This window comes from Salinibacterium sp. AL4.1 (assembly GCF_059767305.1).
In genome coordinates this window covers 1,591,852-1,649,368 of record NZ_JBSOQK010000001.1, presented here as the reverse complement: position 1 = coordinate 1,649,368, position 57,517 = coordinate 1,591,852, and the positions used below count along the sequence as shown (strand labels likewise).

52 protein-coding genes (2 of these 52 running past the window's edge) are annotated in these 57,517 nt (G+C 62.6%); 32 read left to right on the top strand and 20 right to left on the bottom strand.

The annotated features are described in order from the left end of the window. Nucleotides 1–99 carry the 5' end (the start) of a GntR family transcriptional regulator gene (locus tag ACWTV3_RS07970; RefSeq protein ID WP_339618595.1) on the bottom strand. Its footprint begins 642 nt before the window's first position, so 99 of the gene's 741 nt are visible here — the first part of the coding sequence; it begins with the start codon at nt 97–99; its stop codon lies beyond the left edge, outside the window. A 210-nt stretch (nt 100–309) separates the two neighbouring features. Between ACWTV3_RS07970 and ACWTV3_RS07965 the strand changes: the two genes are divergently transcribed. The 3 genes from ACWTV3_RS07965 to ACWTV3_RS07955 are packed head-to-tail and all read left to right on the top strand — an operon-like array spanning nt 310 to nt 2,879. Beyond that, nucleotides 310–903, top strand: coding sequence for a GNAT family N-acetyltransferase (locus ACWTV3_RS07965; protein ID WP_498477652.1), 594 nt, complete (start codon nt 310–312; stop codon nt 901–903). Next, nucleotides 900–1,916, top strand: coding sequence for a Gfo/Idh/MocA family protein (locus ACWTV3_RS07960; RefSeq protein WP_498477651.1), 1,017 nt, complete (start codon nt 900–902; stop codon nt 1,914–1,916). The genes ACWTV3_RS07965 and ACWTV3_RS07960 overlap by 4 nt, the downstream gene beginning before the upstream one ends. A 51-nt stretch (nt 1,917–1,967) precedes the next feature. Further along, complete coding sequence (locus tag ACWTV3_RS07955; RefSeq protein WP_498477650.1) at nt 1,968–2,879, top strand: TerC family protein; 912 nt, start codon at nt 1,968–1,970, stop codon at nt 2,877–2,879. Between the two features lie 51 nt (nt 2,880–2,930). Here ACWTV3_RS07955 and ACWTV3_RS07950 read toward each other — a convergent pair whose 3' ends face one another. Beyond that, on the bottom strand, nt 2,931–3,578 hold the full coding sequence (locus tag ACWTV3_RS07950; protein WP_498477649.1) for a biliverdin-producing heme oxygenase: 648 nt from the start codon (nt 3,576–3,578) through the stop codon (nt 2,931–2,933). A 108-nt stretch (nt 3,579–3,686) separates the two neighbouring features. Here ACWTV3_RS07950 and ACWTV3_RS07945 point away from each other — a divergent pair, with 108 nt between their 5' ends. Continuing rightward, the gene (locus ACWTV3_RS07945) at nt 3,687–5,201 is read left to right on the top strand and encodes an MFS transporter (RefSeq protein WP_498477648.1); all 1,515 of its coding nucleotides are present in this window, start codon (nt 3,687–3,689) and stop codon (nt 5,199–5,201) included. A gap of 24 nt (nt 5,202–5,225) precedes the next feature. On the opposite strand, the gene ACWTV3_RS07940 is transcribed toward ACWTV3_RS07945, so the two are convergent. After that, entirely contained in the window at nt 5,226–5,633 is a 408-nt protein-coding gene (locus ACWTV3_RS07940) for a DUF4383 domain-containing protein (protein WP_498477647.1), read from the bottom strand. A 184-nt stretch (nt 5,634–5,817) separates the two neighbouring features. Here ACWTV3_RS07940 and ACWTV3_RS07935 point away from each other — a divergent pair, with 184 nt between their 5' ends. Both ACWTV3_RS07935 and ACWTV3_RS07930 read left to right on the top strand, forming a co-directional pair. Further along, a complete protein-coding gene (locus tag ACWTV3_RS07935; RefSeq protein ID WP_498477646.1) occupies nt 5,818–6,960 on the top strand; it encodes a mandelate racemase/muconate lactonizing enzyme family protein in 1,143 nt (380 codons plus the stop codon). A 65-nt stretch (nt 6,961–7,025) separates the two neighbouring features. After that, nucleotides 7,026–7,787, top strand: coding sequence for a FadR/GntR family transcriptional regulator (locus tag ACWTV3_RS07930; protein ID WP_498477644.1), 762 nt, complete (start codon nt 7,026–7,028; stop codon nt 7,785–7,787). A 47-nt stretch (nt 7,788–7,834) separates the two neighbouring features. Here ACWTV3_RS07930 and ACWTV3_RS07925 read toward each other — a convergent pair whose 3' ends face one another. The 6 genes from ACWTV3_RS07925 to ACWTV3_RS07900 all read right to left on the bottom strand — a co-directional run bounded on the left by ACWTV3_RS07925 (nt 7,835) and on the right by ACWTV3_RS07900 (nt 14,390). Continuing rightward, nucleotides 7,835–8,746, bottom strand: a complete 912-nt coding sequence (locus ACWTV3_RS07925) for a carbohydrate ABC transporter permease (RefSeq protein ID WP_498477643.1) — start codon at nt 8,744–8,746, stop codon at nt 7,835–7,837. Further along, the gene (locus tag ACWTV3_RS07920) at nt 8,733–9,674 is read right to left on the bottom strand and encodes a carbohydrate ABC transporter permease (protein ID WP_498477642.1); all 942 of its coding nucleotides are present in this window, start codon (nt 9,672–9,674) and stop codon (nt 8,733–8,735) included. Before ACWTV3_RS07920 ends, ACWTV3_RS07925 begins: the two co-directional genes overlap by 14 nt. 26 nt (nt 9,675–9,700) lie before the next feature. After that, nucleotides 9,701–11,083, bottom strand: a complete 1,383-nt coding sequence (locus tag ACWTV3_RS07915) for an ABC transporter substrate-binding protein (protein ID WP_498477641.1) — start codon at nt 11,081–11,083, stop codon at nt 9,701–9,703. Between the two features lie 82 nt (nt 11,084–11,165). Continuing rightward, nucleotides 11,166–12,074 (bottom strand): amidohydrolase family protein, encoded by a 909-nt coding sequence (locus ACWTV3_RS07910; RefSeq protein WP_498477640.1) that lies wholly within the window; start codon nt 12,072–12,074, stop codon nt 11,166–11,168. 41 nt (nt 12,075–12,115) lie between these two features. Continuing rightward, the gene (locus ACWTV3_RS07905; protein ID WP_498477639.1) at nt 12,116–12,418 is read right to left on the bottom strand and encodes a DUF2470 domain-containing protein; all 303 of its coding nucleotides are present in this window, start codon (nt 12,416–12,418) and stop codon (nt 12,116–12,118) included. Between the two features lie 1,009 nt (nt 12,419–13,427). Further along, a complete protein-coding gene (locus ACWTV3_RS07900; protein WP_498477638.1) occupies nt 13,428–14,390 on the bottom strand; it encodes a DUF2971 domain-containing protein in 963 nt (320 codons plus the stop codon). A gap of 292 nt (nt 14,391–14,682) precedes the next feature. Between ACWTV3_RS07900 and ACWTV3_RS07895 the strand changes: the two genes are divergently transcribed. Beyond that, complete coding sequence (locus ACWTV3_RS07895; protein WP_498477637.1) at nt 14,683–15,033, top strand: hypothetical protein; 351 nt, start codon at nt 14,683–14,685, stop codon at nt 15,031–15,033. Nucleotides 15,034–15,054: 21 nt separating this feature from the next. Beyond that, nucleotides 15,055–15,210: a hypothetical protein gene (locus tag ACWTV3_RS07890; protein ID WP_498477636.1), complete on the top strand. Its 156-nt coding sequence runs from the start codon at nt 15,055–15,057 to the stop codon at nt 15,208–15,210. Between the two features lie 340 nt (nt 15,211–15,550). Here the strand turns inward: ACWTV3_RS07890 and ACWTV3_RS07885 are convergent, their stop codons facing one another. Continuing rightward, on the bottom strand, nt 15,551–16,228 hold the full coding sequence (locus ACWTV3_RS07885) for a hypothetical protein (protein WP_498477635.1): 678 nt from the start codon (nt 16,226–16,228) through the stop codon (nt 15,551–15,553). A gap of 962 nt (nt 16,229–17,190) precedes the next feature. Between ACWTV3_RS07885 and ACWTV3_RS07880 the strand changes: the two genes are divergently transcribed. Then, a complete protein-coding gene (locus ACWTV3_RS07880; RefSeq protein ID WP_498477634.1) occupies nt 17,191–17,364 on the top strand; it encodes a hypothetical protein in 174 nt (57 codons plus the stop codon). 407 nt (nt 17,365–17,771) lie between these two features. Here ACWTV3_RS07880 and ACWTV3_RS07875 read toward each other — a convergent pair whose 3' ends face one another. From ACWTV3_RS07875 to ACWTV3_RS07865, 3 genes are all read right to left on the bottom strand, one after another. Next, complete coding sequence (locus tag ACWTV3_RS07875) at nt 17,772–18,878, bottom strand: DUF8611 domain-containing protein (protein WP_498477633.1); 1,107 nt, start codon at nt 18,876–18,878, stop codon at nt 17,772–17,774. A gap of 403 nt (nt 18,879–19,281) precedes the next feature. Beyond that, nucleotides 19,282–20,031 (bottom strand): SDR family oxidoreductase, encoded by a 750-nt coding sequence (locus ACWTV3_RS07870; protein WP_498477954.1) that lies wholly within the window; start codon nt 20,029–20,031, stop codon nt 19,282–19,284. Nucleotides 20,032–20,063: 32 nt separating this feature from the next. After that, entirely contained in the window at nt 20,064–21,086 is a 1,023-nt protein-coding gene (locus tag ACWTV3_RS07865; RefSeq protein ID WP_498477632.1) for a zinc-dependent alcohol dehydrogenase, read from the bottom strand. 159 nt (nt 21,087–21,245) lie between these two features. Here ACWTV3_RS07865 and ACWTV3_RS07860 point away from each other — a divergent pair, with 159 nt between their 5' ends. The 14 genes from ACWTV3_RS07860 (at nt 21,246) to ACWTV3_RS07795 (ending at nt 36,292) form a co-directional block, all read left to right on the top strand. Continuing rightward, on the top strand, nt 21,246–22,490 hold the full coding sequence (locus tag ACWTV3_RS07860) for a CaiB/BaiF CoA transferase family protein (protein ID WP_498477631.1): 1,245 nt from the start codon (nt 21,246–21,248) through the stop codon (nt 22,488–22,490). Next, the gene (locus ACWTV3_RS07855) at nt 22,487–23,620 is read left to right on the top strand and encodes a type 2 periplasmic-binding domain-containing protein (protein ID WP_498477630.1); all 1,134 of its coding nucleotides are present in this window, start codon (nt 22,487–22,489) and stop codon (nt 23,618–23,620) included. Before ACWTV3_RS07860 ends, ACWTV3_RS07855 begins: the two co-directional genes overlap by 4 nt. After that, nucleotides 23,605–24,075 carry a MaoC family dehydratase gene (locus ACWTV3_RS07850; protein WP_197122553.1) on the top strand — a complete coding sequence of 157 codons (471 nt, stop codon included), beginning with the start codon at nt 23,605–23,607 and terminating at the stop codon, nt 24,073–24,075. The genes ACWTV3_RS07855 and ACWTV3_RS07850 overlap by 16 nt, the downstream gene beginning before the upstream one ends. A gap of 22 nt (nt 24,076–24,097) precedes the next feature. Beyond that, complete coding sequence (locus ACWTV3_RS07845; RefSeq protein WP_498477629.1) at nt 24,098–25,111, top strand: LacI family DNA-binding transcriptional regulator; 1,014 nt, start codon at nt 24,098–24,100, stop codon at nt 25,109–25,111. A gap of 21 nt (nt 25,112–25,132) precedes the next feature. Continuing rightward, on the top strand, nt 25,133–26,104 hold the full coding sequence (locus ACWTV3_RS07840; protein WP_498477628.1) for an aldo/keto reductase: 972 nt from the start codon (nt 25,133–25,135) through the stop codon (nt 26,102–26,104). A 112-nt stretch (nt 26,105–26,216) separates the two neighbouring features. Then, nucleotides 26,217–27,386 carry a mandelate racemase/muconate lactonizing enzyme family protein gene (locus ACWTV3_RS07835; protein ID WP_498477627.1) on the top strand — a complete coding sequence of 390 codons (1,170 nt, stop codon included), beginning with the start codon at nt 26,217–26,219 and terminating at the stop codon, nt 27,384–27,386. Next, complete coding sequence (locus tag ACWTV3_RS07830; protein ID WP_498477626.1) at nt 27,373–28,092, top strand: RraA family protein; 720 nt, start codon at nt 27,373–27,375, stop codon at nt 28,090–28,092. Before ACWTV3_RS07835 ends, ACWTV3_RS07830 begins: the two co-directional genes overlap by 14 nt. A gap of 27 nt (nt 28,093–28,119) precedes the next feature. Further along, complete coding sequence (locus ACWTV3_RS07825) at nt 28,120–28,986, top strand: amidohydrolase family protein (RefSeq protein WP_498477625.1); 867 nt, start codon at nt 28,120–28,122, stop codon at nt 28,984–28,986. Nucleotides 28,987–29,150: 164 nt separating this feature from the next. After that, nucleotides 29,151–30,476, top strand: coding sequence for an ABC transporter substrate-binding protein (locus ACWTV3_RS07820; protein ID WP_498477624.1), 1,326 nt, complete (start codon nt 29,151–29,153; stop codon nt 30,474–30,476). Nucleotides 30,477–30,568: 92 nt separating this feature from the next. Beyond that, nucleotides 30,569–31,549, top strand: a complete 981-nt coding sequence (locus ACWTV3_RS07815; RefSeq protein ID WP_498477623.1) for a carbohydrate ABC transporter permease — start codon at nt 30,569–30,571, stop codon at nt 31,547–31,549. After that, nucleotides 31,546–32,475 (top strand): carbohydrate ABC transporter permease, encoded by a 930-nt coding sequence (locus tag ACWTV3_RS07810; protein WP_498477622.1) that lies wholly within the window; start codon nt 31,546–31,548, stop codon nt 32,473–32,475. The genes ACWTV3_RS07815 and ACWTV3_RS07810 overlap by 4 nt, the downstream gene beginning before the upstream one ends. Before the next feature lie 2 nt (nt 32,476–32,477). Beyond that, entirely contained in the window at nt 32,478–32,801 is a 324-nt protein-coding gene (locus tag ACWTV3_RS07805; RefSeq protein ID WP_498477621.1) for an L-rhamnose mutarotase, read from the top strand. A 105-nt stretch (nt 32,802–32,906) separates the two neighbouring features. After that, nucleotides 32,907–34,217 carry an L-fuconate dehydratase gene (locus tag ACWTV3_RS07800; protein WP_498477620.1) on the top strand — a complete coding sequence of 437 codons (1,311 nt, stop codon included), beginning with the start codon at nt 32,907–32,909 and terminating at the stop codon, nt 34,215–34,217. Between the two features lie 500 nt (nt 34,218–34,717). Beyond that, on the top strand, nt 34,718–36,292 hold the full coding sequence (locus ACWTV3_RS07795) for a sugar transferase (protein WP_498477619.1): 1,575 nt from the start codon (nt 34,718–34,720) through the stop codon (nt 36,290–36,292). 399 nt (nt 36,293–36,691) lie between these two features. On the opposite strand, the gene ACWTV3_RS07790 is transcribed toward ACWTV3_RS07795, so the two are convergent. Continuing rightward, nucleotides 36,692–37,789, bottom strand: a complete 1,098-nt coding sequence (locus ACWTV3_RS07790; RefSeq protein ID WP_498477618.1) for a glycosyltransferase family 4 protein — start codon at nt 37,787–37,789, stop codon at nt 36,692–36,694. A gap of 128 nt (nt 37,790–37,917) precedes the next feature. On the opposite strand from ACWTV3_RS07790, the gene ACWTV3_RS07785 reads away from it, so the two are divergent. Beyond that, a complete protein-coding gene (locus ACWTV3_RS07785; protein ID WP_498477617.1) occupies nt 37,918–38,682 on the top strand; it encodes a CDP-alcohol phosphatidyltransferase family protein in 765 nt (254 codons plus the stop codon). Between the two features lie 34 nt (nt 38,683–38,716). Here the strand turns inward: ACWTV3_RS07785 and ACWTV3_RS07780 are convergent, their stop codons facing one another. From ACWTV3_RS07780 to ACWTV3_RS07770, 3 genes are read right to left on the bottom strand one after another with little or no spacing between them, the layout of a single operon-like run. Continuing rightward, nucleotides 38,717–39,643: a hypothetical protein gene (locus ACWTV3_RS07780; RefSeq protein ID WP_498477616.1), complete on the bottom strand. Its 927-nt coding sequence runs from the start codon at nt 39,641–39,643 to the stop codon at nt 38,717–38,719. Further along, the gene (locus tag ACWTV3_RS07775; protein WP_498477615.1) at nt 39,640–40,779 is read right to left on the bottom strand and encodes a Gfo/Idh/MocA family protein; all 1,140 of its coding nucleotides are present in this window, start codon (nt 40,777–40,779) and stop codon (nt 39,640–39,642) included. The genes ACWTV3_RS07780 and ACWTV3_RS07775 overlap by 4 nt, the downstream gene beginning before the upstream one ends. After that, complete coding sequence (locus tag ACWTV3_RS07770) at nt 40,776–41,990, bottom strand: DUF1972 domain-containing protein (protein WP_498477614.1); 1,215 nt, start codon at nt 41,988–41,990, stop codon at nt 40,776–40,778. Before ACWTV3_RS07770 ends, ACWTV3_RS07775 begins: the two co-directional genes overlap by 4 nt. Nucleotides 41,991–42,162: 172 nt before the next feature. Here ACWTV3_RS07770 and ACWTV3_RS07765 point away from each other — a divergent pair, with 172 nt between their 5' ends. The 3 genes from ACWTV3_RS07765 (at nt 42,163) to ACWTV3_RS07755 (ending at nt 49,517) form a co-directional block, all read left to right on the top strand. After that, nucleotides 42,163–42,834, top strand: a complete 672-nt coding sequence (locus ACWTV3_RS07765; RefSeq protein WP_498477613.1) for a hypothetical protein — start codon at nt 42,163–42,165, stop codon at nt 42,832–42,834. A gap of 135 nt (nt 42,835–42,969) precedes the next feature. Further along, entirely contained in the window at nt 42,970–48,300 is a 5,331-nt protein-coding gene (locus tag ACWTV3_RS07760; protein ID WP_498477612.1) for a PKD domain-containing protein, read from the top strand. Nucleotides 48,301–48,311: 11 nt separating this feature from the next. Then, a complete protein-coding gene (locus ACWTV3_RS07755) occupies nt 48,312–49,517 on the top strand; it encodes an MATE family efflux transporter (protein ID WP_498477611.1) in 1,206 nt (401 codons plus the stop codon). A gap of 56 nt (nt 49,518–49,573) precedes the next feature. Here ACWTV3_RS07755 and ACWTV3_RS07750 read toward each other — a convergent pair whose 3' ends face one another. Next, the gene (locus ACWTV3_RS07750) at nt 49,574–51,370 is read right to left on the bottom strand and encodes a right-handed parallel beta-helix repeat-containing protein (protein WP_498477610.1); all 1,797 of its coding nucleotides are present in this window, start codon (nt 51,368–51,370) and stop codon (nt 49,574–49,576) included. A gap of 169 nt (nt 51,371–51,539) precedes the next feature. Here ACWTV3_RS07750 and ACWTV3_RS07745 point away from each other — a divergent pair, with 169 nt between their 5' ends. The 5 genes from ACWTV3_RS07745 to ACWTV3_RS07725 all read left to right on the top strand — a co-directional run bounded on the left by ACWTV3_RS07745 (nt 51,540) and on the right by ACWTV3_RS07725 (nt 56,355). Continuing rightward, the gene (locus tag ACWTV3_RS07745) at nt 51,540–53,084 is read left to right on the top strand and encodes a Wzz/FepE/Etk N-terminal domain-containing protein (protein ID WP_498477609.1); all 1,545 of its coding nucleotides are present in this window, start codon (nt 51,540–51,542) and stop codon (nt 53,082–53,084) included. Beyond that, nucleotides 53,084–54,355: an O-antigen ligase family protein gene (locus tag ACWTV3_RS07740; protein WP_498477608.1), complete on the top strand. Its 1,272-nt coding sequence runs from the start codon at nt 53,084–53,086 to the stop codon at nt 54,353–54,355. The genes ACWTV3_RS07745 and ACWTV3_RS07740 overlap by 1 nt, the downstream gene beginning before the upstream one ends. Nucleotides 54,356–54,359: 4 nt before the next feature. Beyond that, entirely contained in the window at nt 54,360–54,803 is a 444-nt protein-coding gene (locus ACWTV3_RS07735; RefSeq protein ID WP_498477607.1) for an FAD synthase family protein, read from the top strand. Nucleotides 54,804–54,886: 83 nt separating this feature from the next. Beyond that, nucleotides 54,887–55,531: a peroxiredoxin-like family protein gene (locus ACWTV3_RS07730; RefSeq protein ID WP_498477606.1), complete on the top strand. Its 645-nt coding sequence runs from the start codon at nt 54,887–54,889 to the stop codon at nt 55,529–55,531. Between the two features lie 59 nt (nt 55,532–55,590). Further along, nucleotides 55,591–56,355, top strand: coding sequence for an SGNH/GDSL hydrolase family protein (locus tag ACWTV3_RS07725; protein ID WP_498477605.1), 765 nt, complete (start codon nt 55,591–55,593; stop codon nt 56,353–56,355). Between the two features lie 51 nt (nt 56,356–56,406). On the opposite strand, the gene ACWTV3_RS07720 is transcribed toward ACWTV3_RS07725, so the two are convergent. Together ACWTV3_RS07720 and ACWTV3_RS07715 are read right to left on the bottom strand one after the other, a co-directional pair. Continuing rightward, nucleotides 56,407–57,024, bottom strand: a complete 618-nt coding sequence (locus tag ACWTV3_RS07720) for a bifunctional 4-hydroxy-2-oxoglutarate aldolase/2-dehydro-3-deoxy-phosphogluconate aldolase (RefSeq protein ID WP_341618809.1) — start codon at nt 57,022–57,024, stop codon at nt 56,407–56,409. Nucleotides 57,025–57,084: 60 nt separating this feature from the next. Continuing rightward, on the bottom strand, nt 57,085–57,517 hold the 3' end of the coding sequence (locus ACWTV3_RS07715) for a sugar kinase (protein WP_498477604.1). Its footprint extends 476 nt past the window's final position; 433 of the gene's 909 nt are visible here — the last part of the coding sequence; the start codon falls outside the window, past its right edge; the stop codon is at nt 57,085–57,087.

Below are 57,517 nucleotides of genomic sequence, written 5' to 3'. Positions count from 1 at the left end.
GCGTTCGCTGGGCAGGCTCTTGCCCACCTCTGTCGACGCTACGAGTTCTCGCAAGCGCGCACGAAGGGTGTGCCGGGTGGACTCTTCTACAATTGTCACCCTCACATTGAAGCCCATTTTCGCACCCCGGGTAAAGGGTGAAGTAGACCATTCCGGGGTACATTGTGCCGTAATCTAACCGAAACATTCCCGGTATTGCGGCTTGGATTCCCGATAAGTGCAGGGCTAGCGATGCACCATCTAGACCACTATCGATTCAGTCAGCAAGCCACAATGTAGACCAGTTGACGCGACCGATATGGTGAACCCATGAGCAACATTCGGCCCGCGGGACTTTACGATCTTCCCGGCACCTATCGCGTGTGTCTTCAGACCGCGGATGCCGGGGCCGATGGGAGCGCTCTCTTCGCGAATCCTGACCTCCTGGGCCACATTTACGTGGGCCCGTATCTCGTGGGTGCCCCCGATCTCGCGTTCGTCATCGCTGACGAACTCGGAGTTGCCGGTTATGTTCTCGGCGCCGCCGATACCCGCGATTTTGAACAGTGGCAAGAGCGGGAGTGGTGGCCGCTGCTGCGCGAGCAATACCCGGCGACTTCCGGAAGTTCGCTCGACGACGAGCTAATTTCTCACCTCCACGCGCCAGTGACAGCACCAGCTGCGGCGGTCGAGAATCATCCCGCCCACCTCCACATCGACCTACTGCCGCGCGTGCAAGGTACGGGCGCGGGGCGAGCGATGATGGAGACACTCTTTACCGCGTTGCTCGCTCGTGGAGCACGCGGTGTTCACCTCGATGTTGGCGAAGACAACCACAATGCGATCTCGTTCTACCGCCACCTCGGCTTCGTCGAGCTGGCGCGCGGAACCGACTCGATCTACCTGGGAATGGAACTCTCGTGATTCTGCCTCACTCCACCGCTACGCCACTCCGCGGCGGCCCCACGCTGCGCTGGGGTGTGCTCGCGCCCGGCGGCATCGCCACTGACTGGGTGGCGGCGATGCACGCCAACACCGACCAGCGGGTCGTTGCTGTGGCGTCGCGCTCGGCCGATCGCGCGGCAGAGTTCGCTCAGAAGCACGGCATCGAGCGCAGCTACGGCAGCTACGAGCAGCTCGTTGCCGACCCTGACGTCGACATCGTTTACATCGCTGCGCCCAACGTCTTCCACCAACCGCTGGCGCTGCTCGCAATCGCCGCTGGTAAGCATGTCTTGATCGAGAAGCCCCTCGGCATCGACGCCGCTGACGCCCACGTCATCGTGGATGCCGCGCGAGCTGCGGGCGTCTTTGCCATGGAAGCCATGTGGACCCGCTTCTTGCCGCAAACCACGATCATCGAGCAACTCTTGGCCCAGGGCGAGCTCGGAGACGTGGCCATGGTCACGGCAGATTTCGGCGCAAACTTTGGGGAACCATCCGGTCAACCCGTCTTCGACCCCGCGATGGGCGGTGGCTCGCTGCGCGACATCGGCATCTACCCCGTGTGGTTCTCGCAGTTCGTCCTCGGTGCTCCCAGCGCAGCCGTGACAACGGGGCGGATGCTCGCGAGCGGTGTCGATGCGCAGGCGGCCATGATTCTCGACCACGCCACCGGTGCCCAGGCCGTGTTGCACACGACGATGCTCGCCGACACCCCCACGGAGGCCCGCATTAGCGGCTCGCGCGCTCGCGTTGAGGTGCGCACTCCGTTCTACGCGCCGAATGGTTTCGCTTTTGTGCGCGACGAGGAACGCACCGAGTTCACTGACGGTACGGGGTTGCGCGGTCGTGAAGGGCTCGCTTTTCAGACGACCGCGATTGCGGCGCACGTTGCAGCGGGGCGAACGGAAGCGCCCGAGCATCCGCTCGATACGTCGCTCACGGTGTTGCGCACGCTTGACGGCCTGCGCGGGCAAGTCGAAGCTGCGGGCTAACTTTTCCCGGAGCACTCGCCCAATTGCGGCCCGGTGATGGAGAATTATCGAATGGAATTCTCCTTCGCCTTCACGCCTGACCTCATCGCGGTCTTTCTCACACTCTTCGTTCTCGAAATTGTGCTCGGCGTCGACAACGTCATCTTCATTTCGATCCTCGCGTCGAAACTTCCGAAGGATCAGCAGGCGAAGGCTCGCAACCTCGGCCTCACTCTCGCGATGCTCATGCGAATCATTCTCGTTCTGTTTGCGGGCTGGATCATCACGTTGAAGGACGAAATTTTCGTCGTCGGCGAGCTGGGGTTCTCGTGGAAAGACCTCATCCTCATTGCGGGTGGTCTCTTCCTCGTCTACAAGGCCGTCACCGAAATACACCACAAGCTTGAAGGCGACGAAGAGCACAGCTCTAGCAGTGGCAAGAAAGCGGCCACTTTTGGGTCGGTTATCGCACAGATTCTGGTGCTCGACCTCGTCTTTTCTCTCGATTCCGTCATCACGGCCGTCGGCATGACAGAGAACCTCGTCGTTATCATCACCGTGGTGGTGCTGTCGTTCGGCATCATGCTCTTCGCGGCGCGCTTTATCTTTACCTTCGTCAACAAGCATCCGACAGTGAAGATGCTGGCTCTGTCGTTCTTGCTCCTCATCGGAGTCTTCCTGATCGCCGAGGGATTCGGGGTCTACATCGACAAGGCCCTCATCTACGCGCCGATGGCGTTCGCGATTCTGGTCGAAGCTCTCAACCTGATCGTTGCGGCCCGGCGAGCGAAGCGCGAGGAGCGTCGTCAGCGCCCTGTGGGATTGCGCCCACGGTACGCCGATGTTGACGAATTGGTCGCGGTGCACACTGCGCTCATGGGTCGTTCAAGCGCCGGATCGGTGGGGCTGTCGAAGAAGCCTGTTGAGGGGTCTGCGGGCTCCGACGCTGACGGCGTTCGCGAAGAGCGCGCGGGGCTCGGGTAGCGCTGCCCAAGGCGGGCCGTGCCGGTTCGGCGACACGACCCGCGCGGCAGGCTAGGCGGCCGCTTTCGCGCGCGACAAGTCGATGAACAGGTCGGTGTTGAACTGGTACGCGGCGAGCACTTCTTCAATGACTCGGTCGCGTTCAGCGTCATCCCACTCGACAGCATCAAGCTGGTCGCGGTACGTGTTTTTAAACTCTTTGGGCTTCGCAATCTCATCGAACAGGTAGAAGCCAACACCGTTGGTGTCGAAACCGAACTGGCGCTGCATGATGGTGCGGATGACCTGACCGCCAGAGAGATCGCCGAGGTAGCGAGTGTAGTGGTGGGCGATGAAGCCGCCAGCCCAGTTTTGGGCGGCAATCTCACGCACTCGAGCGGCATAGGCGGCAGCAGTCGGCAGCGCTGTGATCTGATCGCGCCAGTCGGAACCGATCAAGAATTCAAGGTCCGCTTCAATTGCGGGAAGGCGAGTGAGCTGCGATGTGATGAACGGCGCGGCCTCAGGGTCTGTGGAGAACTGGTCGGCGGCAGCTTCGATTGCTTCGTAAATGAAGTAGTGCTGCGCGACGAGTGCGACGTAATCTTCGCGGGTTCCCTTGCCCGTCATGAGGTCTTTCATGAAGTCGGCACCCTCGCTGTCGCCATGACTCGACCACGTGCGCTCGCGAAGTGCCTGCGAGAACGGAATTACTGCCACGGGGTCTCCTAGCGAAAGCGGGGTTAGGTAACCCTCACTCTAGCGAAGCCGAAATCGGCAAAACATCATCCGAAAGTTGGGTCTTCGGCGGGACTGTATCGTGAGCAGGTGAGTGCAACTGAACAGCCACGGGTGCTGGCAACGACGAAGCAGTGGTTGGCGCTGGGCGTGCTGATGCTGCCGACTCTCTTGGTGTCGATCGACAACACTGTGCTGAGTTTTGCGCTGCCGAGCATCGCCCGCGATCTGCGCCCGAGCGCCGTTGCCCAGCTGTGGATCGTTGACGTCTATCCACTGGTCTTGGCCGCGCTGTTGGTCGGGATGGGCAACCTTGGCGATCGCTTCGGTCGTCGTCGTTTGCTACTTCTCGGTGCCTCGGGCTTCGGCGTCGTTTCGGTGCTCGCCGCGTTTGCTCCCGATGCGACCACGCTCGTACTCGCTCGCATTCTGCTGGGCGTCTTTGGCGCGATGCTGATGCCGTCGACGTTGTCTCTGCTGCGGTCGCTGTTCGTGGATCGCCGTCAGCGGCGACTCGCGATCGCGATCTGGGCCGCGGGATTCTCGGCGGGTTCTGCCATTGGGCCACTCGTCGGGGGAGTTCTGCTGGAGAACTTCTGGTGGGGATCGGTGTTTCTCGTTGCCGTGCCGTTCCTGCTGCCGCTGCTGATCTTCGCGCCCATCTTGATTCCCGAGTCGAAGGATCCCACTCCCGGACCGTTCGATCTGGGCAGCATCCTGCTATCGATTCTTACGCTCGGCCCGGCGGTGTACGCGATCAAAGAACTCGCGACCGAGGGCGTGGGAGTGCTGCCTATTGCCCTGTTAGTAATTGCCGCGCTGTCCGGCATTTTTTTCGTCCGCCGGTTGCTGGGGCAGACCAACCCGATGCTCGATATGCAGCTCTTTCGCGTGCCCTCCTTCAGTGGCGCAGTGCTCGTGAATCTCGTGAGCGTCTTCTCGTTGCTCGGCCTGCTGTTTTTTCTTACCCAACACCTTCAGTTGGTGGAAGGGCTGAGCCCGTTCGACGCTGCGCTCGCCCTGACGCCGGGCATCCTCGTGATTATCGTCGCGGGCCTGGTTGTTGTGCCGCTCGTGCGTTTCGTGCGACCGGGCTACCTCATGGCGGGCGGTCTCACGCTGTCGCTGCTCGCGTATGGCTCCATTGCGCTGACCGGTAACGATGCCACGGTGCTGAGCTACATCGTGGCGTTCTGCGTTCTCGGGGCCGGCATCGGTTCGGCCGAGACGCTCTCGAACGACCTCATCATTTCGAGTGTGACTCCCGACAAGGCGGGAGCGGCATCCGGCGTCTCGGAGACCGCCTACGAGCTTGGCGCAGTGCTGGGAACCGCGGTATTAGGCAGTATTTTGACCGCGTCGTACCGCTCGACGATCGATATTCCCGAGGGTCTGAGTGCTGTGGATGCCACCGCCGCGCGAGAAACGTTGGGCGGGGCCGTGGAGGTCGCTTCGACGCTGCCCGGCGGGCTCGGCGAGGAACTGTTGGAGTCAGCACGACACGCTTTTGATTCGGGAGTCGTCACCACGTCGTGGGTGGCCGTGGTGCTGATGGCGGTGGCGATCACGATCACGCTGGTGACGCTCCGCTCGGTACGCAGCTAGCGCATTCGGGGTCGGAGCGCTGGGTTAAACGCTCACGCCGGTCGCACGGCTGTCGGCGCCGATGCCGACGAGAAGTAGCAGTACCGCGGCCGCAAAGTGCAGAACGTTGTCGGCGGCATTGAGCGCCAAGACGTTGAATTCTGACCCGATAAGCAGCAGCCCGGCGAACCCCAGGATGAGAAGGCCGAAGCCGAGCGCGGAGTTCGCGGCACGCGCAGCAGCCCGATTCGAGAGCGCGGCGAGAACCAGCGCGGCACCTATCACTATGTGGATAACGTTGTGGAAAACGTTCACCTGGAACACGTTGGCGAGCAATCCGCCTTCGGTCGCGAAGAAGCCAACACCCCCGGTCACGGTAAAGCCGAGCAGGCCGATGAGTACAAAGAGTGCGCCGACAATTGCGCCGAGCATACGGTTGGGCGATCGAGTCATAATTACTTCCCCCTTGTGCACACCCTAGGTAAGTGCGCAGTCCTGCCCTTAATTCGTACTCCTAACGGTTGCCGTTTGCTAGGGCAGGTGCGGGTGAATTCTCTCCCGTAGTAAATAGAACATATGATGTATGCTGTTTACGCGCGACAGACTCCCGCGCCTACTGCGATCCTCAAAGGCGAAGATGAAGATTACCGGCTACCGCTGCCTCAGCACGGTTCATGACTGGGGGCGCCCTGTGGGCGACGTCAACGGCGTCGTTGCCTCGGGAAAGACAGAGTTCCCGATTCTGTTGCTCGAGACCGACGTCGGCATCACCGGGGTCGGCACTGGCTCGCACCGTGACCTCGCCCAGATCTTTCCCGCTATCGAAGGCCAAGACCCTCGCGCGGTGACTGCTCTCTATGACCGGATGCTCGCGCAAGTCTTTAAGTCCGGGCACGGTGGTGCCACTTTTGGCGGCATCGGAACCTTCGACATGGCGCTCTGGGACATCAAAGCCAAGGCGCTTGGTGAGCCACTCTGGCGGCTCCTCGGAGCCCGGGACAAGTTTGTTCCCGGTTACGCTTCCGGCCTCGATATCGCGCTCGACGACGACGCACTTTCTGCCTTCTACCTAACGATGGCCGAGCGGGGCTACACCGCGGGCAAGCTCAAGGGCGGACGAGACTCGGTGGATGACATCCGCCGACTCCGACTCGTTGAGCAAGCGCTCAGTGGCAATACCCGCAACCCCGGACTCATGCTCGACGCGAATGAATCGTGGAACCTCAAGCAGGCGGAGCGGTTCATGGCCAAGATCGAGAACGAACTCGACCTTGCGTGGATCGAGGAGCCCCTTCGCCGCTGGGACGCGGCAGGCCATGCTCGTTTGAGTCGTTCGACTCGTGCAGCCGTGGCGACTGGGGAAAACCTCACGGGGCTCGAACAGTACTCTCAACTCTTCGACCTCGGGGGCGTCGACATCGTCCAGGCGGGCAGCGTGTGGGGGATCACTCACTTTCTGCGCGTCGCGCATGCCGCCCACAGCCGCAACCTGCCCGTGAGCCCCGTCGGACTGACCCTTAACGCCGCACTCGCGGCAGCCGCAGCCGCTGTTCCCAATCATCTCAGCGCTGAAGTTCAAGATCTCAATGCACCATTCGGCGTCACGATCGACCAAGAGTTCGTTGATGGTGGCATCGTCGTCGGCGATACCCCCGGTGTTGGAGTTTCCATCGACGAAGCGGCCATCGCTACCCAGTCGATAACGCAGGCGGGCTGGCTCGATCCCGCCGGCCCACACGTGCGTTCCGAGCGCGCAGGATTGCGACTCGTTGCTGAATAGTCGGGCACGGTGCTGGGCGGAGCGCCTGAACCGGGCTGACGGATGCGCTCCCCTATGCTGGGGGAATGGACCCCGTGACTGCTAAGACTGCTGCGCCCACGTGGCTCAGGAGTGGTGAGGTTGGCCGTGCGCCTGCTGCGCGTCTTGGGGTTGCGGTTGTTCGTGAGCTCGTGGATTCGATCGTCACGGAGCAGGTTCCCGCCGGCACAACGCTCCCGCCCGAAGGCACCCTCAGTACCCACTTCGGCGTGAGTCGCACGGTGATTCGCGAGTCGGTTAAGCGAGTCGAAGAAAAGGGCTTGGTGACGGTGGCCCAGGGCCGCGGCACCACCGTGAACCCCGCAAGCTCCTGGAACATGCTCGACCCGGTCGTACTCTCTTCCCTCGTCGATAACGACGACACCCTCGGCGTTCTCGACGAACTTGCCGTTGTTCGCGGCAGCCTTGAGGCATCGATGGCCAGTGCTGCCGCCACGAAACGCAATGATGCGGATGTCACAGCGCTCCGTGCGCTCGTGGAAAGAATGCACGCCACTCTCTCTGACGCAGAAGAGAACGCCCTCGCCGACGCAGAGTTTCACCGCCTCGTTATGGACCTTTCCGGCATCCGTCTGGCCGCCAACATCACGGGAATTCTCTTTGATCGCGCGCTCTCGAGCACCCGATTCGTGGGAGAGCGCCCCGATGAGGCCGCATTGAACGTGACACTGGCTGAACACGTTGCCGTTCTCGATGCGATTGAGGCTGGCGACCCCCAAGCGGCCTCCGAAGCGATGGCAACGCACATCTCGTGTGCCTGGTTGCGCCGCCGGCCGACCGAGTCCTGAACGCCAGGCCCACTAGGGCCCGAGCGCCAGCTGCCCCGGTGACTTGACTAGCCCTTGGTGCCGCCCGCGGTCATTCCGCTCACGAGGAAGCGTTGGGAGAACAGGAAGAGGATCAGCACCGGCGCGACCGAGAGCAGCGTCCCGAGCGCCAACACTGGCAGCTCGATCGTCGTTGCGCCCGCGTTGGTGGGGTTGAACTGCGGCACGTTCGCGAGCATCTCGGCCAGCCCGACCTGAATCGGCGCACCCTTGCCGGGAACCGTGACGAAGGGCAAGAAGTAGTTGGTCCAGTTGGCCACAAAGCTGAAGAACCCGACGAGCGCGATCACCGGGATCGCCAGCGGCATCGCGACCTGGGTGAAGACACGAAACTCCCCGGCGCCATCGAGGCGGCCGGCATCCAACAGGTCGCGGGGCACGGTGGTGGAGAAGTAGATGTAGGTCAGATAGACGCCGAACGGGAAGAACGAGTACGGCAAGATCACAGCGAGCGGTGACCCGATGAGGTCAACGGCGCTGAGCTCAAGGAACACGGGGAGTACGAGCGCGGTGTTGGGGATGAGCATCACGATGAGGGTCGTTGCGAGCAACAGCTTGCGGCCCTTGAACTCGGTCAGCGCGAGGGCGTAGCCACACGGGATGCTGATCACGAGAGTGAGAACCAGTGCGGCACCCGAGTACAGAGCGGAGTTGCCCAACCAGGTCCACACGAGACCGTCTTGGTAGGCGACCAGGCTTGTCCAGTTCTCGGCAAGAGTGCTGAAGCTGCCGAACGAGAAGGGCATATCGAGTAGCAACTGCCGCGCATCCTTCGTCGGGGCAAAGAGCAACCAGACGATGGGGATGACGAAGAACGAGACGAAGACGACCGTAATGGAGGCGCCGAGTACGCGCCACAGCCACTGGGCAGGGCTGCGCTCGCTGCGTCGGATAGCGAGTGAGTGATTAGTCGCGCTCAAAGAGACCTCCACGGAAGACAAAGAAGCTGCTCAAACCGAGCGCTACAACAAGCAGAACCAGTGAGATCGCTGCCGAGCCGTTGAAGTCGTTCTGTTTGAACGCATAAAGGAAAGCGAGTTGGTTGAGCGAGTAATCCTGCGGCACAACGCCCTTGCTCGCGATGGAGAGAACACGAGGTTCAACGAAGAGTTGGGTTCCCGCAGCCAGCGAGAGGATCGCCATGTACGAGATCCACTTGCGGAGCAACGGGATCTGGATGTGCCAGGCCACGTTGATGGGGCCAGCGCCGTCGATGCGAGCAGCCTCCATGATCTCCGACGAGATGTTGTTGAGGGCGCCATACATGATCACGATCCAGCCGCCGGCTCCCGTCCAGAAAGCGATGACCGCGAAGATGACGGGGAGCTGGTCGAGGCGTACAACCTGCACGAACGACTCGAAGCCGAAGGCATCCAGAATGAACGACACGGGGCTGACGGCGGGGTCGAGCACGAACAGCCAGAGCATGACGCTGGATGCTCCAGCCAAAGCTCCGGGAATGTAATAGAAAAAGCGGATGCTGGTGGAGAGCCACCGCGCCTTGATGGCGTGAGTAATGAGCGCCAGAAGAACGACGATGATCACGAGCCCGACCAGCCACACGGCCACGAAGAGAGCAACGTGGCCGAGGGCCGGCAGGAAGCGATAATCGCTAAAGATTTTTGCGAAGTTGGAGACACCCGCGAAGCTGCCGTTCTTCGTGAACGCGAGGTAGATGGCGTAGATCGCGGGCAGTACACCGAAGGCAATGAGAAACAGGGTGTAGCCGCTCGAAAAGGCTGCGCCGACTCTGGCTTGCGATCGCGAAAGCGATGGCGATGCTGTCTTGTGGGGGGACCGCTGCCGACTCTGTTGAGAGTCGGCAGCGTCTATAGCCGTGGAAGTCACGTGTCTCCAGGATTGAGGTGCGGTGGCTACTTGATTTGGTAGCCGACTACCTGTGCTTCATTCTGCATCTCTTGCTGCCACGCCTCCGAGAGTTCAGCGATCGACTTGCCGTCAGCGAGGCCCGGAACAATGACCTTCGCGTAGGAGGTTTCGATGCTGAAGTCGGGGTAGCTCCAACCGCTCCAAACGGAGGTGGCGGCAGCGTTCATGGCGCCGGTGAAGTCTCCGCCGAAGAAGCCACTTGATTCTTGGTCGGCGAGCCACGATTGAGCGGCGGCGTCATAGGCGGGCAGCCCGCCCGTGCCGGCTACCGCTGCATCGCTGGTGATGAATTCCATGAAGGTTTCGACAGCATCCAGATTCTCGGAGTGGCTCGAGGCGTACCAGACGCCGCCACCGATGTTGCCGGTGACTGCCTCTTCGCCTTCCCAGACGAGGGGAGCTGCCGCTGCCCAATCGCCCGCAGCAGCGTTGATGTTGCTGGGGTTCTGGATGAGTGCTCCGGCGTACCAAGCGGCTCCGGGCAGCGCGAGCAACTTGTCAGACTGCTCAACGAATTCGGCGCTAAACAGGCTGTCGGCGATGAGCGAACCGTTGTCGTGCATGGTGTCGAGCATCGCGGTCACGCGCTGCGAGTTGGGGTCTTGCAGATCAGAGCTGAAGGCGTCGCCATCGAGCTGGAAGATGGGAGCTTGACCAGCCCAGTAGTACACGTAGGGGCCAACGAACGAGTCGCCGATGGAACCGAGGAAGTAGCCGGGGTTCTCGTCAGCGAGGGTGGCGCCCAAGGCTTCGTATTCTTCCCACGTGGTGGGAACGTCGTAGCCGAGTTCATTGAACAGCGTCTCGTTGTACCAGAACAGCACGGGAGCGAGGTCGTTGCGTAGGCCGTAGACAGTGCCATCAACGGTCACGGGGTCGAGCGCGCCGTCGGTGAAGCCGTCGAGAAAGTCTTGGTCGAGGTAGCCGTTGTTGAGCGGGGCGGCGAACGCTTGGTTGCCGTTGGTTTCTTGAGCTGCCCACGACGCGTCGTTGGTCTGGCTCGAGAAGACGGCATCCGGCCAGCCTTCGCCTGCCTGATCGGCGAGCGAGATCTTGGTCTTCAAGGTTCCGGATGCTCCGGCAGAGCCGTCGTCGATCACGAGGTCGACATCGATTTCGGGGTGGGCCTCAATGAAGGACTCCACTGCGGACTGACGGGCGGCATCCGCCCAAATCGTGATCGTGGAATCCGCGACCTGTTCCGCGGTGGCGAAACCATACTCATCGTTGAACTCGGCGGAGGTTCCGCTGCAACCAGCGAGGAGTCCGAGAGTGGCGATGGTCGCTGCGGCTGTAAGAATGCGGCGTGATCGCTGGGGGCCAAAGTGCTGTGGTGCCATGTCGGTGGTGCCTTTCTGGGTCGACATCGTTGACGACTAGCCGCAGAGTGCGGTGGGAACAGTAGATCATACGTGTGACCTTTGCGCAATATCCCTGACGGAGGAGGTGTCACCCCGCGGTATCAGAGGCGCTACCGGCGCCAGAGTCGCGAGCCGGGAGGCGGTACACGGCTGCCGCGGTGCCGCCGACGACGGCTGCATGCTCCGCAGAACTGAGCTCGGCGAAGACGGATGAGAGCGCCGTCCATGTGCGCCGGTAACCGCCCGCCAGGATCGACACCGGCCAATCGCCGCCATACATCAGACGGTCGGCCCCGAAAATGTCGAACGCATCGTCAATGAAGGGGCGGATGAGGTCAACGCTCCATGCCTCCATATCGCCGGTGGCGGGGTAGAGCCCCGAGACCTTGGCCGAGAGCAGCGGGTTGGCTGCGGCATCCGCCAGCAGCGCCCGCCACTCGCGGTGCTCGGCGCTCGTGCCGCCGATCGGTGGTTTGCCGAGGTGGTCGAGCACAATGCGCAGTGTTGGGTGTCGTTCGCCGATACCGGGCAAGTGAATGAGGCTGGCCGGGCCGCCCGTGACGTAGTCGAACGCGAGGTCGGCGTCGTCGAGCAGGGCGAGGGTGGCATCGGGCGCGGGTCGCGTTATCCACGAGGGGGCGGGGCGCGTATGCAGCAGCGAGCGGATGCCGACGATGCGGCGTTCGGGCTCGTATCGGGCCAAAAGTTGCGCCGCGGCATCCGGGTCGTCAAGGGGCACCCAGCCGACGATGCCGGTGACGATCGGATTTCGGTCAGCGACCGCGATCATGTTGGCGGTGTCGGCTGAGTTGTCAGCAGCTTGAACCAGAACGATCTGGTTGATGCCGGCGGCGGTGAGCTCGGGCTCGATCTCGGGAACGTCGATTTCGCGAAAGAGCGGGCCGTCGGTTGGCCACGAGTAGTCGGCGCGGTCAAGGTTCCAGACGTGCACGTGCGAGTCGACGACGGGGGCGCTCGGGGTGTGGGGCGAGGTCATTCGCACAGCATCCCACCTTGAGGGCGGACGCCGCAGCAGTGCTAGCTGTGAGGTCGAGCCTCAACACCCAACTTGTCACACGCGGCGTCATACAGTTTCACGATCTCATGGCGGATCTCCGCGCGCTCGGTGATCTCCGTGCTCCAGGGCACGGTCACGTGGTGTTCGATGCCGTCGACATCCGAATACTGCCAGGTGCCCTCGGTGCCATCGAGTGACACCATGGCCGCTGAAATGGCGGCAGATTCCGCGAACGCACGAACGATGAGCAGATTGTCATCGTTGTGGTCGCTATTCATGTGGGCGAGAACGGCGGAAACAATTTCTTCGCTGAAGGTGGTCACGGGTCTACGGTACCTGCCGCGGTGGGTCAGTGGGGAAGACCGGTGGCTGACGCGGTCACACGAACAGCGTGAAGTTCGGCGCTGCGTGCGCTATCGCGATGAGCACGCCGAGGATGATCAGGAGTGTGCCCAGCATCCCGAAGTAAAGCGGGGATGGGGCGAGCGGAGAATGCGAGTTGTAGCGGGGGAGCCACTCCTCCTCAATTCGTGATCTGGCCCTACTGGCCGGCACCGGCAGAACGTCTGCTGCAGCGGCCCTCCGCCGCTTAGCAGCAGACGGCTTTGTGCTGCGAGCCACAGCACACGACGGCGCAAATTCTGCCGAATGGCGCATCACTTCGCACTCTTTCACAGCCTCCGGAACAGTGCGGACACAACCAACCAAGAACCCCCGCCCCCCCTGCCGAACTCTTCCTTGCACGAACAGCTTTACTCGGGGAACTTGAGCAACTACTAAGTGATACTTCGCACGACTTGTTCACGCGGCCAGGACTAGGACACCTAGCCGGCCAGCTCTACGCCGCACTGGCCGGCGGAACAACTCCAGTCACGGCGTCAGAAGCTGCCCGGCTGCTCAACATCACTGAACGTCATGCTGCAACGATCATGAGCAGACTTCGCAAAGCCAAACTCTTAATCTCTCGGAAAGATGAATGGTTACGCTCAGCGCGTGACCTGCGCGATCGCGCAGCTCGGCTACTGAATCTCAATGGAATCCTCGCTCAACGCCGTACACGCTACGAAGCCGAGCGCGAGGTCTGGACTTGGTGGCTTGCGGAGGACTCCACGATGAGATCGAAACCACGTGAGCGCCCTCATCGACCCATGTGACTAGTAGACCGGTCATATTTCCCGAAGAGCCTGGCGAACGCACATCGCCTCGCTACCTCCAAAACTTCGATGGCACTGCGAACCATAAAGAAGCGCGCAGTTACGTCGACGCCGGAGTCCTCTCCCCCACGAGCCGTTGGCAGCTTTGCGACGCTACTTAGCTGCCTCGCTAAGTAGGTTAGACATCTCTATACCGGTGTCTTGAGAGCAAGATATCGACTGATCTGTCACGCTCAAAAATACCGAAAGAGTCGCCTCCGTCATACTGATCGGGCGTCACTGTCTTCCACGTCCCATCGATGGAGTATCCATGCTTCGAAAGTAGCCATCTGAGGGATTCTGCCGAGCTTTCCGTGGCTGTGGGAGACAAACGAATAGCCTGAATCGGCAGTGCCGATGGGTTGTCTAGATTGGCAGAGTCGTCCGCAGCTTCGAAAGCAATTAGTGGTACACGTGGACGAGGTCCTGCCCGCCCCTGGCCAAAGATTATTTCAGCGCCATGGGGTGCCTCGATGGTGATCCTGCACTCCTTCTCATCTGCATACGATGCTGATTTTGCGGTTGTCATTGCGAGATTGCGTAGGGACTCATAGGTGTCCCAGAGAACGAGCTCATCTGGTCCTCCTGTGGGGTGTTCGGATTTTTGGTACAGCGCGAGGATCTCTTCAATTCGGGTATCGAGCGCAGCGTTCAACTTTTCCGGCAGATACGAGACCTTTGTCCAAGGCTGTGTTTGTTTCTGGCCTTCTCGAAGCTGAACGCCGAGGCTGACCTTGGGATCTATTCCGATAGCGCACCCGATATCTCCTCCTGCCGCGTAGGTCCGCCAGCAGAACATATTGTCGCTGTCGGTACTCGCACAAAACAAAAATCTGGACTCATGCATCAGACCATGAAGGTTTTCGATCTTGGAAGCGTTGTATCCGTGCAGAACATAATTCTCGAGCTCCCGAGCCCCGATTTTTTTCAGTTCTTTCGCGCGTTGGAGAGCTTCTAAGATCTTGACTTCGGCGAATGAGCGTTCGGCGGGGTCATTTTGGAAGCCTGCCTCAGTGGCCAGAAATGATTGAGAATCGAGAATCTTCCCGAGGGCCTCGAGGGTTGTGTAATGCCATACAAGTTCATCTGAGGAATTATTCATCTTTTCAAGACTAGCCTTCGGGCATCTGGCGCCAATCAAAGCCAAGCTGGCGATCTGATCAGTGTTGAAACTGCGCTGACGCTCCGTTCTTTTCTTTCGGCATTGTCATGCCTGTCTGGGGCAAAAATCGTCCGCGTCTGGTTCCTCCGAGCGCAATGGCTTTCGCGGCATATCCTCCCTCGCTGCGCTCAGTCCGGTATTCCACGGTCCATCGCGCTCTCCCCCGCAGCCGCTACTTGATTCGCTCGCCAGACAGGCAGAACAAATGGTGGCAAAGAGGAAAGAGTCAGAGATGGGAACCCTACAGATGGACAGCAGCGAACGTCGGGTCGTGGCCGTGGACAACGCAGTGCGAGCAGTCGAGGCGTACCTGCCATTCGCCGTAACGCTCGAGGCAGACATGGGCGGAACGTTCGCCCTCCACATCGACCTCGGCACCCGCGGAAACGTCGACGACCCCCGCGACACCGCCTTCATCGACCCCGAGGACGACGACCTTCAGTGGTACTTCGACATCGCCGGTGGCACCACCACGATCGCGTCAGGACTTCACCTCGACACTCGCCCCGTAGAGGTCGCGCGCTGGATCACCGAACAAGCACGACGCGCTGACTCACCCGCCATCAGCCACATCGCCCGCTAAGCGACTGCCGAAAGGAACCCAATGGACACGCTAGAAAACTTCGGCCCCGAACCGGTCAGCCCTGAGCAAGAGAGCCTGCAGAAAGCGATCGACACGGTCGAGCGCGAGATCCACGCACACCACGGCGACATCCACGCAGCAGCAATCGAGGTATTCCGCATGATGACCGGGAACTGAAAGCTCCAGAAAGGTAATCGAATGTCAGTAGCTTTAGAAGAGAATGGGCACATGAACAGCGGCGAAGGTAAAGAGATTTTTCGGCAGACTAGGCCCGCTCGCTGGCCTGCTCCAGCGAATTCCAACGTCACCATGACTGCTAGGGAATCTGCGGGGGAGTGGGTCAGCATTTTTTGGGAGCGTGACGATCTAGCTGCGAAGGGCGTGCTCCTCACCCTGATGACTCTTACGGCGGACGAGTTTCGAGCAATCGTAAGCGCAGCTTCTTTGAGTTAGCAGCTCAGGGAGAACTGCAAAATCCACCTCGCTTTGTCGCGCGTGAACCTAGTGATTGCCGCAACTAATCTCCAGTAGGCGGTGTCGGGTAGCCGGGAACCTCTTCTAGTAGCTCAGGCGCTCCCGGGATTTTTGGAATGCGCGCGTACAAGCGCAGAGAGGCATCTCGGAGGCGCTCCGCAAGTTGCGGCTCATGGCCTGCGTAGTCGATGAAGCGGAACACGCCATACTGCGTGACCCTGTTCGCGAGCACGAGAATCGCGGACATCGCGTCAGCGTCTGGGAACGAGACCCGCCGACCGTCAACCTCGGTGGAGACCCGTAGTTCGAGCGATGGCCACATCTTTCCGTGCGCCGAGCCAGCGGATGCGCGCCATAGGCGCTCGACTTGCGCCGGGTCGCCGAGGTCACTATCGGAGAGATTGGTCCTAATCTCCTGCGCTGCCGCTGTGACGAGCGTCAGGTATGACGGGTCATCGACCTTGACGCCGTGGCTCTCAATAATGTCGAGCAGATCGAGCCGCTGCTGCTTGAGTTTCGCCTTCCGCTCCGGGTCTATCTCGGCTTTCCGCTGCTCCGCCCAGTCTGCGAGGACGAGCGACAGATGCCGCCGCAGCACCTCGCGTGAGTCGCGCGATGCCATAACCCATACGGCTTGAGAGGCGGACTCGAGCGCCGCCCGCGCAAGCGTCTGTGATGGGCGGGCGCCGTGATGCACGATCGCGTCGGGGTGGGAGGTCATCGGGGCGGTATAGTCCGCCCACATAACGAGGTGTTCGAGCGCTGACGAAAGGTAAGAGCGGCACCACTTCTCGCATGACTGCGGAGACTCCTCATCGACGATATTGAAAGGCGAACCATCGGTTGCTGGCGGTGTCTCGGTCAGTAGATCGTGCATAAGCCGAGCGGATTGTGCCACCTCAATCCAAGGGCGTGACTGCTCTCGATTGATTTCAACACGGGAGGGAACATCGTCGGCATTCACGGCGAAAGCGTATCGCGACACGGTCAATAAGCTCTAGGCCATCTTTGGCCCGAGGCCGCTGAGCCGGGTAGTGAGCATGTGATGTCTTCGACGGAATCCTTACAGACAGAGAATCCGGCGCTGATGGCAGCTCTTGCCGTGTTGCGTTAGACGATGGGCTACCACACTCAATAAGACAAGGCTCGAGGCAATACATTTGCAGTAAAGTTCGATGAGGGTGGTGCGTCGCTCCTCTAATCACTCTCGGTACAGGCGGGCGAAGTGCGGATTTTGGCGCGACTGCTGATCGAGGTCAGCGCGTCTCAAAAAAGTGCATGGGCAACTATATCTGATCACAGGACGAGACCTTCGATATCGTGACCGTCTCCACCACCATCGGTACCCGGGTGAGCACATTCCGAAAGAGCGAGCAGCTCGCCGGGCGAGCAGCAGATCTGGCGATGCGCCGAAATCTTGGGTACCAGCTTCTGTCGACCATGAAGGTCGAGGGAGGCGGGTCAATCACGATCCTGGACACGCTCCAGCATCGCAAAAGTCGGTAGCGAGAACCTCGAGGGGCGGCTCCGGTCCCCCCTCGAGTGATGTTCTCAACCGCGCTTCGCGTCTTGCGCGGGCCTATGGACGGATCGCTGGCGTCGTAATAATAAACAGCTCAATACAACGAAGAACTTCCGGACTGGTCGGCTGCTTCTCTTACCTACTGCTGCCAATAGTTTGCTGTGTCGTCGCTCGGTTTCCTCATTTCGGCGAGCCTCGTCAGCCGCTTTGTAGCGTTCCTTCAGCGAGAGGTGGATGATGCTCATGGCGACGAAGGAGAGGGCGCCAGCGAGAAAAAGAAGACCAAATATGTAGTAGAGGAACTTGTGCTGTTCGCTAACGATGGCGGCCGCTGAGTATGCAGCGACCGCACCAACTGTCATTTGCCATCGAAGCCACATGAGCGTTCGTGAGACTCGAGCACGAGGGGCACCCATCATCGACCAACCAAGCCCTAGGAAGAAAACTAGCGACAGGGCGGTCCCGATTATTGGGAGCCGTCGACCCGGTACCGGGTCTAGAAGAGGAAACCATCGGGGCTCGATCGACACCATAGTGAAGGCAAGCACTATGAAAAACATCCATAGCAGGGCGATGATCTGAACCACTAGCATCGACTTTTCCAAATTCTTAACGCTTTTAGTCTTCTCTTGTGATTTCACTATTCCCCTTTGAATGAAGCGGACGTTGTCCCGCCAGTTTTCGAAACGTTGATTTGCGGTGCCAGCACTGAGGCCAGCACATGCACCGCGCGGAGCAGCAATCATGAGCCAAGGATCGTCGAAGCGCACCCTGGCTGACTACAGACGGACAAAGGCCTGTTCGTCGGGCGGTGTGCCGCCCAGATTTCCCCCATGTCCAGGTATTTCTTAGCGTTGAGCATCGCGGTGTAGGCGTTGTCGGAGTATCCGAGGTAGCGCACCTTGCCCATGTGGAATGTGTTCGACATATCGGATTTCGTGTCGGCGCCAACGTGCCTCCGCAGAGCGGTTGCGCGCGGCGAGGTTACCCCGAGCTTGGCCGCCAATTCGGAGGCGGTTAGATAGTACTTCTTTTGCAGGTCCACAATACGGACGGCGGAGGCGTCAGCGCCGTCGCTGACGTACGTGACGGGCATTCCGCCGCTTCGAACGAAACGCACTTCGAGCTCGACTCCTTCGCCGCTGAGATTGGCGCTCACCCCGTTGAGTTTTGGGAATACTTGATCTCGGCTCTTACCTTCTGCGATGCCTTTCACCACGCGGATCACGTCCTTGTTTGACACAAGCGTGTCCGGGTCGGAGTGAGCCTCCATCGCAAGCAGCGTTCGAATGTGGCCTCGCGCCTGTGCCCCCATTCGGCGCCCCGGTTTCAAGAGATCCCGCACTCGCTCATACTCCTCGTCCACGAGAAGCTGAAAGTCTTTTGGCGGCTCAGCGCCAATCGGGAGCACTCGCCGCGGTATGTGATTGCCCAAGTGCTCTTCGAACACACGCAACAGTAAGTCGTCGAAGAGGGTCACGCCGGCTCTGATGTGCATGTAGAGAATTGCTTCATCGACAACCGAATACCAATGCTGTTCCTCGTCGCGCATCGCGTCGATAGTTCGAATCAGCCCTGCTTCGTCGGCGGCCAGCTTGATCTTCCCATCGCCTTGAGCAATCTTGATGGCCTTCTCGAGACCGATCGACTTGCCGGTCTTTTTATCGAACACCGCCGCTCCGCCTTGATTGAGGGCAGCTTTCAAAAGCATCTCGAAGGCATGTTGCATCCGCAGAAGCACGTTGGTGACGCGGCCATCATCATCGAGACCGTTAAAGGCGATCACGCTCGCTCGGACAGACGCGACTGCCTTCCCTTTTAGGATCCGAGCACTTTGACGAAGCTTCATGTTGTCAGCTTCGACTACCGCAACGATCCGGCACCTTTTCGACACGCACGGAGTTGATGGAGTTTCCGGTAAGTCCGCATGTGAATCCTTGAACGCCGCCGCGAATGCAATCCGGAGAGTGAGTATGCGATGTCTTCGACGGCATCCTCACAGATAGAGAATCCGACGCTCACGACAGCTCTCGCCGTGTTTCGTCAGCCGATCCACAAACGGGAGTACTTCTAGCCGCTATCGAGAGATCTGTACGCCCCGTTCTCCCGCGATTCAGGAATCCCGTAAAGCCTGTCCGGATCAGAATCTCGAAAGGGCCCCCTAAACGGAGCCGCAAAGCAGTGCTCGTAGTTGCCGGCGCGGCTGCCGCCGCAGGTGTGCGGCACACCCAGAAACGACTGCTGGGGGAGAACTAGCGGCCGAGCCAGCCGCCATCCACGTTGAGGATGGCGCCCGAGACGTAGTCGGAGGAGCGCGAGGCGAGGAACACGGTGGCGCCCGCGAGGTCGCTTCCGACGCCCCAACGACCGGCCGGGATGCGGTCGAGGATCGCCTTCGAGCGGTCGGGGTCGTCTTGCAACGCCTGGGTGTTGTCGGTCGCGATGTAGCCGGGGGCGATCGCATTCACGGTGATGCCCTTGCCCGCCCACTCGTTCGAGAGCGCCTTCGTGAGACCGGCGATGCCCGACTTCGCTGCCGTGTAACCGGGAACGTTGATGCCGCCCTGAAAACTAAGCAGCGATGCGGTGAAGATGATCTTGCCGCGACCACGCTCGATCATCGAGCGAGCGATGGCCTGCGTGAGCGTGAACTGGCTCGACAGGTTCACCTGAATAACTCGGTTCCACAGGTCGGTGGGGTGGTCGACGGCGGGGGCGCGCTCGATAGTTCCGGCATTGTTGACGAGAATGTCCACGTTGCGGGTCGAGAGAGTCTCGCCCAGCGCGGCTACGGCATCCGGGTCGGCGAAGTCGCAGGCGATGCCCTCGAAGGTGCGGCCATACGAGGTGACCGCCTTCTCGATGTCGCTGCCCGAAGCTTCGATGGAGGCGCTGACGCCGATGATGTTCGCGCCGGCGGCGGCGAGAGCCTCAGCCATGGCGAAACCGATTCCACGGCGTGCGCCCGTGACGACCGCGGTGGTTCCGGTGAGGTCAAACATGCCGTTCATGGGGTTGCTCTTCTCATTCGTGCTCACTTCTGGCCCGCGACATCCACGAGAATCTTCATCGCTTTGCCGGCGGCAAGGTCAGCAAAAGCTTCGCTGGTTTGCGAGAGCGGCACAATGCGTGTGATCAGTAGGTCGGCGGGGATGACGCCGCCATCAAGCAGTTCGATCGCTTTCTCGAAGTCGGTGCGCTGGTAGACGCGCGCTCCCATAATCGTGAGTTCGCGCCAGAAGACGCGCTGCAGGTTGATCTCGCGAGGCGTGGGGTGGATCGCGACAACCACGAGAGTTCCGCGCACCTTCGCGAGGTCGGTCGCGCCGAGCACGGCCGCCGCAGCACCCGAAACTTCGAAGACCACGTCGGCACCGGCATCCCCGGTCCACTCGTTGACCCAGGCCACCTGGTCAACTTCGAGCGGGCTGAGGGTCGTGAAGCCGAGGGCGTCAATTTGGGCGCGGCGGCCAGCATCGATCTCGATGACGGCAACCTCGGCGCCAAACTCGCGAGCGACGGAAGCGATGAGAACACCGATGGGGCCGCCACCGATGATCACGGCCTTATCGCCGGGCTTCAGGCCCGAACGGCGCACATCGTGCACGGCAACAGCGGTGGGTTCGACGAGCGCGGCGTGATCGAGGCGCAACTCGGGCGGCAACGCGACGAGCGTTTCGGCGGGAACATTCCACTTGCCCTGCAGGGCGCCGGGGGAGTCGATGCCGATGAAGTCGAGGTTCTGGCAAATGTGCTGGTTGCCGGCGAGGCAGGCGGGGCAATTGTTGCACCACCAGAGCGGCATGACCGCGACGTGGTCGCCGACGTTCCAGCCGTCAACACCGTTGCCGAGAGCGGAAATGGTGCCGCTCATCTCGTGGCCGAAGGTCAAGGGCAACTGCACGCGGGCATCCATGTTGCCGTGCAGGATGTGCATATCGGTGCCGCACAGCCCGTTGTAGGCGACCGCAATTTGAACGTCACCAGCGGCCGGAGGCTTCGGTTCGTACTCTTTGACCTCAAGGCGTTGCTCGCCTACGTAACTCACGCTCAACACTGGTGCGCTCCTTTGCGATTAGTGGTGCGCGCGGGTCGAATGCGAGCCGGATGCCGGAATGCGGCCCGTCTGAAGCACTGATTCCCTTGCGCCTATTTCTGCGTCATACTAGCATGATCAAACGATTGTTCACGAGTATCTACAGAAGGCTGAACAGCAATGAATGACCGCAACGGCGCACCAACGGAGTCTGCGCCACTGGACCGCCCCCTCGAGGGAATCCTTGTTCTGGACTTCAGCCAATTCTTGGCCGGACCAGTCGCAGCGATGCGTCTCGCCGACCTCGGAGCCCGCGTCATCAAGATCGAACGCCCTGGCACGGGAGACATCGGTCGCACCCTTGCGTTCGCCGGTCGCGAGTTCGACGGCGACACTGTTTCGTTCCACGCGATGAACCGCAACAAGGAGTCGATCACTGCTGACCTCAAGGTCGCCGACGACCTCGCCTACGTGAAAGAACTCGTCGAGCGTGCCGACGTGATTATCCAGAACTTCCGCCCCGGCGTGATGGAACGTATCGGGCTCGACTTTGAATCCGTGCGCGCCCTCAACCCCGGAATCGTCTACGCCAGCGCGACCGGGTACGGCGAAGAGGGTCCGTGGAAGGATCGCCCGGGGCAAGACCTGCTCGCTCAGTCGATGTCGGGCATTCCGTGGCTCAACGGCTCGAAGACTGACGGCCCCGTGCCGGTCGGGCTCTCGATCGCGGACCACCTGATGAGCTGCCACATCGCCCAGGGGGTTACCGCGCTTCTCGTGCGCAAGTTCCGCACTGGCAAGGGCGGCCTCGTGCAGACCAGCCTGCTCGAAGCGATGCTCGACCTGCAGTTCGAGCTGCTGAGCACCAAGCTCAACGACGACAGCATCACGGTGCAGCGCCACGGCGAACACTCGGCCCATGCCTTCTTGGCAGCGCCCTATGGCACCTATCCCACCACTGACGGTTACATCGCCATGGCCATGAACCCGCTGCCGAAACTGGGCGACCTGCTCGGCATTGCAGAACTCAGCGCCATGCTCGACCCGCAGCTCGCCTGGGATCGCCAAGAGTATGTCGAAGAAGTTCTCGCCGCACACTTCGCGACCGGCACCACCCAGCAGTGGCTTGACATTCTCGATGCCGGCGACGTGTGGTGCGCTCCCGTGCTCACGCTCGACGAACTGCTGGCCTCGGGTGGGTTCGAAGCGATTCGGATGACGCAGCCCGTCAGCCGCGGAGGCAGCGACCTGCTGACCACCCGCAGTCCCATCCGCGTTGACGGCCAGATTCTCGCGAGCACTAAAGCGGCCCCGACTCTCGGAGAAGACAACGATCGGGTGCGGGCCGAGTTCCCGTCGCGCGCTGCTGCTAGCGGTGCCGCCGCCGCCGGTGCCTCAACCGCAACCCCGGGGGCCTCCGCATGAGCCCGACGATCATCAAGGGAATGACCTGGGAACACGAGCGCGGCTACGGCAGCGTCGTGAAGGCGGCCGAAGCGTATCGCTCGGTGGCTCCCGATGTTGAAGTGCAGTGGGAGTACCGCTCGCTACAGGCTTTTGCCGACCAAGATCTGGAGAGCCTGGTTGAGCAATACGACCTGCTCGTGATCGATCATCCACACATTCCGGTTGCGGCAGAAGACACACTCTTCGCGCCGCTGAACGGGCGCGGCTTTGACGCCGAGTTGGCCACGTTGGCAACGCAGTCGGTCGGCCGTTCGCACGAGTCGTACCAACACCTTGGCCAGCAGTGGGGCCTCGCGCTCGATGCTGCCGCGCAGGTTGCCGCGTACCGCCCCGACCTTCTCGAGGCGCCGCCCCGCACGTGGCCTGAGGTGATTGCGCTCGCCGAAGAAGGCCGGGTGCTGTGGCCGTTCAAGCCCGTCGACTCGTACTCGAGCCTCATCACGATCGCCGCTGGGCTGGGCGAAGACCCGATGGCAACGCCCGGAGTCTTCCTCTCCGAAGATGTACTGACCCGGTCGATGGAGTTGCTCACGCGTCTGGCCCGCTTGGTGCCCGCTGATAATGCCGGCTTCAACCCGATTCAGGTCGCCGATGTGCTCGCCGAGAGTGACACCTTCGCGTACTCTCCCTTGCTCTTTGGTTACACGAACTATTCGCGTGCCGGCTACCGGTCGAATCGCGTTCAGTACATCGACATCCCGAGCTCCACTCGCGGCGTTGCCGGTTCCCTGCTCGGCGGTGCTGGTATCGCAGTGTCGTCACGCAGCCAGGTAATGGATGCCGCGATTACGCACGCCTTCTGGCTCGCGTCAGGCGACGTGCAAGAGAGCTCGTACTACGACGGCGGCGGCCAGCCGGGCAATGCGGTCGCGTGGGAAAGCGCGCGCACCAACGCCGACAGCCTCGACTTCTTCACCGGCACGCGCGCAACGCTCGAAGGCGCTTACATGCGCCCCCGCTTCGCGACCTACATCGAACTACAGAATGCGGTCTCCCCGCTCGTGACCTCAGCCCTTCTGGGCGAAATCACAATCGCTGAACTACGCGAACGCCTCGATGCGGGCGTCGCAGAATGGCTGGTGCGCTGATGCTCACGAAAGACCGCTGGTACGACGACCACGAGGTAGGGGAGCGTCGCGAGACCGTCGGCCGCACCATCACCGAAGCCGACATAGTGCTGCACGCTGGCCAGACCGGTGACTTCTTTCCGCACCACATGGATGCCGAATGGATGGCAACGCAGCCCGCCGGGCAGCGAATCGCCCACGGCACGCTCATCCTCTCCGTCGCGGTGGGAATGACGGCCGGCGACATCAATCCGCAGGCGATGAGTTATGGCTATGACCGCATCCGCTTCATCCGCCCCGTCTTCATCGGCGACACCATTCGGGTGACGGCAGAGATCAACGAGATGTCGTTGCATGCCAAGCGACCGGAGGAGGCGGGCTACCTGCACGAGCTGGTGACGGTAACCAACCAACACGGTGACACCGTGATGGTTCTTACTCACCTGTATTTGGTCAATCGACGTACCAGCGAGTAATCGCCCGAATACACTGGCAACCATGGCTACTTTGAGTGATGTTGCGACCCGCGCCGGAGTTTCGGTGTCGGCGGTCTCCCGCGTGCTGAGCGAAAAGCCCGGCGTGCGGGTGAGCGTGGCAACGCGGCAACGCATTCACGATGCCGCCAAAGAACTCAACTACCGGCCCAACTTCACCGCTCGGGCGCTCAAGTCATCGCGCACTCACGCGGTTGGCCTTGTTGTTCCTGGCGTCACGAACGCGATTTTCGCCGAGCTCATGCGCGGTGTCGAGGAAGAGGCGAAAGCCAAGGACTACATGGTGCTGATCGCGAGCACCGAACGGTTGCCCGAGGGCGAAGAGTCGATTCCGCGCCTCATGGGCGAAGGTCGCGTTGATGGTGTTCTTGTGCAGTTCGGTGACCACTTGAGTGGCGACGACCTGCGCACTGTGACTGACAGCGGCTTGCCTGTGATCTCGATCAATACGATCAACCCGGGCAAGGGTGGTTCCGTTCGCGTTGAAGACGAGGCGGGGATGCGCCTCGGGACCGAGCACCTCATCGAACTGGGTCACACCCGCATCGGCTACGCCGGTGGTGTGCCGACGTCGGAATCCGGGCAGCGCCGTCTCGCCGGCTTCCTGGGCGCGATGGCCGACGCCAAGCTCACGGTAGAGCCTGAACTTGTGACCGAGTTCGGCTACTACCCCAAGCAGGGTGCTCAGGCTCTGGATGCCATGGCCGAGCTCTCGACGCCACCCACCGCGGTAGTCGTAGCGAACATCAACGCTGCGCACGGTGTGCTTTCCGAGGCACGACGGTTGGGCATCCGCGTTCCGGAAGACATGTCGATCGTCGCGATGCACGACACCTGGACGGCCGAAATTGCGTGGCCGCCACTCACGTGCGTTCGCTTGCCGCTCTATGAACTGGGCCGCGCCGCGATGGCGAGCCTGTGGGATAACATCAACTCCGGCACCGCCGAAGACCGCGTTATCGCCGATCCAGCACCGGAGCTGATCGTGCGCGAATCAACTGCGCCACCCGCGCGCTAACACTCCCTGGAGACATCAACAGTGAAGACCAGATCAACTCAGCGTGGACTTGAACTGACCGAGATCGGCCTCGGCGCTGCCCAGTTGGGCAATCTCTATCGCGAGACCACCGACGCCGATGTCGAACAGGGCGTGGCAGCGGCCTGGGATGCGGGCGTTCGCTACTTCGACACCGCTCCGCACTACGGGCTGGGGCTCTCCGAGCGTCGCCTGGGCGAACAGCTGCGCACCCACCCGCGCGACGAATATGTAATCTCGAGCAAGGTCGGCAAGCTGCTCGTGCCCAACCCCGGTGGAGAAGGCCGGATGGACGATCAGGGCTTCGCCGTGCCCGCCGTCACCAAGCGACAGTGGGATTTCAGTCGCGACGGCATCCTCCGCTCGGTCGAAGAATCTCTCGCCCGCACCGGGCTCGACCACTTCGACGTGCTCTACATGCACGACCCCGACGACCACTTCGAGCAAGCGTCGACGGAGGGAATCGCCGCACTCATTGAGCTTCGCGAGCAGGGCGTCGTGAAGACAGTGGGGGCAGGCATGAACAGCTCCACGTATCTGGCTGAGCTGATCCGTCGCGCCGACGTCGACCTCGTCATGTGTGCTGGACGCTTCACGCTCATCGACGATTCGGCGCTCGCCGACCTGATGCCCCTCGCGCTCGAGCGCAACGTTGGTGTCGTCGTCGCCGGGGTCTACAACTCCGGCCTCCTGGGGCGCAATCGCCCCAGCCCCGACGCCACTTTCGACTACGAACCCGTGCCGCCCGCCATTCTGGAGCGAGCCAATCGGGTAGCTGACGCGTGCGAAGCCCACGGCGTCACTCTGCCCGAAGCGGCTATCGCTTACGTGCTGCGGCATCCGGCGGTTGTCTCGGTGGTGGTCGGCGCTCGCGGTGGCGACCAGGTGCGCTCGAACATCGAGCGCTATGCCGCCACGATGCCCGAGAGCCTGTGGAGTGACCTCGAGGCCGTCGGGCTGGTTGCCGCGCTCTAGCTCCCTCTAAAGACCGCTCTTGGGCGGATGCGGTTTCACATGCTTGTGATCAAACGATTGATCAGATACCGTGACCACTATCGCTCGCTAGTAGAAACGAGGCGCCCTTCCCATGGGACTCACTGACACAGCCCTAACCATTACCGCCGTGCGCGCAGTGTTGCTTTCGCACCGGTACCAGCCCGGAGAAGAACTCACGTGGGTCGGAGGCACCATTTGGTCATGGGACGCCGCCCTCGTCGAAGTAACCCTCTCTGATGGAACCACCGGAGTCGGAGAAGCGGGAGCGGGCATCATGGCCGCCGCCGCCGTGCCCGGAATCGTCGATGCGTTCCGCCCCTACGTTCTCGACCACGAGTTCGCGCACCCCCTCGAAGTCGCCGACCACCTGCGCGCCTACACCGCCTTCTGGGCGCGGGGCGGAATGCTCAACGGCGTTGCCGGAGCAATCGAAACCGCTGCGGTGGATGCCGTGGGCAAGCGCCTCGGCGTTCCCGCCTACGAAGTGCTCGGTGGCCTCAAACGCGACTGGATCGAGTCGTACGCCAGCGGCGGCCTCGGCACCACGTTCGGCGAGGTCTCCGACTGGGCCGCCGCCCAGATCGACGCCGGCTTTGGCACCGTGAAGTTCCGCGCCATGACCGACCCCGACACCACCATCAAGCTGCTTGATCACGTGACCGCGCTGCTGCCCGAGGGCGTGCAGTTCGTCATCGACGCCGTGCAGGCCTGCGCCTCTGACCCGTGGCCCGTCGACGAAGCGATTCGTGTCGGGCACAAGGCGGCCGCGCTTGGCGCCCGCTGGTATGAAGAACCGTGCCAAGCGGATGACGTGGCGGGCTACGCCGCCGTGCGTGCCGCCGTCGACGTGCCGATCTCCGGTGTCGAATCCAACGGAACCGTGCGGGACTTCGCGCAACTGCTCGACGCCAACTCGCTCGATGTCGCCCAGCCCGATGTCACGTTCGTTGGTGGGCCCAAGGCTTTCGCTCAGGTCGCCGAGCTCGCTCACGCGACCGGCGTGAAGACCGTGCCTCACGTGTGGGGCAGTGGCGTCACCTTCGCCGCGAACCTGCACACCGTGCTCGCCAACCCCTACGTTGAGCTCTTCGAATACTGCACCCTGCCCAATCCGCTGCGCGAAGCGATGCGGGTGGAAGAGGTCGTGTTCAAGGATGGCGGCATCGTCGCTCCGAAGGCCGCCGGCCTCGGCATCCAGCTCACTCCCGAAATCGAAGCCCAGTTTCCGTTTAGCCCTGGAGGTGGACATGTCATCCGCTAACCCCACGCCCGCGGCATCCGAAGCCGCAGCATCCGGAGCCGAAACCACCCACGCAGGTTTCACCCCATTGCCCGGCGACGAGCGCCTCACGACCGCGATTCTGAGCGATTCGTGCGACGAATCGGGCCTGCGCAATCAGGTGCTGACGCAGCGACTTGCCCCCATCACTCCGGGCTCGCGCGCGTTCGGCCGCGCCCGCACGGTGCGCTTCGCTCCGGCGCTCGAGTCAGATCTCGATGATCCGTACAAGGAGTCGATCGACTTCATCGACGGCATCGGTGCTGGCCAGATGATTGTCATCGCCACCGACAACAGCAACGACTCCGGTTTCTGGGGCGAACTGTTTAGTGCGGCGGCCCTGGGCGCGAAAGCCTCGGGAGTCATCACCGATGGCAACCTGCGCGACACTGACAAGATCGCCGAACTCGGCTTTCCGTCGTTCTCACGCTCGCGCCGCCCCATCGACTTTCGGGCCCGGATGCGCGTGATCGCCGCCGACGTCGTGGTTGAGCTGGGTGGGGTGCTGATTGCGCCCGGCGATCTCGTGATGGCCGATGACGACGGAGCGGTCGTGATCCCGCAGTCGCACGAAGAAGAAGTGCTGACTCGCGCCCGCGCGCGCGCGGCCAACGAATCAACGGTCTTGGCAGAACTGCTGGCCGGAGACTCGCTGCGCGCCGTGTGGGAACGGCACGGGATTCTCTAAACTGGCCACCTGCGAAGGGACTACACCGTGGTTTTTCCAATCATCGACGCTCACCAGCACATCTGGAACCCCCATCGGGCTCACTATGACTGGCTCGACGAATCGCTCGCACCGATTAATCAGGTGATGACCTTCGACCAGGTGCTTCCTGAATTGCGGGATGCCGGAGTCGACTACACCGTTCAAGTGCAGTCGGCAGACAATTTCGATGACACACGCTTGATGACGGAGTGCGCGGCCGCCAACCATGAGGTTGCGGCGATTGTGGGCTACGCACCCATCGATCGGCCCGAGCAGGCGGCCCGCACGATCGAGGCGTGGGAAGGTGACACCCGCATGGTCGGGGTGCGCACTCTCATCCACAATCAAAAAGACCCGGAGTGGTTGCTGCTCCCCAACGTCGACGAGGGGCTCACGGTGCTGGAGCGCGCCGGGCTCACCTTCGACGTGGTCGCGGTTCTGCCCGAGCACTTGGCGATCATTCCCGAATTGTCGCGGCGGCATCCGGAGCTTCGCATGGTTATTGACCACTTGGCCAAGCCGCCGATCGGGCTCGCCGAGCGCGAGCCCTGGTGGTCGGCGATCCAGACGGCCGCGGAGAACCCGAACGTATACGCGAAGGTTAGCGGCCTCTATTCGGCCGCCGGTGACCCGCAGCAGTGGACCACCGAATACGTGCGCCCGTTCTTTGAACGAGCTCTCGACGTGTTCGGCCCTTCGCGCCTGATGTACGGCGGCGACTGGCCCATTTCCGTGCTCGCCGGCGGATATACCCGCGTCTGGCAGGGCCTCCAACCACTCTTTGACAGCGTGGATGCCGCAGACCGCGAGCAGTTGCTTGGTCGTACCGCTGCGGAGTTCTACCGCATCGATCCCGCACGCCTTGGCCGTTAAAGGGCCGAGTATGCACAGCTAGATAACAGTTGAAAAACCTTTGATCAAACGTTTGCACAACTTCGGCGCTTGGTATAACGTTTGAGCACCGGAGAAACCGAGCCGTTCCAGTGGCCCGTAGCTCTCCACTACGAAGCAGTAGTAACCCTCACCAAGGAGTGTCAATGAAGACGAAGAGGTTCCTTTCCGCCAGTGCAGGAGTGGCCATAATTTCCGCCGCTGCACTCGTTCTATCCGGCTGTTCAGCTGACGGTGGCGCATCCGCCCCAGAGCAGACCGACTCGGGTGGAAAAATCACGGTGTGGGTTGACCCGCCCCGCGTTCCCGCCGCAGAAGCTTTCCAAGAGGCACACCCCGAGATCGAAATCGACGTTGTGCAGATCGACGGCACGGTCGGTGGCCAGACGGTCAAGCAGGCGTTCGCCAACTTCGACTCCGCAGGTTCAGGATGGCCTGACGCCATCTTCTTCCCCTCCAACGACGACATCGCATGGGCAACGGGTGCAGCCAGCAACTACGCAGCCGACCTCACCGATCTGCTTCCCGATGTCATCGATGGTTATGACCCCGCAGTGCTCTCGTTCTGCGACATCGATGGTCAGATCCGCTGCCTCCGCAACGACGCTGCCCCCGACGTGTTCTGGTACAACAAGGCCTTCTTCGACGAGAACGGCTACACGCTGCCCACCACGTGGGAAGGCTACGGCGACCTCGCAGTACAGATCGCTGCAGAGCACCCTGACAAGATCAGCGGATTCCTCGGCGACGCCTACGCTGTCAACCGTTACCTTCAGGCCGCGGACTGCCCCACGAACGACCGTCTCTCAGAGTCGGAAGTTCACATCAACCTCGATGACCCGAACTGTGTTCGTGCCAACGAACTGCTCACGCAGATGTACGACGGTGGCGCACTCACCACTCAGGGCATCTTCGACGGTGACGCCGCAGCAGCGGGTGTCAACATGGTCATGAGCCCGGGTGCTGTGTGGTGGGGTAACTACCTCTTCCGCGACACCTGGAAGATCCCGGCCGGTCAGATGAGCGCAAGCGCACCGCTGACCTGGGAAGGCGAGTCGAGCCCGACTGCCGGTAACGAAGGTGGCGGCCTCTGGGGTGTTTCCTCGCACATCACCGGAAAGCAGCTCGAAAACACGCTGACCTTCGCCACCTTCGTGGCGACTGACCCGGCATGGCAGGTTGAGCTTTCGACCGGTCTCCCCGGTTACGGCCCGATTCAGGATGCTTGGCTCGAGAAGCTCGAAACTGACGGCTACTTCGCTGACGTTGCTTCTGTTCAGCAGGCATTCAAGGATGCCGCTGGCGCCGTAGCGCCGTACTCGTACATGCTCTACGACACCGGTGCAGCCTGGACCGAAACGGTCAGCCCCACGCTGATCGCCGATGGATCCATCAGCGACGCGCTCAGCACCTTCGGTACTGAACTCGTGAACCGCGCCAACTCGGTCGGCTACACGGTCACCGCCGAATAGAAGTAACCAGCTAGGCACAGCATGTGTGGGGGTTTCAGATCCTTGAGGCCCCCACACTCTGTTCCACTCCCCAAGTCAGAGGCGAGGAATACATGAGCAGCTCAACGCTAGCCACGAAACGTACGGAGCCCCCGGCTGCCGGCGGCCGTGCATCCACCACTCCCCGGCGCCACCGCACGCGCCACGCAGAATCCCGCGGCGCATGGATCTTGCTCGCCCCGTACCTCGCGCTCTTTCTCGTCGCAGCCGCGATCCCCATCGGCTACGCCTTCTGGATCGCCCTGCAAAAAGCACCAACCCTCGTCAACCCGGCAAGCGGGTTTGGCGGCCTTGACTCGTTCATCACGGTAATTACCGACTACCGGTTCTCCGGAACGTTCATCAACATCTTCTCCGTCATGATCGTGTGGTTGCCGCTCATGATGATCGGCATCGTCGGTCTGGCTCTTCTGGTTCACGCCAGCCCCGGTCGCTTCGGCTCCACGATGCGCTTCTTCTACTTCATCCCCGGCGCGTTGAGCGGAATCGCCAACTTCGTTCTCTGGGTTTACCTGCTGCACCCCACGCAGTCGCCCCTCGCGCCGCTCTGGCAAGAGGTCGGCTTCGGCTCGCTCAAAGAGATTGTTACCGACGGCAACATGCCGATGATTCTCACGGGCATGCTCTTCTTCCAGGGCGTCGGAACCTGGATCATCGTCGTCAACGGTGGCCTCAACGGCATCCCTGATGAAATCTTCGAAGCCGCCAAGATCGACGGTGCCAGCGCGTGGCACCTTGCGTGGCACATCAAGCTGCCGCTCATCCGCCCGTGGATCGGCTACGCGGCCCTCATGAACTTGGCCTACGGCTTCCAGCTCTTCCTTGAGCCCTACCTCCTTCGGCAGATCTCGTCGGGAGCTATCGCCGGGGAATGGGCGCCAACTCAGCTGGGTTACGCCTTCGCGTTCACCAACCGAAACTTCCCGGCCGCGGCCGCACTATCAATCATCCTGCTCGTGATCACCCTGAGCATCGGAGTCGTCATCGTAATGAAGAGCGGACTCTTCGGCGACGAGAAGGAGAAGAAGCGATGAGCAACAGCGCTCCCGGCGTCGTTGGCGCCAAACACTGGACCGTCGGTCGCATTGCCCGCATCACCGTCATGGTGATCATCGCTGCCGCGTTCATCCTGCCCATCATCGGCTTCATTGCGATGGCCTTCCGCAGTCAAGAAGGCGTCCTAGCCGGCACCGATGGCTTTCTCGGACTCGGTGGAATGTCCTGGGACAACGTGGTCTTCAGCTGGAGCCAAATCAACGGCTTCGGTCCCGGAGACGGCGGCCTCTTCACCCGCTGGGTAGGCAACTCGCTCGTCGTCGCTGTCATCGGTGGAGTGCTCGCCCTCGTCGCGGCCCTTCCGGCCGGCTACGCGCTGGCACGGTTGCGATTCCGTGGCCGCAAGGTCATGCTCTTTGCGACGCTGCTCGCGATGGTGATGCCCAACACGGTTCTCGTCATCCCGCTGTTTCTTGAAGTGAACGCGATCGGTGCAGTAGGTGAACTATGGCCGGTCGCGGTCATCATGGGCTTCTTCCCCTTCGGCACCTACCTCGTCTATATCCACTTCATGACGACGATGCCGCAAGAGCTCGTCGAAGCCGCCCGCATCGACGGCCTCAGCGAAATCGCCACCTTCTTCTACGTGGCGCTTCCGATCTCCAAGCAGGTCATTGCTCTCGTCGCCTTCTTCTCCTTCGTGGCCAACTGGACGAACTTCTTCCTGCCTTTGGCCCTACTAACCTCGAACCAGGAAAACAAGACGATCTCGATCGGCATCCAAGAGCTCATCGGTGCTAGCCCGCTGTTCAATGCCACCGTGGCGGCCGGCCTCGATGTGAAGCTCTACATGCCGCAACTCGCGCTCGCCACGTTCCTCTCGATGATCCCGCTGCTCATCGTGTTCCTCACCGCGCAGCGCTTCCTTATTCGTGGACAAACCGTTGGTGCGGTGAAGGGATAACAATGAAGCGAGTAGCCCAGGTCATCGGCCTCCCACCCGAGAACCGCGAAGAGTACGAGCGATACCACGCCGCTGTGTGGCCATCGATTCTTGAACGACTCGCGGCCAGCAACATCCACAACTATTCGATCTATCGCCACGGCGACCTGCTGTTCTCGTACTTCGAGTACACGGGTGACGACTACGAAGCCGATCAAGCCGCCATCGCGGCTGACCCAGAAACTCAGCGCTGGTGGGCTCTGCAAGAGCCGCTGCAGCAGCCGCTGGATGAACGGGCGGAGGGCGAGTGGTGGAAAGAGCTGCCCGAGGTCTTCCACGTTGACTAGCTGACACCGCGACTCACACGCACTACCGCGCACCGCAGCGCACCCAGACGCGCCTCACCAGCGCACATACCTTTTATCGGTTCTGAGCAAGGAGAACTCTTCAGCATGACTACTATCACCAGCGTTGACGTCTACGACGTGCGTTTTCCGACGTCGCTCACCGCCGACGGCTCAGACGCCATGAACAAGGATGGCGACTACTCGGCCGCCTATGTTGTACTCCGCACAGACGAAGAGGGCGTCGCGGGCTACGGCTTCACCTTTACCATTGGCCGCGGAAACGACATCTGTGCGCTCGCTGCCGAACAGCGGGCCGAACCGCTTGTGGGCCGCGATGTCGACGAGATCGTCGGCGACCTCGGTGGCGTTTACCGCGAGCTGAAGTCTGACTCGCAACTGCGCTGGCTTGGGCCAGAAAAGGGTGTCGAGCACTTGGCGATGGCCGCCGTGATGAACGCCGTGTGGGATCTTGCCGCTCGTCGGGCGAACAAGCCGCTCTGGCGTCTGCTCGCCGACATGACCCCCGAGCAGCTCGTCGACACCGCCGACCTCAAGTACTTGAGCGACGCCATCACTCGCGACGAAGCCATTGCGCTCCTCACCGAGCTGGCCGACAGCAAAGAGCAGCGCATCGCCGAGCTCACCGAGTCGGGCTACCCCTGCTACACGACGAGTGCCGGCTGGTTGGGTTACTCGGATGAGAAGCTTCGTCGTCTCTGCCAAGAGGCCGTGGATGCTGGCTACCGCCACATCAAACTGAAGGTCGGAGCGAACCTCGACGAGGACATCCGCCGCTGCCGCATCGCCCGCGAAGTGATCGGTGACGACGCCAAGCTCATGATCGACGCTAACCAGGTGTGGGATGTTGACGAGGCCATCGCCTGGGTGAAGGCGCTCGCCGAGTTCAAGCCGCTGTGGATCGAAGAGCCGACGAGCCCGGATGACGTGCTCGGCCACGCTGCGATCCGCAAGGCTGTCGCCCCGATCGGTGTCGCCACGGGAGAGCACGGCATGAACCGGGTGCTCTTCAAGCAGATGTTCCAGGCCGAAGCCATCGACTTCTGCCAGCTCGACTCGGCCCGTCTCGCCGGCCCGAACGAGATTATCGCCGTGTACCTGATGGCCAAGAAGTTTGGTGTTCCGGTTTGCCCGCACGCGGGCGGCGTTGGCCTCTGCGAGCTCGTGCAGCACCTCTCGATCTTTGACTACGTTGCCGTGTCGGGCACGCTCGAGAACCGGGTAACCGAGTTCGTCGACCACCTGCACGAGCACTTCGTTGACCCCTGCATCGTCGAGAACGGCGCCTACCGGGTGCCGATGGCGCCGGGTTACTCGGCCCAGATGCACGAGTCGTCGCTTGCGGAGTTCTCGTTCCCCGCGGGGAGCTACTGGGCGGGTGTCGCTGTCGGGTCGTAGTTTCATTTGTCGATGGTGGTCTGCCTTGGATGAGGTAGACCACTTTCGCATTTCCGAGGGCAGTTGAGGGAAAGCCCCTTATCGGTGAGCGCTGGCGGTTGCGCGCGATTAGCGGCCACATCCCCGTGAAGGCGAGCGTTTACAAAGGGCAACACAAAACCCAAGCGCTAGCCGACACGCCGCATGACCCCCAAACTGGGGGTAACGCTTGACGGCGCAGGGCGAGTAGCTTCACCACTACCCCCATTGGGGGGACAAACCCGCAGAGCACAACCCGTAAAGCACAACCCGCCCCGCAGAGCACTCACCCCGCACTGCATCGTAAGCCCCCAGCAGAGCACTCACCCGCGCTCGCGTGCCTTCGGCGCGCACCCCACCGACACCCGAAATGTCGTGATCCCCTTGCACGTACGTATTTCGCCCCCGAGTTCACGTACCGGCCTCAGCACCACTTGTTCCACCATCGGCCCGGATCCCTACCGCCTCTTGCGAGCAGAGCGATGAGCCAAATTCGCAAGCTGCCCACCCCTTCCCCCAGCGACCTGGAACGCGGACACCTTCGCCTCGTCGAAGACGCCGAGTTTCAGCCGCAGCGTTCCAGTGCCCCTCATCCCGACTCCGGCATTGTATGGACCAAGTCGTATCAAAAACGCCTTCTCATTTCGGATGCCGCGATCGTTCTGGCCACGATTTTGGCCGCTGTCACGATGCGCGCTGACCCCGCTCGTCTCCCGGAGTTCTTCGCGAGCATCAACCCCCTCATGTGGTTGGGCTTGTTCGCGATCGTGGTCGTCTGGGTAATGCTGCTTGAGGTGTTCCGCACTCGCGACCGCCGGGTCATCGGAGTCGGGCCCACCGAATACAAACGTGTGGTGACGGCCTGCATGACCGCCTTCGGGCTGCTCTCAATCATCGTGCTGGTCCTAGAAATTGGCTTCCCGGGCAAACAGGCTGTGCTGGTGATGGCCACTGGTGTGCTCGCGCTCCTTGTTACCCGCTGGATCTGGCGTCGTTGGCTCAACCGGCAACGACGCTTCGGGCACGCTCTGTCGCGCACGGTCGTCGTAGGCACTCAGGACGAGGTCGACTACGTTGTCGAGAAAGTGCAGGGATGCCTGCGCGCGAACTTCGACGTCGTCGGGGTTGTTATCGAGCCAGATCGCCACGCTGAGGCGAAGCATCGTTTCGGATCGCAAGCTCACGGCGCCGCTGGCGATGGTGAGCAACCCGGCCCGCAGTTCGGCCCCGAACAGGTCGTGACGACTGCCTCGTCACTGGGGGCCGACACCGTGATCATCGCGGGCGAACACGGCTGCGGCAACGACTTCATCCGCCACCTCGCCTGGCAGCTGGAAGGCACGGCGGCCGAGCTGATTCTTGCCTCGCGCCTTACTAACGTGGCCGGCCCGCGCATCCACTTTCGCCCAGTGGAGGGTCTTCCTCTCATCCACGTCGAGATTCCGCAGTTCGAGGGCGGAAAACACGTCGTCAAGCGTGGGCTCGACATCGCGGTGGCGGGCGTCGCTCTCGCGCTACTGTCACCGCTCTTTCTGCTGCTCACACTCCTCATCCGCCTCGACAGCCCAGGCGGAGCGTTCTACAGCCAAGTGCGCGTGGGCCGGAACCTCGAGACCTTCCGCATGTTCAAGTTTCGCTCGATGGTGGTGGATGCCGACCAGAAGTTGGCTGATCTCACTACGGAGAACGAAGGCTCGGGAGTGCTCTTCAAGCTCAAGAATGATCCGCGAGTCACGCGCTTGGGCCGCTTCATCCGCAAGTATTCGCTCGACGAGTTTCCCCAGCTGTGGAACGTGCTGAAGGGCGACATGAGCCTGGTGGGGCCCCGCCCGCCGCTACCGAGCGAGGTGCTCGCGTACAAGGGCAAGGTGAATCGTCGCATGTACATCAAGCCGGGGCTCACCGGCATGTGGCAGATCAACGGCCGGTCAGACTTGAACTGGGAAGACAGCATGCGTCTCGATCTGTACTACGTGGAGAACTGGTCGGTTGTTGGCGACCTCGTCATCATGTGGCGAACCTTCAAGGTGCTCATCAACCCCGTGGGCGCCTACTAGCCACTCACCAACGAATCGAGGCCACACTGCCACCCCATGAACCGAACTAAACAACCCCTAGCGTTTCGGCGCTTGCGCGAGAACACCCTCACCATTCACATCGGGTGGTCGGTGAGGGTAGACCCGTCGCTGATGCGCAGCCAGAAGAAGGTAACTTCTCCGCACTGCGTAGTTGCTCGAAAGAGAAGCTTGATCGCAAACCGCCAGCGGAAAACTCGGGGATCCGCGAGGGCGTGCGACGGCTGCTGAGCAGCGTGGATTCATCCGCCCACGTGGGTGACGCGGATGGAGCTGTCAGCGGCGGGCCGCCTCCGCGCGTGCGGCGAAAAGAGACGCCAGAGAGGCCTATCGCGCACTGCGCCCTATTAAGAGGTAGCGCGTGCGCTTTTCGGAGTGCCGTTAGTCGCCGTTCGTGCCGGAGATCGTGGCACGCATCGCTCGTATGCTGGCACCCCAGGAATACCCCAAATCGCCGCTCGCATCACCGTGCACTTCAGTGACGCCAGCAGTGCTCGCGATGGGTGAGCGTGCGGGGGAATCGGTGATCGCCCGCGCCATCCCGACAAGGTCATCCGGGTGGGCAAAGCTGCCGCGCTCGCCAAGGATCTCGTGAAAGACGGCGAGATCGCTGGCGACAACCGGGGCGCCGAAATGGTGAGCTTCGAGCACGGGCAAACCAAACCCCTCGTCGCGTGTGAAAAACAACAGCGCAGTTGTGTTGCCGTACAACCACGCCAGTTCGGCATCGTCGATGAATCCGAGAAAGCGGATGGCGCCACGCTCGACCGCGTCGGCGACTGCGGCCGGCAGATCGGCGCTTCTGCCCTGCGGCTCTCCCACGATCACGAGCGGGGCCTCTGCGCTCACCCTGCCGGACTGCAAGGCGGCCTCGATCGTGTTGGCCAAATTCTTGCGAGCATTAAGTCGCCCGACGCACAGCAGAAAGTCACCCGTCACATCAGTCAGCTCGACAGGCTTGCGCGGGGCAGCGGCGGTGAGCGAACTGCCTACGGCGAGACCGATGGGAGTCACCGGGCGACCCTGGCTCAGGCGGCTGATGCGTGCCGCCTCGGTGGCGGAAGAGCCGAACAGCCATGTCGCCCGCCGAGAGCTCAGTGGCATGAGGGCAAAGTACGCGCGCTCCTTGAGCGTGAACCACTCGGGCGACGTGAGAAACATGTAGTCGTGAATGAAGACCGCCGACCGGCCGAACGCTGGCGTGAAGTTGTGGGTGATAGTGACATCCGCGCGCAGCCGCCGGGCGACGAAGGGCAGCTCAAGAATCGCACTGACGCCCTGAGGTCTCAGGCGAGTGCCGACCACGGTCACCTGCGCAGCGAGCTCTGCCCGTGCTGTGGCGAGCACCCCGTGCGGCACGGCGACCACAACCTCATCGGCCGGAAACTCGCGCACCCACGCCCACACAAATTCGCGCAACACTTGACGGTTCGAGGCCGGACCTCGAGCCCACCAAAACCCGTCAAAGAGAACGCGCATGCCCCCATGCTAGCCCCGGCATTTTTCCGAGGGTGGGCGGGGAGCGCGCGTAGTTGGCCCCGGTGCATCGCGGCGTGACGCGGGGGAGAACCCTCGACCCAGCCCGGAGCGTGGGGCTATGGTGAAACATGACCGCCACCGGGGAAAGCCCAGAAGTGCCGGAAACATTCGGTGCGATTGTCCGCTCGCTCGCGTCTGCCCAAAAGCCCGGACGAGGTGCCCCACCCTATTCGCGCTGGATCAATCGTCGCCTCGGCCGGCTCCTCGCGGCCGCTGCCTACCTCGCCGGGCGCACGCCCAATCAGGTCACTGGCCTCAGCGCGCTCATGACGGCGATCGCCTTTGTGCTGGTGGCCACAGTGCAGCCGAGTAGGTGGCTGGGCGTTCTCGTGGCATTCCTGCTCCTGCTCGGTTACGCCCTCGACTCCGCCGACGGGCAGCTAGCTCGCCTGCGCGGCGGCGGTACGAAAGCGGGAGAGTGGCTCGACCACGTTGTCGACGCCTTCAAGATCGTGATCTTTCACGGGGTCATCCTGATCTCGCTGTACCGTTTCGACACTGGCTGGCCCGACACAATTTTGCTCATCCCGCTCGGGTTCATCGTGGTCTCTTCGGTGTTTTTCTTTGCCATGATCCTCACCGATCAGCTGCGTCGCATCGCCTCGGCCGAGCGCGGGCGCAGCTACGCCAAGCCCAGTGGCGGCGGTGGCTGGCTGCAGACCATCGTCGCGATCCCCACCGACTACGCCGTGCTCTGCCTCAGCTTCGTTCTCTTCGGCTGGATGGACGGCTTCGTGGTTTTCTACGGGCTGCTGTTTCTCGCCAACGCGCTCATTCTGCTCGCGGTTCTCGGGCGCTGGTTTCGCCAGCTGCGCGCGATCGACGCGGGCTAGTGTTCGACGCGAGCTAGCGCAGCCGGAAAACCGTCTAGCGCTCGAACTCCCGCACGAGCGCGACCGTGCTCTCGATGTGAGAGCGACTGGATGCCCCGAACACGATCGACTCGATGCCCGGCTGCGCATAGATCCACTCGAGTGCCTCTCGCGGCGGGATAGCGCCAGACGCGAATACCGACATCGCGACCGCGCGGAACGGTCTCTCAGCCAACGCAGCCTGATAGGCCGCAACGCCGCCCGACATCCGAAAGCCAATCTTGTTGATGTTGGAGCACACGAGCGGGTTCTCAATCCCTGCCCGGTCGAGATGATCGAGCAGCATGGGGAGGTTCATCGTGATGAAGCCAGGTTCGGCGTTGTAGCGCGATCGTACGTGGTGGGCGAAGATCGCGAAAGCGTCGGTGAAACCGAGCCCCAACAGCAGATCGACCACGACATTCTGCAACCAGACCACCGGCGTGCGCACGCCAGCGAAGCCCGCCATTTCGGCATCCACGAGCAGCGTGATGATGCCCTCGATGTCTTTCTTGGCAAGCGAACGACCGCCGCGCATCATCGCGTTGAGCATGCCCTCGTCGGGCATGAAGCGATTGAGGGCGCCCAGAATGCCGCTCTCGGTTACGGCATCGGCGTACTTGTGGGCGTAGGGCATGCAGGGAAAAAACGAGAACCCGTCGTGGCGCTCCGGCTCGGCACGCACCCGCTCGACCACGTCGGCGATGCGATCGTGCGTGGTGCACATGAGAGTGCGGATGCCGCTGGCATACGCATCGTCGACGACCGCCATGATCGCATCCAGATCTTGAAAGCGCATCGCCTGCTCGCGCGCTTTCTCCTCGGAGCGATGGTTGATGCCAAAGAACTGGTTATCACCGAAGAGCACCGAATCGAGTTTCGACGATTCGGGAGTGGTGAGCGGGCCACCGGAGTCAGCGGTGGGCGGTGCGGTCGTGCTCATGAGCGTCTCCCTAACAGGCTTCGGAGGCGCGGTTTCGGTGGCACCGCGGTGCCGGGTGCTGCTGCATCGGCGGCTGCGAGCGACGCGGACGTCTCCCCGAATCGGGCGGGTGTCGCGGGGCCCGCCGCGGCATCCACCGTCAGCAGTTCGATGATGCGGTCGGTGATGGCGGCGCTCGCGAAGTCGTTGGTGGGAGCGACAGCGGGATCGTGGATGCGCTGCACAAAGTGATCGAGCTGGGCGCTGTATTCCTCGCCCCGCAGGTAGAACCACACTTCGTCGGTGAGATCGGTCGTCGACTTGATGGTCCAGCCGGGTGCGTAACCATCGAGCTCGGGAGCAGTGTTTCGCCGGTAGACCTGAATCTCTTGGCGATCGGCGATGATCTTGCCCTGTGTGCCGAAGACGCTGACGCGGGTGGTCATCTTGCGGTGCGACTCGTCAGACCAATTGACCGAAAGCTGGCCGCTCACCCCGTCGGCAAAATAGATCGTGCTGTAGACCTCGTCTTCGGTGTTCTCCGAGAAAACGCTGCCCAGAATCGTGCCGCCAACACCAATCGCGTCGCCCACGAACCACGTCGCGAGATCGAGCGGATGCGCCGCATAGTCATACAGGCAGCCCCCGCCCTCGGTGCGCTTGCTGCGCCACGTCGTGCCCTTGGCTTTCAGAACAACCGGCCCATAGGACTCGGCCTGCACATGCGTGATGCGCCCAATCGCGTTGGCTTCAAGGAGTCGCTTCGCCTCGCGAAAGGTGCCCACAAATCGGTTGTGATACCCGACCTGCGTGACCAGACCGCGCACGGCGGCGACGCCCGCGAGTTCAGCGGATTCGGCTGCCGTGAGCGTGAGCGGCTTCTCGCAAAACACGTGAAGCCCGCGTTCGAGCGCCGTTCGCACCATCGCGGCATGAAAGCGGGTCGGGGTTGCGATCAGCACTGCATCGAGCTGAACGCTGTCGAGCATCTTCTCGAAATCGGTGAACGTCTTCAGGCCCGTGTACTTCGAGAGCACACCCAAAATATAGCCCGCCGCATCGACGACGGCTTCGACCGAAACGTCAGGATGCGCGCGGATCATCGACAAGTGCGAGAGCCCCATTTTGCCGAGGCCAACGACGCCAAGCCGGATCACGAGCTTGCTCCGGAGCGAGGCGAGGAGTTCTGGGGCGGCGGTGGCGTCGGTCGCGGAGTTGTCGTCGCGACGGGAGCCTGCCCGGCGGGGAGATACTCGGCCAGAAGATCCGCGTACTGCCCCGCCACGTGTTGCCACGTGAACTCGGTGGCATGTCTGGCGCGGCTGGCGGCCGCGAGCGAAGCCCGGCGAGCGGGCGACTCGAGCAGGGTCGAAATGTGGGCGGCGGCGTCATCCACGCCCGAAAAATAGAGCGCCCCGTCACCGGCAACCCAGCGGTTGTACGCATTGTCGTGGGCGATCACCGCGTTGCCGGCGGCCATCGCTTCGACGAGCGAGGGGTTGGTGCCGCCCACGGTGTGGCCGTGCAGGTAGCCAAGCGAATGGAATCTCAAAGAAGACACCTCATCGGGTTCGTAAATCGGGCCGACGAATTTCACTTCGTCGCTCGCGGCCTGCCGGACCGCTCGGGTGTAAGCGTCACTGTCGTCGTAGGTGCCGAAGATCGCCAGGTCGTGCCCACGACGCTCGCGCGAAAACGCGGTCACAAGTTCGAGAATTGAGTTCTCGGGAATCGGCCGACAAATCAACGTCAAGTACCGGCCGGGTGTCAGCCCGCGACTTGTCACCGGCAGGGCGTCGGCGCTCTCCACGGCGTGGGCACCATACGTGATCGTCACGATTTTTGAGCGGCGAGCTCGCGTGGCCAAGTACGTTTCGATCACCGGATGATCGGCAATAAGGCGATTGCCCACCCAGCACGCGATCCGCTCATTTATCCACAGGATTGCCTGCCGACCCTTGCCCCAGCGTGAACGAGACCACTCGATGCCGTCCATGTTGATGACATTCGGGATGCGCTTGAGGCGCTGCAGGATGTTGAACAGTGCCGTGTTGTAGCCGAACGTGAGGCAGATATCTCGGTGCCGTGACGCATGACGGATCGAGGCAAGGTCGAAACTTGCCGTGCCCAACCAGCCTTCGCGGCGCTCAGGAATCAGTACGCGATCGATGCCGTGCCATTGGTCAGTTGTCAGCGGTCCATCACCCGGTACTTGGCAGTAAACGACTGGCCGCCAGCCGTTATCGCGCAAATAGATGGCCACGTTCTCGGCGGCAGTTTCGAAGCCTCCATAGGCGGCGGGAATGCCGTGGGTTCCGAGGAGACGAACAGTCGGTCGGCGCTCGGCAGAGGGGATCGGGTCGTTCAACTTTCCCTCCTCCGTTAACGGACTCAAGAACTTCGACCAGACTCCCCCGAGGTCTGGGTTCGGAAGTCTACGCCGCCACGGTGCACGGCTTTGTCCCCAGAACAGGGGGTACGTTTGCGAATGGTGCGGGTGTACCGTCCAGTACCGATCATTCCCGAGGCACGGAGCTGCCATGACTCAGTCGAAGCATCCCGCATCCGAAATCGAACTCGTCGCGGCGGCCGAACCTTCGTGGCTGAGCACCAAGCCGGGCCGTTGGCTGGCGGCGATCATCGTGCTCGCGATCGCGGCGGCGCTCGTCGTCGTGGCGTTCATCCAGTTCGCGCCCACCGGTGGCCCGAGCGCTGAGCCCGGGGCAACCCCCAGCGCGGGCGAGGCCAGTGAACCGTCCGCTGCATCATCTGCGGTCCCGTCGCCGACGGCGGACCCCGCGGTTCCCGATGTGCCCCCGGTTGCCATCGATGAACCGGCGGATGTCACCCCAGGCCTGATCGCCACCATCACGAAGGTTGAGGAGGTGGACGGCACCGCTCGCGGCCCCGGCGAAGTCGCCGGCCCGTCGTTGCGCGTCACGGTCACGATGACGAACTCGACTGCGTCAGTGGTCTCGTTGCGCACCACGGTGATCAGTTGTTACTTTGGCGCCGATCGCACGCCGGCCCCCGAACTTCGCGAGCCTGGCGGGGCACCGCTGCCGGCATCCCTCGCGGCCGACTCGGCGATCGATGGCGTGTACATCTTCACTGTTCCTGCTGATCAGCGCGGCAATGTGACGCTTCTCGTCGACTATTCGGTCGACGTGCAGCCCGTCGTTTTTCAGGGCGACATCGACGACCTGCTGTAACGATCGGTCTACCCTTCACGCAACGGGGACTTACTTCGTGACCCCCTTTTGGGGGGCACCCAAAGTGGGGTGAGGGGGAGTATGGTGACCCACCAAGTGGAACCTGAATAGCCACAAACCCCGAGAAGGCACATCATGCGCTTAACCCGCCGGATGCCACCGAACCCGCTGAGGCTTGTTTCCGCCGCAGCGGCGATGACATTAATCGCGACCCTGCTCACCGTAACGCTGCCCACTGCAGCTGTTGCCGACACTGCGGCTGCCCCGCCCGTGCCGACCACTGTGTCCACGGATCCCTTACCCACGCCCCAGATCAATGGTGTGGTCTGGGATCAGGTCATCGTGGGCAACACCGTGTACGCCTCCGGAGACTTCAGTTCGGCCCGGCCGTATGGTTCGCCCGCGGGCACTAACGAGCAGAGTCGCTCGTACGTGCTGGCGTACAACCTCACGACCGGCGCCCTGCTGCCGTGGGCGCCCACCTTCAACGGACAGGTGCGTGCTCTCGCGGCCTCGCCCGACGGAACGCGGCTCTACGCGGTTGGTGACTTCACCTCGGTGAACGGCATCTCGAAGAACCGCATCGTCTCCTTCGACACCGCTACGGGAAACATCTACAGCGCCTTCGACGCAGGGGCCAATTATCGCGTGTATGCGGTGGTGGCCACCAACACCCAGGTATTCTTCTCGGGCCCGTTCACCTCGGTGAGCGGTAACACGCGCCTCGGCGGTGCGGCTGCACTCGCCACGAACGGCAGCGTCACCTCGTGGGCTCCCGAGCTTGCGGGCGGCCGCGCCTTTGGCATCGTGGTGTCTCCTGATGAATCCAAAGTCGTGATTGGCGGAGACTTCACGACGGTCAACGGATCGAGCGATCCCGGCTACGGCCTGGCCATGGTCGACTCGACCGTCGGTGCGCTCATCACCCCGTTCGCGACCAACAATCAGGTACGTAACGCTGGTCTCAACGCGGCCATCTTTTCACTCTCCTCTGATGCCGATAGCTTCTACGGCACCGGCTATGTTTATGGCTCGGGCGGCAACCTTGAGGGTGTCTTTCGGTCGAACTGGTCGGATGGCGAACTTGTCTGGGTAAACGACTGCCACGGGGATACCTACTCGGTTGCACCCGCGCCCAACGGAGCCATCTATGCCGCTGGCCACTCGCACTACTGCGGCAATATCGATGCCTTTCCGCAGACAAACCCCTGGTCGTTCAACCGCGGAATCGCGTTCTCGAAAGACGCCACCGGCAGCATCTCGCGCGACCCGTACGGCTACCACGACTGGTCGGGCAACTCGAGCCCCTCGCTGCTGAACTTCTTTCCCGAGATCAACCTCGGAACCTTCACCGGCCAATACCAGGGACCGTGGGACGTCGCGACGAACGGTGAGTACACCGTCTTCGGCGGCGAGTTCACTCGCGTCAACGGCCAAAACCAGCAGGGACTTCTGCGGTTCGCCGTGCCCGAGATCGCGCCCAACCTCGACGGACCACGACTTACCGGTGCCGACCTCGCGCCCACGATGAGCTCGCCCGCTCCCGGCACAATCGCGCTGAGCTGGACCGCTGACTGGGATCGAGACAACGAAAACCTGACGTATCACCTCATCCGCGATGGCAAGAGTGGTTCGCCGATTTACGTGACCGAGCAGGCGTCGCGATTCTACGACCGGCCGACCATGACGTACGTGGATACCGGTCTCACGCCAGGCCAGACGTACACCTATCGCCTGCGCGCGATCGACCCGTACGGCAACAGCGGCTGGGGTTCGACCGTGTCGTTCACCGCCGGAGCTACCGGGCAGTTGAGCGACTACGCGACGGCCGTGATGGAAGACCAACCCTCCAATTACTGGCGCCTCGGCGAGAGTGGAAACACCGTGGTGGATAGCGTGGCTCGCGACAACGCGACCGCGACCAACAACGTGGGCTTCGGAACATCCGGAGCAATCATCGGCGACAACAACACTGCTGCAACCTTCACGGGAAGCTCGAACAGCTACGCCGGATCGAATACCCAAATCTGGCGCGACAACACCTTCTCGGTCGAAGCCTGGTTCAAGACCAGCACAACCTCCGGTGGCAAGATCGTCGGGTTCGGTAACCGTCAAACCGGCAACTCGAGCAACTATGACCGCCACATTTACATGGATGGTGCGGGCCGGCTGAACTTCGGTGTCTACACCGGCAGCACCGCAATTCTGCAGAGCGCAAAATCGTACAACGACAACGAATGGCATCAGGTCGTGGGCAGCATGGGCGCCGACGGAATGGAACTCTTCGTCGACGGAGTGCGCGTAGGCGTGAATCCCGACGTGGTGTGGGGCCAAAACTACTGGGGCTACTGGCGCATCGGTGGAGACCGTAGCTGGAGTGGTTCTGACTACTTCAACGGTGCCATCGACGAAGTGGCTGTGTACCCGACCCCCCTCACCGCGGCACAAATTCAGAACCACTTCGAGCTCTCGGGCCGGTTGTTGACGGGACCGCCCGCGCCGACCGACGCCTACGGTGCCGCCGTGTACGCAGCGAGCCCACAGCTGTACTGGCGCCTGGGTGAAGCATCCGGCGCTGTCGCGAATGATGCTGGACTGCAGGGGCTCGATGGAGCGCTCAGCGGCATCTTCACGCGCAACGTTCCCGGTGCTCTCGGCGGAACGACAGATCCCGCCACCCAGTTCACTCTGGCTCTTGCCTCAACGACAACGTCGTTGCCCAACCCCTCGACGTTCTCAAGCGAAGTGTGGTTCAGAACCACCAGCGCCACAGGCGGAAAGCTCGTGGAGTTTGGGTCTTCCGCCACGGGCACTGCCGGCAGTTACGGCGACCACGTGATGATGCGTAATGACGGAACGCTCGTGTTTGGCACGGGCAGCAGCACCGTGGCGAGCACCGCCTCCTACAACGACGGCCAGTGGCATCAGGTGGTCGCGACTCAGGGATCAGCTGGGTTGCGACTGTACGTCGATGGCGCGGTGGTGGCATCCAGCGCTGCAACACCGACCCAGACCTTCTCGGGCTACTGGCGACTCGGCCGCGGCAACACGGTCGGAGTGGCATCGTCGAACTACTTCACCGGCGATCTCGATGAGTTCGCTGTGTACCAGACGGTGTTGACCCCGAGCGAAGTCAGCTCGCACTTCTTGATTGGCACGGCGAACGAAGCACCGCTCGCGGAGTTCACGCACTCGGAGAGCGACCTCGTTGCCAGCTTCGACGCGACTGGATCGAGCGACCCCGACGGCACGATCGACGGCTACGAATGGGACTTCGGTGACGGTGAATCGAGTACGGATGCCGTGGTCGACCACACCTATGCCGCCGCGGGAACCTACGACGTCACCCTTACGGTGACCGACAATAAGGGAGCCTCAGCAACCGCTTTCGCCACAGTGACGGTGTTGGCGCCAAACGTGGCGCCCACCGCGTCCTTCACGAGTGAAACCACCGACAACGTGGTGAGCTTCGACGCGGGCGGCTCGGCCGATAGCGACGGCACGATTAGCTCATTCGCGTGGGACTTCGGCGATGGAGCTTCCGACAGTGGAGAGAGCACCTCGCACCTCTACGCTGCCGCCGGCGACTACACCGTGACCCTCACGGTGACCGATAACCAGGGCGCAACGGGAACGGTCAGCAACGTAGTGACGGCTCTTGATCCGCCCGTCGTGACGGTGCTGGCCCGCGACGAGTTCGCTCGCTCGGAAACCTCCGGCTGGGGCACAGCTCTCGTCGGTGGTGACTGGTCGACGAACAGCAATGGCAACTTCTCGGTCGAGACTGATGTCGGCATCGTGAACCACAGCTCGTCGGGCACCACCCGGCACGCCTGGCTGCCGAGCGTATCGACAGACGACGTCACCGTCAGCGCGAGCATCTCGATTGACAAGGCGATCACGGGCGGCGGCGCCTACACCGGCATCACAATGCGCGAAGTCGGCAATGGCTTCTACCAAGCCCGCGTGCGCTACTTCTCCAACGGCACCCTCGCCTTCCAGCTGCTGAGCGGAAGCTCCACCAACATTGCCTACACGGATGTTGCGGGCCTGACCTTCAGTCCCGGCGACGTGCTGCTCGTGAAGGCACAAACCTTCGGAACTTCGCCGACGACCATTCGCGGCAAGGTCTGGAAGCAGGGAACTCCTGAGCCCAGTGACTGGACTCTCACCGCCACCTCCTCGGTCGCGAACCTGCAAACCGCGGGTGCCGTCGGCCAGTACAGCTACCTGTCCGGCTCAGCCACCAATGCTCCCGTGCACGTGAGCTATGACTCGTTCCTGGCGATTGCAGGCCACGCCGACGAGCCCGTGACGCCGACGAATCTGGGGCCCACGGCATCGTTCACCAGCGCGGCCAATCTGTTGACTGCGAGTTTCGATTCGAGCGCATCGAGCGACCCTGACGGCAGCATTGCGTCGCGATCGTGGGACTTCGGAGATGGTCAATCGAGCGCGGCAACGAGTCCCAACCACACGTACGCGGCGGCGGGCACCTACCAAGTCACGCTGACTGTGACGGATAACCAGGGTGCAACGGATGCGATCACTCAACCGGTAACGGTGAGCTCGGCTCCGGCGAATCAGGCTCCCACCGCCGCGTTCACCTTCTCGGCGACAGAACTCGCCGTCGCGTTCGACGCGACTGAATCGACGGATGCCGATGGCAGCGTCGCCAGTTACGCCTGGGACTTCGGAGATGGTGCGAGCGACACCGGCGCCACGCCCTCGCACAGCTACGCGAGTGCGGGAACCTACACCGTTGTGCTCACCGTGACAGATGACGAAGGGGCGACGGGCACGGTCAGTCACGATGTCGTCGTGACGGCACCACCGGGCGCGGCGTTCGCTGAGGACACCTTCGAGCGCACGGTTGCCGCCGGTTGGGGCAGCGCGAACACAGGAGGTGCGTGGTCGTCGAGCACAAACTCGACTTACACCGTCGGTAACGGCAGCGGTGCTTTCGTGCACACCGGCTCAGGCACCACTCGCCGGGCCTTGCTCGAGGGCGTGAGCGAAACCTCGGTCGAAGCACAGGTGGAGATCACGGCCGACAAGGTTGCCGAATCCGGGCACATCGTCGTGGGAGTAATCGGCCGCCAAGTTGGTTCCGCGTTCTATCAAGCACGACTGCGGCTGCAGACCGGCGGAGTCGTCGGGCTGCAGATTATGTCGGGTTCCACCGTGGTGCTGGCCAACATGAATGTGCCGGGTATGACGTATGCGGCCGGGGATACGTTCATCCTGAAGACCAGCGTGGAGGGCACAAGCCCGACCACGATCTCGGCCAAACTGTGGAAGGCCGGGGATGCCGAGCCCGCCGCCTGGCAACTCGTCGCGACCGACTCGACGGCTGCCCTTCAGTCTGCCGGCGCGGTCGGGTTCGAGAGTTACCTCTCGGGCTCGGCACCCAACGCCCCCGTGACCGTGAGGTTCGACAACTTCAGCGCGCGGCCCGTGCAGTAGGCAACCTGAGCGTGTCAGGCAAACGGTCGGCCCTGGGAGCAATCGGTTCTCAGGGAATGCAGGCTCTCGCGAGCTTCACGATTCAGGTGCTTGTTGCGCGAACGCTCGGCTTTGACGGGCTCGGCGCGTTCGCCATCGCGTACGGCGTGATGGTGCTCGTCGCCGGACTTGCGAGTGGGATGGTCGGCGACTCGCTCGTCGTGCTCGAACGGCGTACTCAGGCAGTGCGGTCGGCGCTACAGCAGTTCGCGCTGGGGATCGCCGTGGTGGCTGGGGTGCTGTCTGCAGCGCTCGCGGGAGCATCCGGACTTCTGGATGCTGCCACCGCCGTCATGTTCGGAGCCGGCGTCGCCCTCTTCGCGCTCGAAGAACTCATGCGCCGCCTACTCATGGCCGGCATGGGCTTCTGGCGCGTCATGCTGATCGACTTCGCGTCGTTTGCGGTGGCGCTCGCCGCCATCGCGTTCAGCGCGCTCGCCGGTGCGCTCAGTCTCTTCGCGTTCCTCGGTGCGGTTGCCGCCGGTCAGCTCGCCGCCATCGGGCTCGGCGTAGCGCTGCTGCCTCGGGAAGAACGCTTCGTCGTGGGCTTCGTGCGCGGCGGAGTTGGTGCCGTCTTTCGTTACGGCATCTGGCGAGCAGGGCAACAGTTTCTACGCCCGGCACTGCTCACCGTGGTGCGCATGCTCGTCACCGTGCTCGCGAGTCTGGCCGCCACCGGGCTGCTCGAGGCGGGCCGCGTGTTTGTCGCGCCGGCCACGCTCGCCGTCAGCGGCCTCAGCTCGTACCTCTTCGTTTCCTTCGCCCGCGACAACAGCAAACCGCTGGCCGAGAAACTGCGACGGGCGGATCGCGCAGTAACCACCTTGGTCGGTCTCACCGTGGTCGTCGGCGCCCTGCTCGTCGCGCTGCTGCCCTGGGGTGGTGCCCTCCTCTTCGGCACCGCGCCCGACCTACTCGCCGTGATCGGGTGGATCGCCTACACCGCGTCTATTGCCGCCGTGACTCCGTATGGTGCGCTCGCGGCGGTCGGCGGAAAGCAAGCGGCCGTATTTACGATCCGGGCGGCCGATACCGTGCTCGCTATCGGATTCGTGAGCGCGGTATTGCTGGCCGGGGGAGACGTGCAGTGGGTTCCGGCGGCGCTGGCCGCGGCATCCATTCTGGGCGGGCTCGGTATTCGGTGGATGATTCTGGTGCCGCTGGTGCGGGCCGGCTAGCGCTCGCGGTTGAGTGCTGCGGCGCGGTCGGCCCAGCGACCGACCTAGCGACCGACCTAGCGCTCGATCACGCTGCCGCCGAGGTGCTCAAGCCCGGTCTGTTCTTGCCCAGTGCCGCGCGCGAAGTCGGCGAGCGAGCTGAACGGTGTGACCCCGATCGCGTTGGTCGGCCACGCAATGAGGGTGCGCGGGGCGGTCTTGGTCGCGCGAACGTAGAGGTTGTTGTCGACCGTGATGCCGAAGTCGCGCGCGCTGCGGGTGCGGGAGTAGTCCTCAATCCAGAGGAGTGCCTCGCTGCTGCCCACGAGAGTGTTGCCGATGATGCTCACGTCGGTGCCCACCCACGTCATCTCGGGGTCATCCAGATGCCGCTCGTCGTGGCCGGCCTCGTTTTCGTCGCTTTTGAGCCGGTCGTCTTGCAGCACCGCGATGGCGTTTCGGCTGCCCACGACCACGTTGTCGCGAATCTCGACGCTGCTCGTGTCGTTGATCTTCATGCCGAAGATTCCGTTGTCGGCGAGGTAGTTGTCGGCCACGAGAGCGCGCGCCGAGATTTCGAGAAAGAGACCGTGACCGACATTGCCCACGAAGGTGTTGCCGGTGATGGTCATGTCACGGCACGACTGATCGAACCAGAGGGCGGTGGCGTTGTTGTCGGAGAAGTCCGAATTTCGAATCTCCACGGTGCGCGAGCGCGTGAGCTTGAACCCGCCAGCCACGGGCGCGCGGTTGAACCACTCGGTGTTATTGCCGGATGCTTTCAGCCCGTCGACCAGCAGATTGTCGGCATAGTTGGCCGCCACCCCAATCATGCCGCTCTCGGTAATCGTCACCTGGCGGATCGTCGTGTTCGCCGCCGTGATGAACAGCCCCGTCGTTGCCGACTCGGTGATCACAACGTTCTCAATTGTCACGCCGGGGCTCTCCACCGTGACCGCGCCAAAGTCGGGAACCGAGGGCGCAAAACGACGAACGCCAATGCCGCGAATTGTCGACCCTTCTGCCCGGATGCTCACGGCCCGCTGCAGCGTGCTCGCCCTCACGGTGTGGCCGCTGGGGTTCTCGCCGAGGTACAGCACGCCCGCGCTCTCGTCGTGGAAGAAGCTCGATGCCGTCACTTCGTCTCGCGAGCCGACCTGCGTGAGGGGGGCGTCATCCAGCCACAGTTGGTCCGGATGCGCGGCGAGAGGATGCCCGGCGGTCACAAAGTTCCAGTACTGCTCGGTGTTATCGGGGGCGCCCCGTTCGTAGGTGGGGCTCGAGTCGAAGACGGTGCCCCACGCGACCGACCACAGTTCGCCATCGGCCTGCTCGCCGCCAGCCTGCTCGCCGCCAGCCTGCTCGCCATCGGCCTGCCCGCCGTCAGACTGCCAGCCCTCCACAATCTCGCTGCCATCGAGCCAGACGACCTCACCCGGATACGACTGCACCGTCACCGGGGTGCCCTCGGCGATCGTGAACGCCTCGTGATACTCGCCTGACCGCAGCACGATCATGCCGCCCGCGGCTACTCGCGCCAGCGCTGCCTTGATCGTGCGGAGCGGTGACTCGAGGCTGCCGTCCGCGTCGTTGTCGCCCGAGGGCGACACGAAGAGAGCGCCAGCCTGGATCTCGTAAGCGGTGGTTCCGAGCTCGGCGGCCCCGGCATCCGCGGCGCTCGTCGCAACGCCATCGGGGGCTCCGACGCCTTCGACAAAGGGAACATCGGGCCGCGTCGTGGTGGTGGCGCTGCCACCGAGAGAGGAAACGACGAGGGCGGTGGCCGCCACGGCCAGAGCGAGCACGATTGCGACCGCAGCGAAGACCTGTCGGCGCCGAAAACGCCGATTCGTCGTGCCTGTCGCAACGCTCACTAGCGCTCCTTGTGGCGTGAAAACCGCAACAATCGGGGGTGCGCTGCGGAGTCGATCCGGTATCTATTCTCCCAGAATCGCCCGGAAGCTACTAGTGTAAGGACACCTGCAACGCTTGTTCAGCACACTGTTGTGTTGATTGTTACCCATCCCGATTGGGGTTCAACGCGTGGAAAGTTTGAGCTATCTCGAAATTTTCCGGCAGCGATGGCTCGCAATCCTGATTGCTGTCGTGGTCGGTGTGGGTTCCGCTGCGCTCATTGCGTTCAGCATCGCGCCGACCTACACGTCGACCGCCACTCTCTTCCTCTCGGTGAAAGACGTGAACGCCACGCTCGCGGAGCGTTCACAGTTTTCCCTCGCCCGGGTCAATTCGTATACAGACCTTGTGCGCAGTTCTGAGGTTCTGGAGCCCGTCATCTCTGATCTCGGGCTCGACCTCACGGTGCAGCAGTTGCGCAGCCAAGTCTCGGCGACGAACCCCAACAGTACGGTCAACATCACTATCGCGGCCGAGGCAAGCAGTGCTCAGGATGCTGCGCTCATCGCCAACGCGGTCGCTGACAGCCTTTCGCGTCTGGTGTCTCGCGTCGAAAACTTCGGTACCTTCTCGGTCTCGCTCGAGCTTCTCATTCCGGCACTGCCTCCGCTGGCTCCGAGCGCTCCGCAAAAGACGGTCATTCTCGGGCTTGGCTTGGTGGCGGGACTAGCGGCGGGAGCCGTGCTTGCGCTGCTTCTGGCTCGCTTCGATCACCGGATGCGCCAGCCCGCCGATGTGCGCCGCGTCACCGGACTGCCGGTGCTCGCGGCCGTTCCGCGCGGACATCGTCGCTCCCGCGGCGGAGCCGCTGGCTCGGAATCGACGGTGGCCGCCGCCTACACGGAAGCCCTTGCTCGCATCACGCAGGCAAATGGCGGCACGGTGCCGCGCATTCTGGTGCTCGCCCCTGCGGGAGCCGCGGCTCATCACGCCTCGGTATCTCTCGGCGTTGTGGGAGCGGTCGCGGCCACTGGGCGGCAAGCGCTCTTCGTCGAAGCCGAAGCCTCCACGGCCGATGACAGCGCCCTCGCGCACTACGCGGGCGAAGCCGGGGTCGCTGAGTTGCTCAACGAGACGACGACACTGGCCGAAGTGGCCCGCCCTCTCGAGGGCTCCGACGCCCTGTGCGTCACCGCGGGTGTCGCTGAAACGACTGAAGTCACCGCGGAGAAGGCCCTGCGCTCAGTGCTCACCCGGTTCATCTCGCGAGCGGATGTCGTGGTCACGCAAGCGACCTCCGAGAGTCGACCGCTCAGCATCCCACTCCTGGCGCCCTTCGCCGATGTGGCAATCGTGGTCGTTCGCTACAACCACTCGTCGGAAGCGGAACTCGCGCAAACGGTGAGCCAGTTGCGTATCGCCGGCGTTCGCCCGCTCGGTGTGCTGCTCACCGACGTGCCCAATGCCCGCCACATCGAACTCATGGCTACGTGGACGCCCGAGGATTTCGCCAGCGCTCCCGCGAAAGCGCTCGTGCATCTGCGCCGCAAGGCGAATAACCCCGCGCACCCTAAGTCCGCGCAGCCTAAGTCCGCGCAGCCTAAGTCCGCGCAGCCTAAGCCTGCCATTCCTAAGCCCGCCCCTCCTAAGCCAGCGCCGCCTAAGCCTGCGCCGCCCGCTCAGCAGCCCGCCGCCGCGCGCTCGAGCGAGAATGAACGAGTGGTCGTGGACTGATGTTCACGACAGAACCGCGGGGGCGCAGTACCGTCTCACGTTCCCTAATCGGAACGTGGCTCCTCGTAGTTCTGAGCGTGGTGTCGTGGCGCCCCGATGCTCTCTTCGACGGCGGCTTTGACGTAGTCGTGATCGCCAAAGCGCTCGTGGCCTTCACCGCTTTTCTGTGCGCTCTAATGATTCATTCGCGTGCGCGAGTGCACGCTCGCGTCGGAGTGCGTTCGCTCATCCTGTTGTTCATCGTGGTCGGGCTTTCGTGCGTGGGGGCGCTCGCGACCGACAGCCCGATGCCCTCCCTCGTGCTGGCCGTGCGCATTGTGTTGCTCGCCGCCACGGTTTATGTGCTGGCGAGTAGTGCTGCGCCGCTCGAGGTGTTGACGTCTCTGTTCATCGCCATGGGCATCCTGACCGTGATCGGTGCGGCCAGCGGGCTGCCCGAGTTTCTGAGCGACGGCCGACTGCCCAGTGGCATCCCCGCCATGAAACCAAACGAGCTCGCCGGGCTAGCGGCACCGCCGCTGCTCGCGATCGCGATTGCAATTGCGGAGCGCGGGCTCACCCCGCCCAAAGCGGCGTTGCTCGTGACGTTCGCCGCGATTCTGCTCGCCACCGGATCTCGCACCACCCTGATCGTCGTCGTCATTGCGATGGTGCTGGCTGTCGTGTTGGCCTGGCCCGTTCCGCACTCCACGGGCATCGCCCTCATCCTGCTCGCGCCGGTGTCGTATGCCGTCGTGGCGTTCACCAACGTGGTCTCTGAGGTGGCGATTCGTGGTCAAGACGTGAGCGAGCTCGCCACTCTCAGCTCGCGCACGATTGCGTGGCAGGCTGTGTTCAGCATCCCGATGGACACGTGGCACAAATGGATTGGCGTCGGGTTAGCGGCAAAGACCATCGAAGTAAACCAGCGCTGGTGGGACGTTCAAGTGCTCGATAGCAGCTGGATCTCGATCCTCTCCCAGGCGGGCATCCTCGGTCTGATCGCCGTCGGCATCTGGGTGCTCTTCACCGTGAGAGACAGTCTCAAGAACCGCGAGCTGCGCACCCTCACCCTTCCCCTTCTCGTCCTGCTTCTCGTGCGCAGCGCGCTAGAGAACGGGCTTATCGAGTCGAGCGTGATCTTCACGCTCTTCTTCCTCACGTCGCTCGTCCTTGAGCGAGGGCACCGCTACCCCTTCGAACCCGACCGCTCAGTGCGGTTCGCGCTCGCCGTGGCACCGGCGCCTACCCCCATCACAGAACTCACACCTCCCCCGACCCGAACCCGGTGAGCACATGTCTCAAAGAATTGGATACGCCGCAGGAGCCTACGACCTTTTTCACGTTGGCCATCTGAACATTCTCAAACGCGCAAAAGAACAGTGCGACTACCTGATCGCCGGAGTCGTCTCCGACGAAATGCTGGAGCTGACCAAGAAGCTGCGGCCCACTGTGCCGCTCGACGAACGCTTAGAAATCGTGCGCAGCATCTGTTACGTGGATGAGGCGGTCGCCGAAACGGTGCCCGACAAGTTGGAGATGTGGCGTCGTTTGCAATTCACGACGTTCTTCAAGGGCGATGACTGGCGCGGCACCGAAAAGGGGCTGAAGTTAGAGCGTGAGTTCGCCGCCGTTGGCGTGGAGGTTGTGTACTTTCCGTACACGGCCAACACCTCGAGCACGGGGCTGCGGCATGCGCTCGAACTGATCGAAGAGATGTCGGCGCGAGCCCGCGCCTAAGGCTCCCGTTCAGACAGCCGGAATAGCGTGGCGGCGCGGGCGGTTCACCCCTGCAACGACCATCCCCAATTATTTGGAGCGCCATGAATCTCACTCAGCAGCTCAAAGAACGTGCCGACAACAGCGCAGCAACGAAGTCCGCCGAAGACACGGCCACTCTCACGAACTCGGTAACCGAGGTTGAAAAGGCTGGCATCGTCAACAACGCACTCAAGGTCGGCGACACTGCCCCCGACTTTGCTCTCGCGGATGCCGAAGGCAACACGGTGCGACTGAGCGAGCTGCTGGAGAAGGGCCCCGTTGCTCTCGCGTTCTACCGCGGCTCCTGGTGCCCGTACTGCAACATCGAACTCAAAGCGCTGCAGGACATGCTGCCCGAGTTCCGTGCCGTCGGAGCAACTCTCGTAGCCATCTCGCCGCAAACCCCCGACGAGTCACTCTCGCTCGAAGAGAAGCACAACCTCGAATTCCCGGTGCTCTCCGATAGCAACCTCGACGCTATCAACGGCTTCGGACTTCTTCACCCCGTGGATGACCGCACTAAGGCTTTCTACGAAAAGGCGGGCTACGACCTCGTGAAGTCCAACGGCGCGACCGGATGGCAGCTGCCGCTGCCCGCAACCTACGTGATTGCCCCCGACCGCAGCATCCGCTTCGCCTTCGTGAACGCCGACTACAAGCTGCGCGCCGAGCCCGCCGATGTCGTTGAGGCGATCAAGGCGATCTAAACCGTTCTTAGTCGTAGTCTGGGGAGGCCCCGCTTCACCGTTCGGAAAGTAGAAACCGCATGACTCACCAGTTCTCCAGTTACGTCGCCATCGGAGACAGCTTCACCGAGGGTGTCGGAGACGAACTGCCGGATGGTCGGGTGCGCGGTTGGGCCGACCAAGTGGCACTGGGGCTCGCGCTCGCCTCGCCCGACCCGGTCGGTTACGCGAATCTCGCGATTCGCGGGCGGCTCCTCGCGCCTATCGCGGGGGAGCAGTTGCAGGCGGCGGTGGCCCTCCGGCCTCAGCTGATGAGCATCAATGGTGGCGGAAACGACATCATGCGCCCCAAGGTTTCGCTGGAATCGATCACCGACCAGCTGCTTGCCGCTGTCGATACGGCCACGGCCAGCGGCATCCACGTTCTGCTGCTCAGTGGCGGCAACCCGAGCAAGCATCTGCCCTTCGGTTCGGTGATGGCTACACGCGGCGACAATCTGGCGCGAGAAGTCATGGCACGGGCGTCGAAGGACAACGTGACCTTCGTGAACAACTGGGCCGACCAGGAGCTCACGAAACTGCAGTACTGGTCGGTCGACAAGCTGCACCTCAACGCGCGCGGGCACGCCCGGGTCGCGAGCAACGTGCTGTCGGCGCTCGAGATTCCGGTGCCCGACTTCGCTGCAGACGAGGGGCCAGCGGATGACGCCCGCCCCCGCACCGCGGCCTACTGGCGTGAATACGTGCTCCCCTGGATCGGTCGCCGTCTCACGGGCCGTTCCTCGGGCGACAACCGCGAACCGAAGAGTGCGACCCTGCAACCCGTGGAAGTCGAGGGGCGCTAGCAGCGCTTTCGGCTTGGCGCGCTCGCTTGAGTCATGGCTCAGCGTCGCGAGCTAGTTGCGCGCGGCGAGCAGTTCCGCGAGGCGCGGCAACTGAGTCTCGTCGGCGAGTGCCGAACCGACCGCCACAACTTTGGCGCCTGCGTTGAGGTATTCGCCGGCGTTGCCCGCATCCATTCCGCCGGTCGCGACGAAACGCATCGCGGGGAACGGTCCGCGCATTGCGCCGAACCAACTCGTGCCCAAGAGGGATGCCGGGAAGGCTTTCACCCAGGTGAGGCCAGCCGTCTGCGCTGTCTGCACTTCGGTCGCGCTCGCAACACCGGGAAGCGGCGGCATGCCCGCTTCGAACGAGGCGCGAACGACGTCGAGGTCAAAGCCGGGGCTCACGGTGAATGCTGCTCCGGCGTCCGCTGCTTGACGCACGTGCTCGAGGGTGACGACGGTTCCCGCGCCGACGGACTTGCCGAGGTCCTTGCCTGCGGCGACGACGGCGCGCAATGCTTCGACATCCTCGTCGCTCTGGATCGGCACTTCGACCGAGTCGATGCCGAGTTCCCACGCGGTGCGCGCGAGAGCAACACTGCGCTCGACGCCAAAGCCGCGAAGGATCGCCATGAGGGGCTGACCGTCAAAGAGCTGGTCGAGCGATGCGTTTGAGATCTGAGCCATGAGAGGGAGCCTTTCAGAAGCGAGCGACGGTGAGGAGTGAGGAGTTGGCGGAGGGATGAGTTAGAGCGTGGGAAGGTCGGTGGTTGACTTCAAGACCAGGGCAGCGCGATCGTGGCCCAGGCTCAAGCGCTGCTCGGGGGAAAGCCCGGTGAGGTAGCCGCTGAGGTAACCAGCTGCGAAGGCATCTCCGGCACCGACGGCTTCGACGACGTCCACCTTGTGGGCGGGCACGAACACGTGGCCCTCCGAATTGAACTCAGTAGCGCCTACATCGCCGTCTTTGATCACGAGAAAGTCGGGGTTTTCGAGCAGCGCGCGCACTTCTTCGGGAGTCGTCGTGCCCCAGAGCACTTCGGCTTCATCGAGGCCGACGAGCACGATGTTCGCGCGGCGGGCGAGGGCCAGCAATGTGGGGCCGGCTTCGGCGATCGGCCAGAGAGCGGCGCGGTAGTTCACGTCGAAACTTACGACGGTGTCGCTCTGCTGGGCGCGA

Excerpts from the sequence above, each read along its gene's own strand:
- ACWTV3_RS07805 (WP_498477621.1), top strand. The coding sequence starts at position 32,478 with ATGAAGCGAGTAGCCCAGGTCATCGGCCTCCCACCCGAGAACCGCGAA.
- ACWTV3_RS07740 (WP_498477608.1), top strand. The coding sequence starts at position 53,084 with ATGTTCACGACAGAACCGCGGGGGCGCAGTACCGTCTCACGTTCCCTA.
- ACWTV3_RS07910 (WP_498477640.1), bottom strand. The coding sequence starts at position 12,074 with ATGACCTCGCCCCACACCCCGAGCGCCCCCGTCGTCGACTCGCACGTG.
- ACWTV3_RS07935 (WP_498477646.1), top strand. The coding sequence starts at position 5,818 with ATGAAGATTACCGGCTACCGCTGCCTCAGCACGGTTCATGACTGGGGG.
- ACWTV3_RS07965 (WP_498477652.1), top strand. The coding sequence starts at position 310 with ATGAGCAACATTCGGCCCGCGGGACTTTACGATCTTCCCGGCACCTAT.
- ACWTV3_RS07875 (WP_498477633.1), bottom strand. The coding sequence starts at position 18,878 with ATGAAGCTTCGTCAAAGTGCTCGGATCCTAAAAGGGAAGGCAGTCGCG.
- ACWTV3_RS07885 (WP_498477635.1), bottom strand. The coding sequence starts at position 16,228 with ATGACCTCCCACCCCGACGCGATCGTGCATCACGGCGCCCGCCCATCA.
- ACWTV3_RS07780 (WP_498477616.1), bottom strand. The coding sequence starts at position 39,643 with ATGAGCACGACCGCACCGCCCACCGCTGACTCCGGTGGCCCGCTCACC.
- ACWTV3_RS07845 (WP_498477629.1), top strand. The coding sequence starts at position 24,098 with ATGGCTACTTTGAGTGATGTTGCGACCCGCGCCGGAGTTTCGGTGTCG.
- ACWTV3_RS07735 (WP_498477607.1), top strand. The coding sequence starts at position 54,360 with ATGTCTCAAAGAATTGGATACGCCGCAGGAGCCTACGACCTTTTTCAC.
- ACWTV3_RS07955 (WP_498477650.1), top strand. The coding sequence starts at position 1,968 with ATGGAATTCTCCTTCGCCTTCACGCCTGACCTCATCGCGGTCTTTCTC.
- ACWTV3_RS07850 (WP_197122553.1), top strand. The coding sequence starts at position 23,605 with ATGGCTGGTGCGCTGATGCTCACGAAAGACCGCTGGTACGACGACCAC.
- ACWTV3_RS07720 (WP_341618809.1), bottom strand. The coding sequence starts at position 57,024 with ATGGCTCAGATCTCAAACGCATCGCTCGACCAGCTCTTTGACGGTCAG.
- ACWTV3_RS07830 (WP_498477626.1), top strand. The coding sequence starts at position 27,373 with ATGTCATCCGCTAACCCCACGCCCGCGGCATCCGAAGCCGCAGCATCC.
- ACWTV3_RS07800 (WP_498477620.1), top strand. The coding sequence starts at position 32,907 with ATGACTACTATCACCAGCGTTGACGTCTACGACGTGCGTTTTCCGACG.
- ACWTV3_RS07835 (WP_498477627.1), top strand. The coding sequence starts at position 26,217 with ATGGGACTCACTGACACAGCCCTAACCATTACCGCCGTGCGCGCAGTG.
- ACWTV3_RS07930 (WP_498477644.1), top strand. The coding sequence starts at position 7,026 with ATGGACCCCGTGACTGCTAAGACTGCTGCGCCCACGTGGCTCAGGAGT.
- ACWTV3_RS07790 (WP_498477618.1), bottom strand. The coding sequence starts at position 37,789 with ATGCGCGTTCTCTTTGACGGGTTTTGGTGGGCTCGAGGTCCGGCCTCG.
- ACWTV3_RS07915 (WP_498477641.1), bottom strand. The coding sequence starts at position 11,083 with ATGTCGACCCAGAAAGGCACCACCGACATGGCACCACAGCACTTTGGC.
- ACWTV3_RS07940 (WP_498477647.1), bottom strand. The coding sequence starts at position 5,633 with ATGACTCGATCGCCCAACCGTATGCTCGGCGCAATTGTCGGCGCACTC.
- ACWTV3_RS07900 (WP_498477638.1), bottom strand. The coding sequence starts at position 14,390 with ATGAATAATTCCTCAGATGAACTTGTATGGCATTACACAACCCTCGAG.
- ACWTV3_RS07815 (WP_498477623.1), top strand. The coding sequence starts at position 30,569 with ATGAGCAGCTCAACGCTAGCCACGAAACGTACGGAGCCCCCGGCTGCC.
- ACWTV3_RS07730 (WP_498477606.1), top strand. The coding sequence starts at position 54,887 with ATGAATCTCACTCAGCAGCTCAAAGAACGTGCCGACAACAGCGCAGCA.
- ACWTV3_RS07810 (WP_498477622.1), top strand. The coding sequence starts at position 31,546 with ATGAGCAACAGCGCTCCCGGCGTCGTTGGCGCCAAACACTGGACCGTC.
- ACWTV3_RS07895 (WP_498477637.1), top strand. The coding sequence starts at position 14,683 with ATGGGAACCCTACAGATGGACAGCAGCGAACGTCGGGTCGTGGCCGTG.
- ACWTV3_RS07820 (WP_498477624.1), top strand. The coding sequence starts at position 29,151 with ATGAAGACGAAGAGGTTCCTTTCCGCCAGTGCAGGAGTGGCCATAATT.
- ACWTV3_RS07785 (WP_498477617.1), top strand. The coding sequence starts at position 37,918 with ATGACCGCCACCGGGGAAAGCCCAGAAGTGCCGGAAACATTCGGTGCG.
- ACWTV3_RS07855 (WP_498477630.1), top strand. The coding sequence starts at position 22,487 with ATGAGCCCGACGATCATCAAGGGAATGACCTGGGAACACGAGCGCGGC.
- ACWTV3_RS07870 (WP_498477954.1), bottom strand. The coding sequence starts at position 20,031 with ATGTTTGACCTCACCGGAACCACCGCGGTCGTCACGGGCGCACGCCGT.
- ACWTV3_RS07890 (WP_498477636.1), top strand. The coding sequence starts at position 15,055 with ATGGACACGCTAGAAAACTTCGGCCCCGAACCGGTCAGCCCTGAGCAA.
- ACWTV3_RS07725 (WP_498477605.1), top strand. The coding sequence starts at position 55,591 with ATGACTCACCAGTTCTCCAGTTACGTCGCCATCGGAGACAGCTTCACC.
- ACWTV3_RS07765 (WP_498477613.1), top strand. The coding sequence starts at position 42,163 with ATGACTCAGTCGAAGCATCCCGCATCCGAAATCGAACTCGTCGCGGCG.
- ACWTV3_RS07860 (WP_498477631.1), top strand. The coding sequence starts at position 21,246 with ATGAATGACCGCAACGGCGCACCAACGGAGTCTGCGCCACTGGACCGC.
- ACWTV3_RS07795 (WP_498477619.1), top strand. The coding sequence starts at position 34,718 with ATGAGCCAAATTCGCAAGCTGCCCACCCCTTCCCCCAGCGACCTGGAA.
- ACWTV3_RS07760 (WP_498477612.1), top strand. The coding sequence starts at position 42,970 with ATGCGCTTAACCCGCCGGATGCCACCGAACCCGCTGAGGCTTGTTTCC.